Source organism: Brevibacillus soli, from assembly GCF_044759095.2.
In the GTDB taxonomy this organism is placed as follows: Bacteria; Bacillota; Bacilli; order Brevibacillales; family Brevibacillaceae; genus JBIYSM02.
The window spans coordinates 1-57,671 of the sequence record NZ_JBIYSM020000005.1; the positions used below are offsets into that span (position 1 = coordinate 1).

The 57,671-nt window shown below is 51.1% G+C and carries 57 protein-coding genes and 1 riboswitch (1 of these 58 running past the window's edge); of the genes, 52 read left to right on the forward strand and 5 right to left on the reverse strand.

Annotated elements, in window-relative coordinates:
• Nucleotides 1-57 precede the first annotated feature (57 nt).
• The 5 genes from ACE99V_RS03055 to ACE99V_RS03075 all read left to right on the forward strand — a co-directional run bounded on the left by ACE99V_RS03055 (nt 58) and on the right by ACE99V_RS03075 (nt 4,866).
• Complete coding sequence (locus tag ACE99V_RS03055; RefSeq protein ID WP_400489786.1) at nt 58-156, forward strand: hypothetical protein; 99 nt, start codon at nt 58-60, stop codon at nt 154-156.
• Between the two features lie 68 nt (nt 157-224).
• Nucleotides 225-878, forward strand: coding sequence for an Rpn family recombination-promoting nuclease/putative transposase (locus ACE99V_RS03060; RefSeq protein WP_400489678.1), 654 nt, complete (start codon nt 225-227; stop codon nt 876-878).
• 210 nt (nt 879-1,088) lie between these two features.
• Nucleotides 1,089-2,636 carry a YifB family Mg chelatase-like AAA ATPase gene (locus tag ACE99V_RS03065; protein WP_400489679.1) on the forward strand — a complete coding sequence of 516 codons (1,548 nt, stop codon included), beginning with the start codon at nt 1,089-1,091 and terminating at the stop codon, nt 2,634-2,636.
• Nucleotides 2,614-3,192: a transposase gene (locus ACE99V_RS03070; protein WP_400489680.1), complete on the forward strand. Its 579-nt coding sequence runs from the start codon at nt 2,614-2,616 to the stop codon at nt 3,190-3,192. The genes ACE99V_RS03065 and ACE99V_RS03070 overlap by 23 nt, the downstream gene beginning before the upstream one ends.
• A 198-nt stretch (nt 3,193-3,390) precedes the next feature.
• Nucleotides 3,391-4,866, forward strand: a complete 1,476-nt coding sequence (locus ACE99V_RS03075) for a protein adenylyltransferase SelO (RefSeq protein WP_400489681.1) — start codon at nt 3,391-3,393, stop codon at nt 4,864-4,866.
• A gap of 74 nt (nt 4,867-4,940) precedes the next feature.
• On the opposite strand, the gene ACE99V_RS03080 is transcribed toward ACE99V_RS03075, so the two are convergent.
• Nucleotides 4,941-5,813, reverse strand: a complete 873-nt coding sequence (locus ACE99V_RS03080) for a LysR family transcriptional regulator (RefSeq protein WP_400489682.1) — start codon at nt 5,811-5,813, stop codon at nt 4,941-4,943.
• Between the two features lie 161 nt (nt 5,814-5,974).
• Here ACE99V_RS03080 and ACE99V_RS03085 point away from each other — a divergent pair, with 161 nt between their 5' ends.
• The 14 genes from ACE99V_RS03085 (at nt 5,975) to ACE99V_RS03150 (ending at nt 22,670) form a co-directional block, all read left to right on the forward strand.
• Nucleotides 5,975-7,117: a 2-methylaconitate cis-trans isomerase PrpF family protein gene (locus ACE99V_RS03085; RefSeq protein ID WP_400489683.1), complete on the forward strand. Its 1,143-nt coding sequence runs from the start codon at nt 5,975-5,977 to the stop codon at nt 7,115-7,117.
• Nucleotides 7,118-7,140: 23 nt separating this feature from the next.
• Nucleotides 7,141-8,538: an FAD-dependent tricarballylate dehydrogenase TcuA gene (tcuA, locus tag ACE99V_RS03090; RefSeq protein WP_400489684.1), complete on the forward strand. Its 1,398-nt coding sequence runs from the start codon at nt 7,141-7,143 to the stop codon at nt 8,536-8,538.
• Entirely contained in the window at nt 8,513-9,676 is a 1,164-nt protein-coding gene (tcuB, locus tag ACE99V_RS03095) for a tricarballylate utilization 4Fe-4S protein TcuB (RefSeq protein WP_400489685.1), read from the forward strand. The genes tcuA and tcuB overlap by 26 nt, the downstream gene beginning before the upstream one ends.
• A gap of 287 nt (nt 9,677-9,963) precedes the next feature.
• The gene (locus ACE99V_RS03100; protein ID WP_400489686.1) at nt 9,964-11,028 is read left to right on the forward strand and encodes a DctP family TRAP transporter solute-binding subunit; all 1,065 of its coding nucleotides are present in this window, start codon (nt 9,964-9,966) and stop codon (nt 11,026-11,028) included.
• A gap of 76 nt (nt 11,029-11,104) precedes the next feature.
• Nucleotides 11,105-11,623: a TRAP transporter small permease gene (locus ACE99V_RS03105; RefSeq protein WP_400489687.1), complete on the forward strand. Its 519-nt coding sequence runs from the start codon at nt 11,105-11,107 to the stop codon at nt 11,621-11,623.
• Entirely contained in the window at nt 11,601-12,884 is a 1,284-nt protein-coding gene (locus ACE99V_RS03110; RefSeq protein ID WP_400489688.1) for a TRAP transporter large permease, read from the forward strand. The genes ACE99V_RS03105 and ACE99V_RS03110 overlap by 23 nt, the downstream gene beginning before the upstream one ends.
• Before the next feature lie 214 nt (nt 12,885-13,098).
• The gene (locus ACE99V_RS03115) at nt 13,099-14,598 is read left to right on the forward strand and encodes an amidase (protein WP_400489689.1); all 1,500 of its coding nucleotides are present in this window, start codon (nt 13,099-13,101) and stop codon (nt 14,596-14,598) included.
• 206 nt (nt 14,599-14,804) lie between these two features.
• On the forward strand, nt 14,805-15,566 hold the full coding sequence (locus tag ACE99V_RS03120; protein ID WP_400489690.1) for an IclR family transcriptional regulator: 762 nt from the start codon (nt 14,805-14,807) through the stop codon (nt 15,564-15,566).
• 133 nt (nt 15,567-15,699) lie between these two features.
• Nucleotides 15,700-17,319 carry an OPT/YSL family transporter gene (locus ACE99V_RS03125; RefSeq protein WP_400489691.1) on the forward strand — a complete coding sequence of 540 codons (1,620 nt, stop codon included), beginning with the start codon at nt 15,700-15,702 and terminating at the stop codon, nt 17,317-17,319.
• 14 nt (nt 17,320-17,333) lie between these two features.
• The gene (locus ACE99V_RS03130; RefSeq protein ID WP_400489692.1) at nt 17,334-18,452 is read left to right on the forward strand and encodes an S-methyl thiohydantoin desulfurase family protein; all 1,119 of its coding nucleotides are present in this window, start codon (nt 17,334-17,336) and stop codon (nt 18,450-18,452) included.
• Entirely contained in the window at nt 18,421-19,371 is a 951-nt protein-coding gene (locus tag ACE99V_RS03135) for a DUF1177 domain-containing protein (RefSeq protein ID WP_400489693.1), read from the forward strand. The genes ACE99V_RS03130 and ACE99V_RS03135 overlap by 32 nt, the downstream gene beginning before the upstream one ends.
• A 36-nt stretch (nt 19,372-19,407) precedes the next feature.
• Nucleotides 19,408-20,496 (forward strand): M24 family metallopeptidase, encoded by a 1,089-nt coding sequence (locus tag ACE99V_RS03140; RefSeq protein WP_400489694.1) that lies wholly within the window; start codon nt 19,408-19,410, stop codon nt 20,494-20,496.
• Nucleotides 20,497-20,511: 15 nt separating this feature from the next.
• Nucleotides 20,512-21,711, forward strand: coding sequence for an aminotransferase class V-fold PLP-dependent enzyme (locus ACE99V_RS03145; RefSeq protein ID WP_400489695.1), 1,200 nt, complete (start codon nt 20,512-20,514; stop codon nt 21,709-21,711).
• A complete protein-coding gene (locus ACE99V_RS03150; RefSeq protein WP_400489696.1) occupies nt 21,708-22,670 on the forward strand; it encodes an aminopeptidase in 963 nt (320 codons plus the stop codon). The genes ACE99V_RS03145 and ACE99V_RS03150 overlap by 4 nt, the downstream gene beginning before the upstream one ends.
• 234 nt (nt 22,671-22,904) lie before the next feature.
• On the opposite strand, the gene ACE99V_RS03155 is transcribed toward ACE99V_RS03150, so the two are convergent.
• Both ACE99V_RS03155 and ACE99V_RS03160 read right to left on the reverse strand, forming a co-directional pair.
• Nucleotides 22,905-23,288 (reverse strand): type II toxin-antitoxin system PemK/MazF family toxin, encoded by a 384-nt coding sequence (locus ACE99V_RS03155; RefSeq protein WP_400489697.1) that lies wholly within the window; start codon nt 23,286-23,288, stop codon nt 22,905-22,907.
• Nucleotides 23,288-23,608 carry an AbrB/MazE/SpoVT family DNA-binding domain-containing protein gene (locus tag ACE99V_RS03160; protein WP_400489698.1) on the reverse strand — a complete coding sequence of 107 codons (321 nt, stop codon included), beginning with the start codon at nt 23,606-23,608 and terminating at the stop codon, nt 23,288-23,290. Before ACE99V_RS03160 ends, ACE99V_RS03155 begins: the two co-directional genes overlap by 1 nt.
• Before the next feature lie 148 nt (nt 23,609-23,756).
• Between ACE99V_RS03160 and ACE99V_RS03165 the strand changes: the two genes are divergently transcribed.
• Nucleotides 23,757-24,659 (forward strand): glycosyltransferase family 2 protein, encoded by a 903-nt coding sequence (locus ACE99V_RS03165; protein ID WP_400489699.1) that lies wholly within the window; start codon nt 23,757-23,759, stop codon nt 24,657-24,659.
• 962 nt (nt 24,660-25,621) lie between these two features.
• On the opposite strand, the gene ACE99V_RS03170 is transcribed toward ACE99V_RS03165, so the two are convergent.
• A complete protein-coding gene (locus tag ACE99V_RS03170; protein WP_400489700.1) occupies nt 25,622-26,755 on the reverse strand; it encodes a M6 family metalloprotease domain-containing protein in 1,134 nt (377 codons plus the stop codon).
• Between the two features lie 194 nt (nt 26,756-26,949).
• Between ACE99V_RS03170 and ACE99V_RS03175 the strand changes: the two genes are divergently transcribed.
• Nucleotides 26,950-28,149 carry a copper amine oxidase N-terminal domain-containing protein gene (locus tag ACE99V_RS03175; protein ID WP_400489701.1) on the forward strand — a complete coding sequence of 400 codons (1,200 nt, stop codon included), beginning with the start codon at nt 26,950-26,952 and terminating at the stop codon, nt 28,147-28,149.
• 110 nt (nt 28,150-28,259) lie between these two features.
• Here the strand turns inward: ACE99V_RS03175 and ACE99V_RS03180 are convergent, their stop codons facing one another.
• The gene (locus ACE99V_RS03180) at nt 28,260-28,715 is read right to left on the reverse strand and encodes a hypothetical protein (protein WP_400489702.1); all 456 of its coding nucleotides are present in this window, start codon (nt 28,713-28,715) and stop codon (nt 28,260-28,262) included.
• Between the two features lie 195 nt (nt 28,716-28,910).
• Here ACE99V_RS03180 and ACE99V_RS03185 point away from each other — a divergent pair, with 195 nt between their 5' ends.
• From ACE99V_RS03185 to flaG, 31 genes are all read left to right on the forward strand, one after another.
• Nucleotides 28,911-29,858, forward strand: coding sequence for an accessory Sec system S-layer assembly protein (locus ACE99V_RS03185; protein ID WP_400489703.1), 948 nt, complete (start codon nt 28,911-28,913; stop codon nt 29,856-29,858).
• A gap of 88 nt (nt 29,859-29,946) precedes the next feature.
• Nucleotides 29,947-30,900 (forward strand): SLAP domain-containing protein, encoded by a 954-nt coding sequence (locus tag ACE99V_RS03190; RefSeq protein WP_400489704.1) that lies wholly within the window; start codon nt 29,947-29,949, stop codon nt 30,898-30,900.
• On the forward strand, nt 30,897-31,883 hold the full coding sequence (locus ACE99V_RS03195) for an SLAP domain-containing protein (protein WP_400489705.1): 987 nt from the start codon (nt 30,897-30,899) through the stop codon (nt 31,881-31,883). The genes ACE99V_RS03190 and ACE99V_RS03195 overlap by 4 nt, the downstream gene beginning before the upstream one ends.
• A gap of 161 nt (nt 31,884-32,044) precedes the next feature.
• On the forward strand, nt 32,045-34,603 hold the full coding sequence (locus ACE99V_RS03200) for a S8 family peptidase (protein ID WP_400489787.1): 2,559 nt from the start codon (nt 32,045-32,047) through the stop codon (nt 34,601-34,603).
• A 22-nt stretch (nt 34,604-34,625) separates the two neighbouring features.
• Nucleotides 34,626-35,084, forward strand: coding sequence for a hypothetical protein (locus ACE99V_RS03205; RefSeq protein WP_400489706.1), 459 nt, complete (start codon nt 34,626-34,628; stop codon nt 35,082-35,084).
• Nucleotides 35,085-35,137: 53 nt separating this feature from the next.
• Nucleotides 35,138-35,239, forward strand: a riboswitch (SAM riboswitch).
• Between the two features lie 128 nt (nt 35,240-35,367).
• Nucleotides 35,368-36,573: a methionine adenosyltransferase gene (gene metK / locus ACE99V_RS03210; RefSeq protein WP_400489788.1), complete on the forward strand. Its 1,206-nt coding sequence runs from the start codon at nt 35,368-35,370 to the stop codon at nt 36,571-36,573.
• A gap of 251 nt (nt 36,574-36,824) precedes the next feature.
• A complete protein-coding gene (locus tag ACE99V_RS03215) occupies nt 36,825-37,841 on the forward strand; it encodes a polysaccharide deacetylase family protein (protein WP_400489707.1) in 1,017 nt (338 codons plus the stop codon).
• Nucleotides 37,838-38,980: a sensor histidine kinase gene (locus ACE99V_RS03220; RefSeq protein ID WP_400489708.1), complete on the forward strand. Its 1,143-nt coding sequence runs from the start codon at nt 37,838-37,840 to the stop codon at nt 38,978-38,980. The genes ACE99V_RS03215 and ACE99V_RS03220 overlap by 4 nt, the downstream gene beginning before the upstream one ends.
• A 33-nt stretch (nt 38,981-39,013) precedes the next feature.
• Nucleotides 39,014-39,721: a response regulator gene (locus ACE99V_RS03225; protein ID WP_400489709.1), complete on the forward strand. Its 708-nt coding sequence runs from the start codon at nt 39,014-39,016 to the stop codon at nt 39,719-39,721.
• 66 nt (nt 39,722-39,787) lie between these two features.
• Nucleotides 39,788-40,162, forward strand: a complete 375-nt coding sequence (locus ACE99V_RS03230) for a glycosyltransferase family protein (protein WP_400489710.1) — start codon at nt 39,788-39,790, stop codon at nt 40,160-40,162.
• Nucleotides 40,163-40,262: 100 nt separating this feature from the next.
• A complete protein-coding gene (locus ACE99V_RS03235) occupies nt 40,263-42,074 on the forward strand; it encodes an ATP-dependent helicase ComFA (protein ID WP_400489711.1) in 1,812 nt (603 codons plus the stop codon).
• Nucleotides 42,064-42,819 (forward strand): ComFC family protein, encoded by a 756-nt coding sequence (locus tag ACE99V_RS03240; protein WP_400489712.1) that lies wholly within the window; start codon nt 42,064-42,066, stop codon nt 42,817-42,819. The genes ACE99V_RS03235 and ACE99V_RS03240 overlap by 11 nt, the downstream gene beginning before the upstream one ends.
• Nucleotides 42,820-42,901: 82 nt before the next feature.
• Nucleotides 42,902-43,330 (forward strand): TIGR03826 family flagellar region protein, encoded by a 429-nt coding sequence (locus tag ACE99V_RS03245; protein WP_400489713.1) that lies wholly within the window; start codon nt 42,902-42,904, stop codon nt 43,328-43,330.
• A gap of 157 nt (nt 43,331-43,487) precedes the next feature.
• Nucleotides 43,488-43,763, forward strand: coding sequence for a flagellar biosynthesis anti-sigma factor FlgM (gene flgM / locus ACE99V_RS03250; RefSeq protein WP_400489714.1), 276 nt, complete (start codon nt 43,488-43,490; stop codon nt 43,761-43,763).
• A gap of 19 nt (nt 43,764-43,782) precedes the next feature.
• On the forward strand, nt 43,783-44,283 hold the full coding sequence (locus tag ACE99V_RS03255; protein WP_400489715.1) for a flagellar protein FlgN: 501 nt from the start codon (nt 43,783-43,785) through the stop codon (nt 44,281-44,283).
• Between the two features lie 12 nt (nt 44,284-44,295).
• The gene (gene flgK, locus ACE99V_RS03260; protein WP_400489716.1) at nt 44,296-45,855 is read left to right on the forward strand and encodes a flagellar hook-associated protein FlgK; all 1,560 of its coding nucleotides are present in this window, start codon (nt 44,296-44,298) and stop codon (nt 45,853-45,855) included.
• Between the two features lie 31 nt (nt 45,856-45,886).
• On the forward strand, nt 45,887-46,786 hold the full coding sequence (gene flgL / locus ACE99V_RS03265; RefSeq protein ID WP_400489717.1) for a flagellar hook-associated protein FlgL: 900 nt from the start codon (nt 45,887-45,889) through the stop codon (nt 46,784-46,786).
• A 30-nt stretch (nt 46,787-46,816) separates the two neighbouring features.
• Nucleotides 46,817-47,395 carry a DUF6470 family protein gene (locus ACE99V_RS03270; RefSeq protein ID WP_400489718.1) on the forward strand — a complete coding sequence of 193 codons (579 nt, stop codon included), beginning with the start codon at nt 46,817-46,819 and terminating at the stop codon, nt 47,393-47,395.
• Nucleotides 47,396-47,415: 20 nt separating this feature from the next.
• Nucleotides 47,416-47,832: a flagellar assembly protein FliW gene (fliW, locus tag ACE99V_RS03275; RefSeq protein ID WP_400489719.1), complete on the forward strand. Its 417-nt coding sequence runs from the start codon at nt 47,416-47,418 to the stop codon at nt 47,830-47,832.
• Between the two features lie 8 nt (nt 47,833-47,840).
• Nucleotides 47,841-48,089, forward strand: a complete 249-nt coding sequence (gene csrA, locus ACE99V_RS03280; RefSeq protein ID WP_400489720.1) for a carbon storage regulator CsrA — start codon at nt 47,841-47,843, stop codon at nt 48,087-48,089.
• Nucleotides 48,090-48,404: 315 nt separating this feature from the next.
• Nucleotides 48,405-49,223, forward strand: a complete 819-nt coding sequence (locus tag ACE99V_RS03285; protein WP_400489721.1) for a flagellin N-terminal helical domain-containing protein — start codon at nt 48,405-48,407, stop codon at nt 49,221-49,223.
• A gap of 93 nt (nt 49,224-49,316) precedes the next feature.
• A complete protein-coding gene (locus ACE99V_RS03290; RefSeq protein ID WP_400489722.1) occupies nt 49,317-49,601 on the forward strand; it encodes a DUF8042 domain-containing protein in 285 nt (94 codons plus the stop codon).
• Nucleotides 49,602-49,612: 11 nt separating this feature from the next.
• A complete protein-coding gene (locus ACE99V_RS03295; protein ID WP_400489723.1) occupies nt 49,613-51,619 on the forward strand; it encodes a motility associated factor glycosyltransferase family protein in 2,007 nt (668 codons plus the stop codon).
• The gene (locus ACE99V_RS03300; RefSeq protein ID WP_400489724.1) at nt 51,619-51,975 is read left to right on the forward strand and encodes a DUF8042 domain-containing protein; all 357 of its coding nucleotides are present in this window, start codon (nt 51,619-51,621) and stop codon (nt 51,973-51,975) included. Before ACE99V_RS03295 ends, ACE99V_RS03300 begins: the two co-directional genes overlap by 1 nt.
• Entirely contained in the window at nt 51,972-53,351 is a 1,380-nt protein-coding gene (locus ACE99V_RS03305; protein ID WP_400489725.1) for a motility associated factor glycosyltransferase family protein, read from the forward strand. The genes ACE99V_RS03300 and ACE99V_RS03305 overlap by 4 nt, the downstream gene beginning before the upstream one ends.
• Nucleotides 53,352-53,370: 19 nt before the next feature.
• Nucleotides 53,371-54,384 (forward strand): SDR family NAD(P)-dependent oxidoreductase, encoded by a 1,014-nt coding sequence (locus tag ACE99V_RS03310; protein WP_400489726.1) that lies wholly within the window; start codon nt 53,371-53,373, stop codon nt 54,382-54,384.
• A 16-nt stretch (nt 54,385-54,400) separates the two neighbouring features.
• Nucleotides 54,401-55,126 carry a cytidylyltransferase domain-containing protein gene (locus ACE99V_RS03315; RefSeq protein ID WP_400489727.1) on the forward strand — a complete coding sequence of 242 codons (726 nt, stop codon included), beginning with the start codon at nt 54,401-54,403 and terminating at the stop codon, nt 55,124-55,126.
• Nucleotides 55,127-55,179: 53 nt separating this feature from the next.
• Nucleotides 55,180-56,712 (forward strand): flagellar filament capping protein FliD, encoded by a 1,533-nt coding sequence (gene fliD / locus ACE99V_RS03320; protein ID WP_400489728.1) that lies wholly within the window; start codon nt 55,180-55,182, stop codon nt 56,710-56,712.
• 18 nt (nt 56,713-56,730) lie between these two features.
• Nucleotides 56,731-57,114 (forward strand): flagellar export chaperone FliS, encoded by a 384-nt coding sequence (gene fliS, locus ACE99V_RS03325; protein WP_400489729.1) that lies wholly within the window; start codon nt 56,731-56,733, stop codon nt 57,112-57,114.
• 10 nt (nt 57,115-57,124) lie between these two features.
• Nucleotides 57,125-57,493, forward strand: a complete 369-nt coding sequence (locus tag ACE99V_RS03330; RefSeq protein WP_400489730.1) for a hypothetical protein — start codon at nt 57,125-57,127, stop codon at nt 57,491-57,493.
• A gap of 33 nt (nt 57,494-57,526) precedes the next feature.
• Nucleotides 57,527-57,671, forward strand: partial view of a flagellar protein FlaG gene (flaG, locus tag ACE99V_RS03335; protein ID WP_400489732.1) — the start only. Its footprint extends 206 nt past the window's final position; 145 of the gene's 351 nt are visible here — the first part of the coding sequence; it begins with the start codon at nt 57,527-57,529; the stop codon falls past the right edge of the window.

The window sequence follows — 57,671 nt, forward strand, 5'->3', positions numbered from 1 at the left end:
TCGGTGGAAATCCTCAATCCGGAAATCAATCGGGAACACATCGAGGATAAGGCATCCGTGCTGGACATCCACGCCAAAACGGAGCAGGGCGAGCACGTTAACATCGAGATTCAGCTGGAAAACAGGTTCGACATAGAAAACTTGGCGATAGCCTAGCGTAAGCGACGGCAGAGCCATAGTTGCACTTGTGTCTAACCAGAATGCCAGTGCATTCTGGTTAGACCATGGAAAAGCGTACCCTGTACTACTGGTCACGCATCTACTCAGCTCAGATGCAGAAGGGAATGCCGTACACGGAGTTGGCGAAGACGATCACGATCAACATCCTCAATTTTCGCTTTCTGCGGGAGACGGAGCGGTTCCACACCACCTTCCACCTGTACGAAGATCAGGAGCAGTTTCCGCTGACGGATGTGATGGAGATTCACTTCATGGAGATCCCGAAGCTGATGGACAAATGGGAGCAGCGGGCGGTCAATCCGCATGACAATGAGCTGGAGAGATGGCTGCTGCTTCTGGAGGCGGACGATCACGAGGAAATTCGCAAGGAATTGGAGGCGATAGCAATGCGAGATCCGGTGATGAAACGGGCGTTTGACGAATGGGAAGACCTGAGCCGCGACGAGAAGAAGTGGGTGGAGTACGAATCTCGTCGAAAAGCGATTCTGGACGAGATGGCGGCTGTGCGGGAGGCGGAGATTCGGCAGCAAAGGGCTAGGGAAGAAGGCTTGGCAGAAGGTGAAGCGAGAGGCGAGCGGCAAAAGGCACTGGAAGTAGCAAAAAAACTGTTCGCGATGGACATGTCTGTGGACGCGATTGCAAAAGCAACGGGATTGTCAGCAGAAGAAATCGAAAAACTGAAACAACAGCTACACTAGATCAACTCGAATCACAAACGGCCCTGTATCCAATCAATGGATGCAGGGTCTTTTTGTCGTTGGCAAGGCAAAGGTGCCTGTCACTTCCCAGAACGTGCCGAAAAAATCAATCACAAAGAAGTGATTGATTTTTTATTTGCACACCCCCTCTTACAATGATTACGCTTGGCTCAATAGGAACGTTCGTTCTGAAAAAAGAGGGTGAAAAGTATGGCAGCCAATATTTCATCAATTGGATTGAAGGGGATGCAAGGATATAAAGTCACAGTCGAGGTAGAAAAGCTGCATGGCATAGAGAGTGTTGTCATCGTGGGGTTGCCGGACACCGCCATAAAAGAATCGAGGGAACGTGTCATTTCTGCCTTGAAATCTACAGGCTGCAGCATTTCCGATAGAAAGATCATCATTAACTTGGCACCAGCTGAACACAAGAAGAATGGTCCCGTCTTTGATTTGCCCATAGCGATCGGCATTCTCAAATGCCTGGATGTAATCAAGGGAGAGATTCCTGCTGCGACTGCTTTTCTTGGAGCGTTATCACTTGATGGTCGGGTTCAAAGGGTAGATGGGATATTACCTTCATTGTTGGCTGCCAAACAGTTGGGGTTCAAAAAACTTTATCTGCCCCTTGATGCTCAATTACCGTTACATCTCGTAGATGGAGTTGAAATTGTGGCTGTTCATACCATAAGCGATGTGCTTTCCCATTTGGCTGGACAGCTTTCCCTTTCCTGTTCTTTTCCTGAGGACGTTGGAGAACTACCAATAACCAAATCTACCATGCTAAAAGATTTTTCATACATCCTCGGACATGAGAAAGCAAAGCGCGCCTTCGAAATAGCGGCAGCCGGGGAACACAATTTGCTGATGAGCGGCCCTCCGGGATGCGGTAAAAGTATGCTCGCTGAATCTTTTTCTACGATTTTGCCACCACTGTCTCGTGAAGCTCAAATAGAGGTGATGAGTCTTTATCAGATGGCAGGTGTAGAATTGCCTGATGCCGCTATGCCTCCTTATCGCCAACCCCACCATACCTCATCCTATGTTTCCATGATCGGAGGAGGCACCAATCCAAAGCCGGGTGAAATTTCCCTTGCCCATCATGGGGTGTTGTTTTTGGATGAGATTGCAGAATTCCCCAAAAAAACATTGGATATGCTGCGACAACCGCTTGAATCAAGAAAGGTCACGATCAGTCGCATCCACTCGACCGCCACTTTTCCCTCCCGCTTCATTCTTATTGCCGCCATGAATCCATGTCCATGCGGTTACTTGGACACGAAAGCAGGGTATTGCAGCTGTACACCCAAGCAAATTCAAGCCTACCAGGGAAAGTTATCCGGACCCATACGAGATCGTATCGATATCTTTTTAAGACTGGAGCCAATCAATTTTGAGCGGGAAGGAAAAAAATCATCGGAAACATCAAAGATAATTCAAGAAAGAGTGATACACGCCAGACAAAAACAACAGGAGCGTTACCGGGATTGGGGGGCTTACAGCAACGGTTCCATTCCCTTTGAGTTGTTTTCGCAAACAAACTCCTTGACGACAGAACAACAAAACATGCTGCAGTACCATTGCATGCAGCAGAACTGGAGCAATCGCGTTCAGGGAAAAATCTTTCGCATAGCCAGAACGATATCGGATCTCCGGGATGAAGCGCATATTTCGGATGAAAGCTTGTGGGAGGCTATTGCCTATCGTATATCCGTACAGCCAAGATCAAAACCAAATGCCAAAGTTTCGGGGAGGTAGATGGACACATGGGAAGAAAATCAAGAATCTGGCTGCCAGGCGGCTTTTATCATATTGTGTGCCGCGGAAATCGAAGGGATGCCCTGTTTTTGAAGATTTGGATTATGTAAGTTTTTATAAGATTCTTGAAAGCGTATATGAAAAAATCAAGTTTGAACTCCCTGCCTACTGCCTTATGACCAATCATTTTCATTTACTGATAAGAACATGGGAGGACCCCATTGCAAAAGTAATGGCCTTGCTGAATAAAAGATATGCTAACTATTTCAATACTCGTTATCGTCTCAGCGGACACGTATTTGAAAAAAGATACTATGCGCAACTGCTTGAAGAAGACAGAGGTGTGCTTGAAGTGAGCAAATATATTCATCGCAATCCATTGGAAGCAAAGATGGTGAAGCGAATGGATCTTTATCCATGGAGCAGCTATCGATATTATACGCAGATGAATGGAATCCCGCCTGCTTACGTCAAGCTCGATTCCATCCTGCGTTATTTTTCGGGAGAAACGGTTCATCAGCGAGAAGCCTATCAAACGTATGTAGAATCAGATTGACGGTGCCTGTCACCACCCGAAAGGGCGCCATCTATGTGTGGAAGGGGTATAAGAAATTGGCAGAAGTAAAAACTAAGAGGGGCTGCCTAGTGTTGATATAGAAAATAGATAACGAAAAAGAGTAGAATGCCTATGATGATTGTATTCTGTAAAAGAAAAACCTAAGATATAAAAAAGACAAAAAACAAAGGAGATACGATGACAGAGAAAAAGGCGATAACAGAACCAGGATGGAACTTCGACAACAGTTACGCTCGTCTGCCGAAATCATTTTTTGCCAGGCAGGACCCAACCCCTGTACGTTCCCCGAAGTTGATCATTCTCAATGAACGGTTGGCAGCATCCCTAGGGTTGAACGTGCAGGCGCTGCAAAGCGAAGAGGGCATAGCGGTGCTGGCGGGGAACCGGATTCCAGAAGGTGCTTTGCCGCTTGCCCAAGCTTATGCGGGGCATCAATTCGGGCATTTTACGATGTTGGGGGACGGCCGGGCTCTGCTGCTTGGCGAACAGATCACGCCTGCAGGCGAACGGTTTGATATTCAGCTCAAGGGTTCAGGCAGAACGCCATACTCTCGCGGAGGCGATGGTCGAGCGGCACTTGGACCGATGCTGCGCGAATACATCATCAGCGAAGCCATGCATGGGCTTGGTATTCCTACCACTCGCAGTCTGGCAGTGGTGACCACCGGTGAGACAGTTATCCGTGAGACAGACCTGCCTGGCGCAATTCTGACCCGCGTGGCTGCCAGTCATCTGCGCGTCGGCACCTTTCAATACGTTTCAACCTGGGGCTCTGATGAGGATCTCCGAATCCTGGTTGACTATACATTGCAGCGGCATTTTCCAGACGTTGACGATGCTCCGAACCGCTATCTGTTCCTGCTTCAGGAAGTGATCAAGCGTCAGGCTGAGCTGATCGCCAAATGGCAGCTCGTTGGCTTTGTTCACGGAGTGATGAACACCGACAACATGGCCATTAGCGGAGAAACGATTGATTATGGTCCATGTGCTTTCATGGATGCTTATGACCCCGCAACGGTATTCAGTTCCATTGACATTCATGGACGCTACGCCTATGGTAATCAGCCGTACATCGCTGCCTGGAATCTCGCGAGATTTGCTGAAACCCTCCTACCGCTGCTGCATGACAACGAGGAGCAGGCCATCAAATTGGCCGAGGATGCGATTTCCGATTTTACCGGGTTGTATCACCGTCATTGGCTCGCGGGAATGAGGGCAAAGTTGGGAATCTTTAACGAAGAGCCGGAGGATGTATCACTCATGAAAGACCTCCTCGATCTGATGCAGAAGCATCGTGCGGACTACACCAATACCTTCCGCGCATTAACTTTTGATAAGCCGGAGGATACGGCTCTGGCTGGCACCACTGAATTTGCCGAGTGGCAGGTGCGGTGGCAGGCGAGACTAGGCAGGCAGCAGGAATCAAAAGCCGCCTCGCATCAGTTGATGCGGGACAGCAACCCCGCGCTAATCCCTCGCAACCACCGGGTAGAAGAAGCGCTGGAAGCCGCAGTGAAGGAAAGAGACTACAGCGTGATGGAACGGCTGCTTGATGTTCTATCGAGCCCCTACGCGCACACACCCGAACAGGCTGAATACTCCACGCTGCCTGCGCCATCAACCCGTCCTTACCGAACCTTTTGCGGTACATAATCGGTGCCTGTCACCACCCGAAATACGTCGAAAGGGTCTGTCTTGAAAGAGGCAGGCTCTTTCCTTTTGTTCCTTCATGTTGACTGCGTGGCGGTTTCTTCCTTGAGGAAATCAATAAATGCTTTAACCAATGTCAATTCCATGGAGCTTTCCCGATAAATGATCCATGTCTGCCGTACCAACGGTTGCTGGTCTTTCGAAATCAGCGGAATGGTATAGAGCGGTTCATCCTCCGATAAGCAGATGTTGGGGCAAAACGCATAACCCAGACCGTGCAGCACCAATTGCTTGCAGGTATCGAGGCGGTCCACCTCCATGGCGATGGTAGGGGGCGTCCGAAATCTCTCTTTCCACCAATTGTCAATGAGCGTGCGTAAAGACGGGTCCGTTTGATAATTGATCTGGGGGAGCGACGGCAATTCCTCCAGTTCTATTTTTTTATGGGAGGCAACGCTGATCATCTCTTCCCGAAATAAATAGGCCTCCCCGTGCCAATTGTAGTTGCCGCGCACGATGCCAAGATGGACTTCCTCTTTCTGCAATAAATGGTTAACCTCCGAGCTCCACCCGGTTTTCAAATTGATTTCGACATCGGGGTATTTGGCGAGGAAATTTTTTAACAGCCTGGGGAGCTCGTAACGGGCAAACATGCCGGAGACCCCTAAGCGCAAGGTGCCTTTCACGCTTTGATCCATATTGACGATATATTCCTTCGCCTTGCGCAGCTGGAGCAGCATCTCTTTCGCATAGTTCACCAGATAGGTGCCCTGGACGGTAAATTCCACCCCTTTTTTCCCACGCGTGACAATACTGGTTCCAAATTCCTTCTCCAGCTGATGCAGCCGGTAGGTCAAGGCCGGCTGTGAAATGTAGAGGCGTTCTGCCGCCTTGGTGATATTTCGCTCCTCATACATGGTGATCAGCATGTTCCAATCCTTTTCATCCATAACCTTCACCTGTCTTCCATCAATAAAAATTATTTATCAAAAATCATAAAATATTAATATTATTTTAATACTTACAATTATACTACAATCAAATTCAGGAGATAAACATTTTTCGGCCTTTCGCTGATCGTTTCAAGACGTGTGTTAACTGGAGGTGCGACATGAAATCGGAATTTCCTTGTACCATTATGAGGGGCGGGACGAGCAAAGGCCTCTTTTTTCTGGAACAGGATCTGCCCGAAGAATGGGATGAGCGAAAAGAAGTGATCCTGCACGCCTTTGGAAGTCCGGATTCAACAGGGCGGCAACTTGACGGGTTAGGGGGAGGCACATCCACCACGAGCAAGCTGGCCATCATCTCGAAGATACCCGGGGAACCGAATGCCGTAAATTATACGTTTGGACAAGTGGATATCCTCACGTCCCTGATCGATATGAAAGGCAATTGCGGCAACATCTCTTCGGCTGTAGGCCCCTTTTCAATCGATGCGGGGTTAATCGAGAACATCAAAGAGCCATACACAACCGTCAAGATTTTCAATACGAATACACAAAAGTACATTTATGCCCATGTCCCGGTCAAAGAGGGAAAAACCGAGTATGAGGGGGATTACGCCATTCCAGGCGTTCCGACCACGGGAAGCAAGATTCAACTTGATTTTATGGAGCCTGGCGGATCGGTGACCGGCCACTTGCTGCCGACCCATCAGGTGAGGGAATGGCTGGAGACGGATTCCTATGGCCGTTATGAGGTATCGATCGTGGATGCGGCCAATCCATGTGTATTCGTCAAAGCGTCTGATATCGGGATATCCGGAACCGAATTGCCGAAAGATTTGGATAACGATCCGGATTTCCTGGGCCGCATCCTTGAGATCCGAGGGGCGGCAGCCGTCAGACTCGGCTTGGCTGAGACGATTCAGGATGCCATTCAACATTGCCCGGCTGTCCCCAAAGCTTGCATCCTGGCGCCATCAATCGATTATGTCTCCACGTCCGGCAGCGTCATTCGCAAAAATGACATCGATATTGTCGCCCGGATGATGTCGATGGGAAAATTGCATCCCTCTTATGCCATCACCGGAGGGATCTGTTTGGCGATTGCCTCCCAAATGGTAGGAACGCTCGTCCATCAACTCGTCTCGCAGAATCCGCATGATCCCCGCGTGATTCGCATCGGACACTGCAGCGGTGTGATGGATGTAGGAGCTCATGTCTCCTGTACGGATGGAAAATGGCATGCCCATTACGGCCGGGTTTATCGTACCGCTCGACGATTGATGACGGGCACTGTATACGTATGATTACGGGAAAGGGAGTCTGCATAATGGAAACGGATGTTTTGGTCATCGGTGGCGGGAATGCCGCTCTCAGCGCCGCATTGTCGGCTCACGAACATGGAGCGAGAAAGGTGCTGATCGTCGAGAGGGCCCCTGAATTTTATCGCGGGGGGAACAGCCGGCATACCCGGGATTTTCGGGTCATGAATACGCGTGAGGACAACAAGTACATGGTGGGCACGTATACGGAAGAAGAATTCATGGAGGATTTGAACCGTGTCGCCGGTGGAGAAATCAATCAAACGCTTGCCCGCATCATCGTGCGCGGGTCGGAAGAACTTCCGGAATGGCTAGGCAAGCAAGGAATCCTCTGGCAGCCAGCGTTGACGGGAACCCTTCATTTAGGGAGAACCAATATTTTTCAACTCGGCGGCGGAAAAGCCATGATGAATTCCTACTATCAGACTGCCCAAGCCAGAGGGATCGACATCTGGTACGAAGCCATGGTGGTGGATTTGACCATCGAGGATGGGGAATGCAAGGCGGTACACGTACAACGCAACGGCTCGATCATAACCGTGCAGGCGAAAGCGGTTATCGTTGCATCGGGCGGTTTTGAGGCGAATATCGAATGGCACAGGCGCTACTGGGGGGCGGCGGCTGACAATTTCGTGATTCGGGGCACGCCATACAACCAAGGCAACGTTCTGGAGCTTCTTCTCAACAAGGGGACCGCCCAGATCGGGGAACCAAACGCGTTTCATGCCGTTGCGGTAGATGGCAGGGCGCCCAAGTTTGACGGGGGGATCGTGACACGCCTTGATAGTGTGCCATTTGGGATTGTAGTGAATAAGCATGGACAGCGTTTCTACGATGAAGGCGAAGATTTCTGGCCCAAACGCTACGCGATTTGGGGCGGGCTGATCGCAAGGCAGCCGGATCAGGTCGCATACTCCATTCTGGATAGCAAAGCGCTTGGAAACTTTTTGCCTTCCGTGTGGGAGCCGATCTCTGCTGGCTCCATTGGCGAACTCGCAGAGAAGCTGGGCCTCGATCCCGACGTGTTGAATGAAACGGTTGCGGCCTATAACCGGTCTGTTCGTCCGGGAACCTTTAATCCACGTGAATTGGACGACTGCCATACGGAAGGCTTGACGCCTCCCAAGAGTCACTGGGCAGTAAATATTGAAACCCCCCCATTCTATGCGTATCCATTGAAGGCAGGCATTACTTTCACGTATCTGGGTGTCGAAATCAACGAGCAGGCAAGGATCAAGATGAATGACGGCAGCCTCTCCAAGAACCTGTTTGCCACCGGAGAAATCGTTGCCGGCAATGTGCTGCGCCGCGGATATTTGGCTGGTTTTGGGCTGACGATGGGTGCCGTACTCGGAAGAATCGCAGGGAGGGAAGCAGCAAATGAAGTTACAAGAGCTCATCGATGATGGAAAGCGACAAATGCGGCTGTGCAATGCATGCCGCTACTGTGAAGGATATTGTGCCGTATGGCGGGCGATCGAGTGGCGCCGGGATTTTACCCCGAATGATATGGCCTATTTGGCCAACCTTTGCCACGATTGCCGGGAATGTTATTTTGCGTGTCCCTTTACACCTCCCCACGAGTTTGGCATCAATCCGCCGAAGCTCTTTAGCGGGTTGCGTGATGAGTTGTATCATAAATACGCCTGGCCAGGCCCGTTGGCGAAGGCCCTTGGCGGGAAGCAGAGCAGCGTATGGACGGTGGTTGTCCTCACCATCGTGTTTACGGTGATTCTGGCGTTGTCAAGCAATACGGAGGCCCTGTGGCAAAAGCATGTAGGGCCAGGGGCATTCTATAATGTCATGTCTGAGTTTGCCATGATCGGATTGTTCGGCTTCCTGGGATTATGGATGCTTTTTGGCTGGGTCATTGGCGCCGTGAGATTTTGGCGTGAGATCAAGTCGCCCAACTCGGATCGAGTCGCGTTCCAAGACGTGAAGTCTGCGATCTCCTATGCGATGAGCCTGCGGTATCTGGGGGGAGAAGGGGCAGGATGCAAGGAGCCCAGCTACGAAATGTCCAGAAGCCGGCGGATGTTTCACCATTTGATTTTCTATGGGTTCTTGCTTGATTTTGCTTCGACGACGCTTGCGGCCTTTTACTCCCACGTGTTAAAAGTCCCGGCACCTTATCCGTTGTATCATCCGGTTGTGATCCTTGGCGCGTTGGGCGGGATCGGGCTCATTATCGGGATCACAGGATTCCTCTACGTGAAAAACAAGAGTGACCAATCCCTCTCCGATCCGAGTGCCACCAAGTCAGGCAATGCCTTTTCTGTATCCTTGCTTGTGATTGCGGTGACTGGTATGCTTCTGTTGGCGATGCGCGAAACGGTTGCCATGGGGATCATGCTCATGATCCATCTGGGCAGCGTGGCCACCTTGTTCTTCGTTGCACCCTATTCGAAGTTTGCGCATTTCGTCTATCGCTTTATTGCATTGGTGCGTTATGCCCAAGAGGAACGGGTACATGCTGAGCCGGTTCATAAAGACAAATCCCCAAAACAACCGGCACTTTCACACGGTGTGCCTGTAAGCAAATGATGGTAGATCATACCCCGGATATGCGATTCCGGGGTTTTTTCATTATGGTTTATGGTCTGTTAAAATAAAAAACTTTTATCATTGACAATAAAATATGAATATTTTTAGTTATAGTAGACAAATGGTAATATGTGAAGTAACAAGCAATTCCGAATTATTGAACAGGAAACAGGGGCTAAGGGGGGAGAGGCATTCTCTGTTGCGTTCAGGCTTTTGTTTCGGAAAATGGGTTCCAATTGAAAGCGATGAAATGTAAGGGCTTTCTTTCGAAAAGGGGGTAAAACTTTATGAAAAAACGATCCGGTTTGTCCTGTTTGGTTGTTCTCACACTCGCTTCCATGATGGCGTTGGCAGGTTGCGGAAACAGTGCCTCGAATGCTCCGGCCGATGGCAAGAGCAGCCAGGGAGCATCGTCGGCTGAAGCGGCATACCCGAAGATGGAGATCAAGCTGTCGCACGTGGCAGCGGACAATACGCCTAAAGGCCAGTCTGCCTTGAAGTTTAAGGAGATTGTAGAGTCCAAAAGCGGCGGCAATATCAAGGTGAAGGTATTCCCGTCCGGTCAGCTCTATGGGGATAACGACGAAATTGAAGCGCTGCAGGCGAATAATGTGCAAATCATCGCTCCATCAGCGGCCAAAATGAGCGGTTTTGACAAATCATTTGAAATCTTCGACTTGCCGTTCATGTTTAAAGATGAAGAGAGTCTGCGCAGGTTTGAGGATGGTGAGGGCGGCAAAAAATTGCTGTCCAAATTGGAGTCAAAAGGCATCGAAGGCCTCACGTTCTGGCCGAACGGATTTAAGCACATCACCAATAATAAAGTGGCAATCAAAAATCCGGATGACCTGAAGGGGTTAAAGATTCGCACACATGGCGGGCAGATTATCAATGAAGTGTATGGGAAGCTGGGTGCTGCCTCTACCAAAATTGCCTTCAATGAAGTATACCAAGCTCTCCAGTTGGGTACGGTAGACGGCCAGGAAAACAGTCTGGTCAACATTGAAACGCAAAAATATGAAGAGGTTCAAAATAACCTCACCCTTACCAACCATGCGCGTTCCGAATATGTCGTGGTAGCGAACAAGAAATGGTGGGATGGCCTGGACGCCAAGACGCAAAGCCTTCTGGACGAAGCGATGAAAGAGGCGACAAAGGTTGGGCGTGATTTAGTGCAAAAGCTGGAGCTTGAATCGTTGGAAAAATTCAAGAAGAGCGGCAAATTGAAGATCACCGAGTTGACGGATCAGGAAAGAGAAGCATTTAAGCAAGCGGTACAGCCTGTTTTCGATAAATGGGCAGCCGAGATGGATCCAGAAGTGATTAACTTGGCCAAAGAAGCATCGAAGTAGAGAGGGAATGAATACTGGAAAAAAGAGGGGGACGCACCTCCTTTTTTTCTATCCCAGAAAGATGGAGGGGAACCGAATGTGCAAAACCAACAAAATGCTTTCATGGATCGAAGACGTGTCTTCGACGTTGTTTCTTGTTGTCGGATTAGGATTCATGTTTTTCGAAGTCGTGATGAGATATGTCTTTGATTCTCCTACGACGTGGATCAATGAAACGGCAAGCATTCTCGTCGTCTGGGCAATCCTGCTGGGCTTGTCTGTCGGTCTTCGCGACAATCACCACATTAGTGTTGACATTTTCTACGTGCTGTGTCCGCCGCAGATCCGCAAGGCCATTGACATGTTCGCCAATGGGGTATGCATCCTGTTTTGTATCTTTTTTGCGTATAACGGCTGTGTGTTGGTGCTTCACACGTTGGAAAGCGGCCAAGTGACCATGGATACAAGAATCCCCATGTGGATTTATTACACCGTTGTGCCCATATCCGGATTGATGTTTATGGTTCGGTTTATCGAACGGCTCATCCGTGTATGGAAAACGGACTACCATCGAACGACAGGGGGGGATATGAATGAACACCATTCTGCTTTTTAGCGCCTTTTCATTGTTCCTTCTTCTGCGGATACCGATTGCGATCGCATTGGTTGCTTCCACGACGCTGATGTTTTGGCTGTCCGATACGTTCAGCATGTGGACCATCCCGCAAAAGATGTTCACCAGCTTGAATCATACGACGTTGATGGCGATCCCGGGGTTTGTGTTGGCCGGCACGATTATCGCGAAGGGCGGCATCGCCAAATATCTGATCGAAGCGTTACGAGCCTGGATCGGGCATGTGTCCGGTGGGCTGTCGGTCGTTACGATCTTGGCCTGTTCCTTTTTCGCTGCCATTAGCGGGTCCAGTCCTGCTACAGCTGCTGCCATCGGTTCGATCATGATTCCTGCCATGGTGGAAGCGGGATACAGCAAACGATATGCCATGGGATTGGTTGCTGCATCCGGAACGCTGGGAATCTTGATTCCTCCAAGCATTCCCTTGATTGTATACGGTGTGGTGACGGAGCAATCGATTGGACAGTTGTTTATGGCCGGCGTCATCCCGGGCATTGGCCTAACCTTGCTCCTTGTCGTTTACTCCATCATCTATGCGCGCATGAAAGGATATGGGAAACTGGAGAAAGCAGGGTGGAAGGAACGGTGGGGCTCTCTTAAGATGGCTTCCTGGGGGGGATTTTTGCCGATCCTGGTCCTGGGCTGCATCTACAGCGGAGCAACAACACCGACGGAAGCATCCATTGTCTCGGCAGTCTATGGGGTCATTGTTTCTCTCGTTGTGTATAAGGAAAGATCCATCAAGAAATGGTTGGAGATTCTCAGGGAAAGCATCGGCATCACTGCGATGATTATGCTTATTATCGCGTCGGCGATGGTATTTTCGTTGTATATGACGCAGGAGCAAATACCGCAGGCGTTGGCAGAAGCCATGATGTCGATGGATGCGCTGAATAAAGTCATGTTTTTTGCATTGACAGCGATTCTCTTCTTTATATTGGGGATGTTTTTGGAATCATCTTCCATCATGCTGATCACGCTTCCCTTGTTGCTGCCGATCATGCTGTCGGTGGACATTAACCCGATTCATTTTGCGATCGTCATGATTATCAATATGGAAATCGCCCAGATTACGCCTCCGGTTGGATTGAATTTGTTTGTCATCAGCGGGATTTCAAAATCGAGCCTGGGCGAAGTGTTCAAAGGCAGTATTCCATTTATTGGCGTGATGATCGTGTATATGGTTTTCGTGATGATTTGGCCAGAGTTTACCTTATGGTTGCCTAAGCAGGTCATCCAGTAGGGCTTGGTGCCTGTCACCACCCGAAATACGTCGAAAGGGTCTGTCTTGAAAGAGGCAGGCTCTTTCCTTTTGTTTAGGGAACTCACTGAAATCATTGGAGGAAACTTCGTGAAGCAAGTCAAATTATTGCATGGATAAGTGCCTGTTCTCATCAGGAGGTGGTTACAAAAGAGTTTCCACCGCTGGAAGAGGATTATATGGGAGGTGAGGGGAAATGGCGGGGATTTCATACAAAGAATATGATGCATTAGGGTTAGCGGAGCTGGTAAAAAAGAAAGAGGTTACACCAAGAGAGCTGGTTGAAGAAGCCATACATCGAATAGAGACCCTGAATCCGGAGTTGAACGCTGTCATCCACAAGATGTACGAGCGTGCGAGAAATGATTCGGTGCATGAGGGGAGAGGCCGGTTTGCGGGTGTTCCGATGCTGCTAAAGGACATTTCACAAGAGATCGCGGGAGAGCCGATCACATCTGGCTCGAAAGCACTGCGCCCTTATCGGGCAAAGAGTGATTCGGAATATGTAAGACGGCTGAAGAACACAGGGGTTGTTTTCCTTGGTCAAACCAATGTGCCGGAGTTCGGTTTAATGGGAATTACGGAACCTGCTCATTATGGACCGTGCAGGAACCCATGGAATTCGGCACATACGCCGGGTGGTTCAAGCGGTGGATCGGCTGCTGCCGTAGCTTCGGGGATGGTCCCTATCGCCGGAGCCAACGATGGAGGAGGATCCATTCGGATTCCCGCTGCCTACTGCGGACTGTTCGGCCTGAAACCGACGAGAGGACGCACGCCGGTAGGACCTCGTTACGGTCGGCTTTGGCAGGGAGCATCCGTTGAACATGTTCTCACTCGCTCGGTCCGGGACAGTGCTGCCGCTCTTGATGAACTCGCAGGAGAGGAAAAAGGGGCCGCCTTCTCGGCACCTCCTTTCGAGGGAAGCTATTTGGATACGGTCAACAAGCCGCTCGACCGGCCTGTACGGATCGCCTTTTCTGTTCAATCGCCGATTGGAACGGAAGTTCATCCTGCATGCAGAGAAGCGGTTATGAAAACAGCCAAATACCTGGAATCCATTGGACACCATGTCGAGGAGGTCGATGCGCCTGTACATGGAAAAAACATCGCCATCAGTTATCTCACGATGTATTTTGGTGAAGTTGCTGCCGCATTGTCAACGCTGGAAGAAGCGTTGGGTCGCAAGGCAGCGTATGACGATGTGGAGCCGGCGACCTGGCTGCTTGGATTGCTGGGCAGGGCTACTACGGCTGAGGAGTTTGTCTTAAGCCTGCGGGAGTGGGACCGAGCGTCTTATGCGATGGAACTCTTTCATGAAACCTATGCGTATTATATAACCCCAACGACTGCTTTTCCGCCTGCGAAGATAGGAGAGCTTGAGCCGAAGCCTTTGGAAAAGCTGGCTATCCAAGTCATGGGCAAGTTGGGGTGGGGTGGACTTTTAAAGAAAGCAGGGATCATTGAGCAGATCGCCGAAGATAATCTCAAGAGGACGCCCTTTACTCAGCTGGCGAATCTCACGGGTCAGCCGGCCATGTCTGTACCCGTTCATAGGACGGCAGATGGACTGCCAATCGGGGTTCAATTCATGACCGCCAGAGGCCGTGAGGATCTGCTCTTTCAGATGGCTGCACACCTGGAACAAACGGAGCTGTGGCTAGACGTCAGCCAAAATCCTAGGTTTTTACGGTAATGCCCGGAGTATTTTCCCCTTAGCGAAGAAGCTGCTAAGGGTTTTTTCGTGTTTGCGGCAAGAACAAAGGTGGAGATGTTCGGAAAATCATACTTGCACGAAATGATTGAATTCTCTTTGTTATGCGATTATAATTAAGATAAGAAATAGAACCACTGGTTCTATAGTAGAACCAGTTGAATCAATACACGCGAAAGGTGAAGGCGATGTCCCTGAAAACGTTGGATAATTCCTTGGAACTGCTCAAGTACTTTACCAAACAGACCCCGGCGTGGGGGGTTCGTGAGCTGGCGAAAGAAATGAAGATGAACCATACCGTCGTGTACCGGATTTTATCAACCTTTGAGAGCCACGGATTCCTGGTGCAAAACCAGGAGACGAAAAAGTACGAGTTGGGGATCAAGTTCTGGGAGTACGGTCAACTCGTGCAGGACAGGCTGCGTCCGTCCGACATCATTTATCCCATAATGAAAGGGCTTTCAGAGGAGACGGGCGAGTCCATCTTCCTCACCTGGCTGGACGGTATGGAGGGCATCTACGTAGAGATCGCGGAAAGTTCGCAGCAGATCAAGTACGCGGTTACGATTGGCAGCAAAATACCGCTTTACGCCGGGGCCTCCAGCAAGGTAATCATGGCCTACCTGCCGCGGGAACGGCAGGAAGCCATCATTCAAAAGGGACTGAAGCCGTTTACCGACAAGACGATCGTCAGCCCGGAACAGCTGTTGGCCGACCTGGAGGAGATCCGGCAAAAGGGCTGGTGTTTTTCCGTGGGCGAATATTCCGACTCGGTATTTGGACTGGCCGTTCCGCTGTTCAATCACCGACAGGAAATCATCGCTTCGCTGACGATTGCCGGTCCGGAATATCGCATGCCCCAGGCCAAGGTGGCGGCAGTCCTGCCGCTCCTGCTCAAGGGCAGGGACGGGATTCAAGCCTGTTTCGACAAATTTCATTTGCAGTACTAGCCGTAAATGCCTTGTCTTCGGACCAGGTTGGATTCGTTCTCGTAAGGAGGTGGTGGTAACGGCAGACAACGTATTGCGGCGCAGCTTGACAGAGAGAGATCCTTGCTTGACGAAAACTTTTGGGGGGAATTATATGAAGAACCAAAACGAAAAACATCCGATTGTGCTCGAACCGTTCTCGCTGTTTCTGATTATCGGGTCCTCTATTGTCGGGGCGATTATCGGTATGCAGCTCATCGTGTCGCTCGGCATTTCCGCCAACACGGCGATTATCGGGGCCCTGCTGGCCATGGTGATCGCCAGGATCCCTGTCGGACTTTTCCGCAAATACCGGTCGATCCACCGGCAAAACCTCATCCAGACCGCGATTTCATCGGCCACGTTTGGCGCGGCAAACAGTTTGCTGATTCCCATTGGCATTCCATTTGTCATGGGCAAGCCTGAGCTGATCCTGCCGATGCTGATCGGTGCCGGACTGGCGATGTTTGTGGACGCGATCATCTTGTACCGCCTGTTTGACTCGAAGATTTTCCCCGCCTCCGGCACCTGGCCGCCAGGGGTAGCGACCGCTGAATCGATTATCGCCGGCGATCAGGGCGGAAAGCGAGCCGGTCTATTGGGGATTGGAGCGGCGGGCGGTATCCTGGGTTCGTACCTGGGCGTTCCCATGTCGGCGTTTGGGGTTGCGTTTATCGGCAACATCTGGGCGCTCGCCATGTTTGGAATTGGCCTCTTGCTTCGCGGCTATTCCGTTCAGCTGTTCGGGGTTGACATCAACAAGCTGTACATTCCTCACGGTTTAATGATTGGTGCCGGTTTGGTCGCTCTGGTGCAGGTTTCCTATCTGATTCTAAAAAAACAGAATAATACGAAATCGGCGCCAAATCACGAGGTTGCGGCCGCTTCCGCAGACGCAAACGGGGAGAACTATACCCGTTCGGAACGCGATACGTACCGTGCCCTCGGATACGGATTTTTGGCTTATGTCGCCGTTGCGCTGATTCTCGCTGTGGTCGGTGGCATTGTAACCGACATGTCGCTGGGAATGTTCGTCCTGTACTTGTTGTTTGCTGCGTTTGCAGCCTTTGTCCATGAATTGATCGTCGGAATCGCCGCGATGCACTCCGGTTGGTTCCCCGCATTTGCCGTTGCACTCATTACGCTTATCATCGGCATCCTGATCGGATTTCCGCCGGTCGCTCTGGCCCTCTTGGTCGGGTACAGCGCGGCGACAGGCCCGGCGTTCGCCGATATGGGGTATGACCTGAAGACCGGGTACATCCTCCGCGGCTTCGGTCGAGACAGGGTGTTTGAGCTGGACGGAAGAAAGCAGCAATTCATCGCCGCGATGATTGCCTTCGCGGTAGCGCTTGTCGCCGTTCTGGTCGCACACAAAGGCTATTTTGCCCAAAACCTGGTGCCGCCGGTGGACAAGGTGTACGTGGCGACGATTGAAGCAGGCGTGTCGCCCGACATCGCATGGCAGCTGTTCATTTGGGCCATTCCCGGGGCGCTGCTGCAGCTTTTCGGTGGAGCGAAGCGCCAGCTGGGGGTCCTGTTCGCAACAGGTTTGCTGATTCTGTACCCGGCAGCCGGTTGGGCAGTGCTCGCCGGGATCGTTATTCGCGCAGTGGTGCTGAAAGTGAAAGGGAAAGAGGCGGAAACCCCGATGAGCATTATGGCCGCGGGCTTCATCGCCGGTGACGCGCTGTACAGCTTCTTCAATTCCGTGTTTAAATTCAGCAAGCAGTAATCGGTGAGGTTCCTATGGCTACGATTCAGTTGGATAAACGCAAAATGGAGGCTGCCGTCCTCGGGGGAGCGGTCCTGGGCGGCGGTGGGGGAGGATGGATCGAAGACGGCATGCAGTTGGGGAGACTGGCCCTCGAGGTCGGTCACCCCAGACTGGTTACGATCGACGAATTGGACGATGACGCGACCATCGTCACCGTATCCCTCGTCGGAGCGCCCGCCGCTCCCGACAAGTACGTAAAACCCGTCCACTACCTGCGCGCGCTCGAGCTGTTGTCCGAGCGAATGGGGGGGAAGATTGACGGCATCATCACCAACGAAAACGGTGCCAGCACCACGGTCAACGGGTGGTTTCAATCAGCCGTTACGGGGATTCCCGTCGTCGACGCTCCCTGCAATGGACGGGCCCACCCAACGGGGAGCATGGGCTCGATGAACCTGTCCGAACAGAGTGACTATGTGTCCGTGCAGGCAGCAGCCGGCGGCAGGGGCAGGAATTACGTCGAGCTGGCCGTGTCCGGCGCGCTTGATACCGTCTCGTCCATGATCCGGACGGTTTCCATCAGTGCCGGCGGCATGGTCGCCGTTGCGCGCAATCCGGTGAAGGCCGCGTACGTGAGACAAAACGGGGCTCCGGGGGCGATTCAACAAGCGATTCAAGTCGGCGAGGCGCTGTTGGCCCACGAAGGGGAGAAAGCGGTTGACGCGGTTGTGGCGCTGCTGGGTGGAAACGTGATCGCGATGGGCGAAGTGACGGGATTCCACCTGGAAACGACGGGAGGTTTTGACGTCGGCAGGGTGATCGTCGGCGTCTGCGAGCTGACGTTCTGGAACGAATACATGACGGCGGAGATCAACGGAGAGAGGCTGGCGACGTTTCCCGATCTGATCATGACGTTTGATGCGGAAAGCGGCAGGCCGCTCGTCTCTGCTGCTGTGACCAGGGGGCAAAAAGTGGCGGTGATTGCCGTCCCGAAAGAAAACTTGCGCCTGGGTTCGACTATGCGAAACAAAAACCTGATCCAGCCGATCGAAAAGATCATCGGCAAGTCGGTGCTGCCGTATGTATTTGGAAACAAGGCAAACGAGGAGGCACTACGCGATGTCGCTGAAACAAACGCTGATTGTCTATGAAACGCTTGACAGTGCTTACGTATCCGGGCAAGACGTGAAAGAGCTGTTTTCCGCTTTTCCGGAGGTGCAAGTGAGCGTCCGGACCGTTGAAGGGGAGAAGGGAAGAACCGACTTTGTCAAAATCGTGATCCCCGGGACTGACGGGAAGTCAAACGGCGGAAACGCCCCTACCTTTGGCATCGTCGGACGCCTGGGCGGCATAGGCGCGCGCCCGAGCCGGATCGGTCTGGTGTCAGATGCCGACGGTGCGGTCGCCGCGATTGCCGCTGCTCTGAAACTGGCCGAGATGAAAAAACGGGGAGATCACCTGCCGGGAGACGTGATCGTCACCACGCACATCTGCCCGGACGCGCCGACGAAACCGCACGAACCGGTCGACTTTATGGATTCGCCGGTTGATATTCTCACGATGAATCAGTATGAAGTCACTCCCGAGATGGAAGCGATCCTGTCCATTGACACCACGAAAGGCAATCGGGTGATCAACCACAAGGGCATCGCCATATCTCCAACGGTGAAAGAAGGGTACATCCTGCGGGTGAGTGAGGATTTGCTGCGGATTATGGAAATGGTCACCGGACAGCTGCCCGTTACCTTTCCGATCACGACGCAGGACATCACGCCGTACGGCAACGGTCTGTTCCACATCAACAGCATCCTGCAGCCTGCGGTAGCGACGTCGGCACCGGTGGTGGGAGTGGCGATTACCGCGCAGTCTGTCGTTCCGGGATGCGGCACAGGGGCAAGTCACGAAATCGACATCGCCACCGCCGCCAAATTTGCGGTCGAAGTGGCGAAGGAGTTCACCCGCCGCACCTGCTCCTTCTACAGCAAGGAGGAGTTCGAACGCTTGAACACGCTGTACGGCCCGATGAAGATCCTGCAGACGATGGGCAGGGAGTCGGCTGCGCAGTCATAAGGTTGGAGAACATTCAGGAGAGAGAAGGGAATCGGTATGTTTGAAGCAAGAAGAAACAAACTCGTGCAAGAGCTTCGCGAAAGAAACATGGACGCGGCGGTGATCGTCCCGGGGCCCAATCTGTATTATTTCACCGGGCTTCATCTCAAACAAAGCGAGCGGTTGACGCTGGCGATCCTGACCAAGGAAGGGGAATTGAGCTTTGTCGTCCCGCAGGTGGAACTGACGAAAGTGGAGTCCGCCACCAACGGCCGGATCTTCTGGTATACCGATGAGCAGGGAGCGGGCAAGGCGCTGGCCGAAGCCAGGGCTGCACTGGGCAGTCTGGGAAAAGTCGGAGTGGAGTTCGGCCAGATGCGTGTGATGGAGCTCAAGGCGGCGGAAGCGTTGGGAGCGGCGTCAACCGAAGACGTCAGCGCTGCGATTGACTCCCTGCGCATGTTCAAAGATCAGCAGGAAGTCGAACAGTTGAAAAAAGCGGTGCAGATCATCGAAGAAAGCCTTGAGGCAACCCTTCCTTTTATCAAGCCGGGTGTCAGCGAACTGGAAGTCGCTGCGCATTTGGAGTACGAAATGCGCAAGCGGGGATCGGAAGGCACTCCGTTTGGCACGATCGTCGCATCTGGATACCGCGGTGCGCTGCCGCACGGACGGGCTTCCAGCAAAGTGATCGAGAACGGCGAACTGGTGGTGCTGGATTTCGGGGCAATCTGCGGCGGTTATGTGGGTGACATCACCAGAACGATTGCCGTGGGCGACGTCTCCGACGAATTGAAAGAGATTTACGAGGTCGTCAGAGAAGCCCAACAAGCGGCCGTGGATGTGATCAAACCGGGAATCACCGCGCATGAAGTGGACGAAACGGCGCGGAAGATCATCCGGGAGAGAGGCTTTGGAGACTATTTCACCCACCGAACGGGGCACGGTATCGGTTTGAGCGGACACGAAGCGCCGTACATGATGCAAAACAACAAGCTCGTCCTCAAGCCGGGCATGGCGTTCACCGTAGAGCCGGGCATCTATCTGCCGAACAAGGGCGGAGTTCGCATCGAGGACAATCTTGTCGTGACGGAGGACGGGTTCATCAATTTGATGACCTACCGAAAAGACCTGATCACGCTGTAAGGATGTGAGGCAAGCATGGACATCGCACAAATCAGAAAAGATACGCCGCTTCATGAGCAGTACTCGTACATCAACACGGCTGCGGCTTCCGCACCTCCCCGGCAGGTGGTCGAGGCCATCACCGACTACCTCAGCAAAACAGCGAGCCTCGGGCCGTATTTGCCCTCGTTTCGCAAGGAGACGTACGCCAAAGTAGACGAAATCAGGGGAAAAGCCGGGGCGTTTATCGGTGCGTCGGCCAGTGAAATTGCCTTTACGAAAAACGGAACGGAAGCGATCAACTTCATCGCGAACGGCCTCTCCTGGAACGAAGGGGACGAGGTGATTCTCGCCGACCTCGAGTTTCACAGCAACTTCGTTCCGTGGCTGAAGCTTCAGAGCGAAGGGAAAATCAAACTGAAGGTGCTGAAGACGGACAAAAGCGGAGTGATTTCCGTAGCGGAGCTGGAGAAATTGTTCACTCCCCGCACCCGCCTGATCACCGTTTCCCACCTGCCAAACGCTTCCGGCGCGCTGCAGCCGGTGAAGGAAATCTGTGCGCTGGCGAAACGGCACAACGTCCTGACGCTGATCAACGCGTCGCAGACGCTCGGCCTGGTGCCGATCGACGTCAAGGAACTGAACTGCGATTTTCTCGCGGCTTGCGGCCGCAAGTGGCTGAGGGGTCCCGAGGGATCGGGCATTTTGTACATCCGCGAAGAGCTGATTGACTCGATACAGCCGACATTGATCGGTTGGGGAGGCACCACCTGGGATTTTGACACCAACGAGTATTCGTTCCTGCCGATCGCCAAACGGGTGGAAGCGGGTTGTCCGATCGTTCCGTCCATTTTGGGGCTGGGAGCGGCGATCGACTACGCCGCCAACATCGGCATCGAGGCCGTCTACGAGCGGGTCAAGGAGCTGACCCAATACGCGGTTGAGCGGATGCAGACGATTCCTGGGATCGCCATTTACGGCCCCGAAAGCATCGAAAATCGCCTGGGGATCATTCCGTTCAACGTGGACGGCTTGACGCCCGACCGAATCACCGAATTTTTGGAAGAACACCGCATCATCATTGAAGCGGGGACGTTTATGGCCAACACCATGCTGCAGCAGTACGGCATCGCGAAAATGGCGAGATTGTCCCCGCACTACTTCAACACAACGGAGGAAATTGACAGGGCTGTGGAACTGATCAAGGTCCTGGTGGAGAAGGAGAGTAAGCGATGAACAAGTTTTTGCTCGAATCAGCCTATAACGTGTTGAAAAATGGACTGCAGATCAAGCGGGAGGAAGAGGTTCTGATCGTCGCCGACGACAAGCAGGAGCCTTCGCTGGCAGACGCTTTTTTCATCGCCGGTTCGCTTCTGGGGGCGAAAGTGGGGAAAATCATCTATCCGGCGGTCCCGACGCAAAATGCCGAGCCGATGCCGTTTGTCGCGGCAAGTTTGCAATCCGTTCAAGCGGCAGTCATTCTGCCCAAAGTATCCATCACCCACGTGGAAGCGATTCGCCAGGCCCGCAAACAAGGCACGCGCGTGCTTGTCTGCAGCGGCTTGGATGAGCGGATGATGACCGGCGCGGTGAACGCCGATTACGAAAAGCTGAGCGAGCTGACCAACAAGTTTGTCAAGCTGTTTGAATCGGCTGACCGGGTCCGCGTGACGTGCGCCAACGGAACGGATGTCGAGTTTTCCGTCCAGGGAAGACAGACGATGGCCGTGGACGGCATTTGCAATCAGCCCGGCCAGTGGAACTTCGCCCCCGCGGGGACAACCGCGACAGCGCCGCTCGAAGGCACCACGAACGGAACGATCGTGTTTGACGGAAGCCTGGCGCCTTTCGGCATCGTCGATCAACCCGTCGTTTTGCGAGTGGAAAAAGGACTGATCCGGGAAATAACCGGCGGGCGGACGGCGCAGGAATTTGCCGCTCTCCTCGCCTCGTTTGAGAACGAGAATGTCTACAACATCGCGGAGATGGGCATCGGCACCAACGAAAAGGCGGAGCTCAGCGGCAAGCTGATTGAGGACGAGCGGATATTGGGCGCGTTCCACTTCGGTATCGGCAAAAGCTTGAATATCGGCGGCAATGTAGACGCGCCGTTCCACACCGACGGCATGATCATGAAGCCGACTGTCTACGTCGACGGGCAAGTCGTGGTGGAAGACGGGAAGATTCTGCTCTGAACCGATCGCCGGTTAAGGCAGCAGCGTGCCTGTCACAGTCTGAAACATATTGAAAGGGTCTGTCTCGAAAGAGGTAGGCTCTTTCATTTTCAAAAATTTAGCCCCGCATCCATTTCCGGACACAGGGCATTTTTATCCTCGTAAGCGTGAAATAGTCCCCACCTTGTGAAGGATAGGGACTGCTTTTATGGGTGCAATCCACTGTCATCCCCCGGATTTCAGGAGGGCTTGGTTTTAGGCTAGCATTGAGCGAACGTACGTAACCACTTGCTGATAAAAGAGGGAGCTCGGGTCGATTTGCCCGATAACGGTTGCGTTTCTTGCATTAAGATCAAGGGATTTAACGTGATCAGTTAAAGCCACACCGTTAAGTTGGGTATAGCCGTTCCCTACTAAAGCGCCATTAATGGGGATACCGGGAGGAACGGGAACCTCGAAATTATAACCTTTTGCTTGAGCGGTAACCGGAACAATGATGGCTAGCTCCGAAATCGAGGGATCAATAAGACCGTCAGATATTACGATTGCGGGGCGATACCCGGCCTGCTCATGACCGGATTGCGGATAGAGATTCATCCAAACAATACTCCCGCGCGTCACAGTTCCTGTAATCGACATCAGATTATTTCATCCCCTACAGGCTCATATGATTCATCATGGCTACGAACACCGGGCTTCGAGGTACCACGAAGTGAGAGAAACAGTGCCCTTAGGTCATCCTGGTTGTCGGCTGCAGGAAATACTGGACGGATAACGACCTCACCCTTATCAGAAACATGGAACCCAACCTCGACTCCATCCCCTAACTTAGTAAGTTTTACAACCTCGGATGGAATACGGAGGGCCAAACTATTTCCCCATTTGCGAATCGTGCCTTTTGCTACCGGTTGAGCTAGTGCTGTCACGGTAATCAACCCCTTGCTTGTTTGATGGCTCAAATATACTACACCCCCTTGCGAATGTATATACTATGTATATACAAAAAAACGTCGATTGATACATGAACGGGGATAGGTCTGGTGCCTGTCACCACCCGAATTTATGATATAGTAGAGAGGATACAACAGAAAAACGCGGAGGTTCCAGATGTCCAGTAACGATCCGTTGGTATCCGTTATCTTTCCTGTGAAAAATGAAGGGATCCATGTAAAAAATACGATGGACTCCTTGCAGAAAGCCAAAACGAATGTGAGCTATGAAGTGATCGTCGTCGACGATGCCTCTGAAGATGGATGTTGTGATTTCCTCTCTGCCCATGAGTACCCGTTTCCCGTTACCCTTGTCCGGACAAAGGGGTTGGGTGCATCCAATGCCAGGAACGCCGGTGCAGAAAAAGCGAATGGCACCTATTATATCTTTTGTGATGCGCACCTGTTTTTTGAAGACTATTGGATCGACAAATGTATCGAGCCGATTGAGAAAGGAATGGCGGACGGTGTCGTTCCGGGTATTGCTCCCCATGACAAACCCAATACGGTTGGATACGGTTATACCATCAATCTGGAGAAGTTTAAAGCAAGCTTCAATGGAAAAAGCATCCTCACAAAAGGTCTTCACCCCGTTGAAACACCCTTTCTTCCCGGAGGGTGTTTGGCCATCACCAAAAAAGTCTTTGATGACATTGGAGGCTTTGACAAGGGTTTTATCGTCTGGGGGCATGAGGACGTTGAGATTTCTCTCAAAATGTGGCTGTTTGGCTATAAGTGTTATGTACAGCCGCAGGTAAAGGTCTTGCACGTATTCAGGAAATCATTCCCCTATAAAGTGAGTGTTACGCATGCAGACTATAATATGATGCGAATGGCGTACAGTCATTTTAGTGAAGAACGAATTGAGAAATGTAAGAAATATATTCGCGTTCCGGAAAAAACCGAGCAAATCGTAAAAGCCGTCATTGCGAATGGAGCCATGGAACAAAGAGACAGGTATTTTGCTCGCAGAAGATTCGATGACGATTGGTTTTTCAAGCATTTTAAAATCAACTTCTAACCGGATGGGATCAGTGCCTGTCATCCCCTGCTTTCCCGTACCCATATTCACCGCAACGGCAGCGTTTCCAAAAACGTATTCATTGTTGATCGCCTGGGTAAAGTGGAGGCTGTAGCCAGGACCACAAGCTGGGCTCTGCCATTGCAACAGTCAACAAAGCTGCCACCCTTTCTCTACTCGATGTGTTTGATCACTCACGCGCTACAGTAGACCTTGCACAACCTGGTGCAGCGACAATTCCGGTGACCATCACCGAACCAGGATTGTACACATTTCAGGTATTGATTACAGGTTTCTGGGTACGAAGAATGTTTCCAATGTACAGGTCGTTGAGGGACTGCCCGATAAACAAACTGACTGTAATTCGACATTTTTCTACAAAAAACGGCATGTTTTGCCGATACCTACTATAGACGTTCGTTTCACCTCGCTTCCCCTTGGTCTCCCTTGGCTAAGGGGCCTTTTTTGGGGCGTAACCCTTTTCGGCAAGGTGGTCAGACCAATTACCATAATTTATGCATGAATGGACGATCATCTGCTGCCGATGAACAGAGTAAGGAGGTAATTCCTCTACCCGTTGTTCTTGGGGTATTGATATGAGGCAGTCAATCTGTGCAGAAGACTGCCTCCTTTTTTCATTCCGTTCCAATTGAGGATAAGCTTCCCTCACTTACCAACAGAACGCTAAGGAAACCTCTCATCAAAGTACATATAATAAACTCATTCACGTACTACTTCTCCGATCACATTTTGGGTGGTCGGAGCTTTTTATTATCCATGAATCAAAACCCGTCTCTGTCCTGGAAGAGACGGGTTTTATATTGCTGTACCATTATATACATGTTGATGATATAACGGGTTATATATTACTGTATAGATAACAACCTGTAACCTTAGGTTTTCCCCCTCGCCTGGCGTTGGGGGATTATTTTTTCAAAACCGAATGACACCGTTGATTACTTTTACGGTAAACGCACCCACTTTGACCAGGGATCCAGATGAGGTGGAGTAGCGCCAGCGTACTCGTTTGGCAACAGGCTCCAGTTGTCTGCCATCAAACTGTGGGGCCCGACCCCCATGGAACTGTGGTCAGTATCATAAAGATCGGGAAGTCCAAGTTCATGACCAAATTCGTGCGCGATAATTCCGATCGTCGCCATGTGATCATCATTGTATTGGGAAGAGCCATGCAGTTCGCCAAATTGTGTATAACTGATATAACCTTGATTCCCTAAGCTTACGTCATCCAAAACCATCTCTTTAATCCAGTATTGATGGCCCCACACACTGGGTGATTTGGCTCCATAGCTGGCCTCATATCCCGCAACGATTGTCATCAGGTGAAGTTCATCGGAAGTTACCTTTCGATCCTTGTTTTGATCAAATTTGCTGAGGTCGATGTATTTATTTGCGGCATAGAGGGCATCTGACACGATAACGCCATTCATATCGCTCGAATTTCCAGCGGTATTTGGGTGAGTGTACGGCAAAGTCACTTTTATGATCCCGTCATTCGCTGTACCGTAGTTTTCTTGAGCCGGTCGCAAGGTATAGGTTTCATTGGATACTTCTTCGTAATACTTTCGTACGCTTTTTCCGGTTGATCCAAAGGTCTGTTGATTCCATTGGGCGTCCGTATATTTGATTTTCGTGTCGGCAAATTGTACCAGCAACACCAAAAGATTGGATCCAAGGTTGATGTATTGCGAATGTTTCATGTTGAACCTTGGGTCAATCGCTTTCGCTTTGATCCGGCTTTTGCTGGTTGGTTGTCTGGCTATTTTGGTTACATCGCGATTTGTAATCGTTTTCTGAGGCTTTTTATGAATCAGATATCTGGAGTTGCTCGCCTTTAGTTCGTCACCTCGGGTTATCGCGTAATACCAGAAGTGATCGTCTCCCTTTACAATTACTTCCCCTGTTTCGGCCGTTACCCAGTTGAACCATTCATCACCGTGCAGTGTCGCCGTGAAGGTCTCACCGCTGGGTTGTTGGTACTCCATTGGGTGAGGAGCGGCAGGTGCCGCAGAAACGATGCTGCTTGAAAAAAAGATGGATAATGCGGTAAAAAGTACATACATTAGGCCTTTCTTCATGTGACTTTACAACTCCCCATCATGTGAATAACGATGGGATTCAAGAAAATAGGGGGAATTTCCTTCCAAGTGAATCTATTTTCATCATTTTGTTGTCTATGGAATTGAAAGAATTCTATCTTTTGGCATATATTTCCCCAAAATCCTATTGCCGATATTCCTACTAGATCACTCATCTCTAGGAGGGAACGTGGATGAAGAAATTCTTATCGAGCAGTCTTGTGATCGCATTGCTGGCGGTAACACCGATCGCAGCGGTGCATGCTGAAAAGCCGGTGCAGGAAGAAGGAAAAGGGGGCGGGGGGAAGCCGGACAAACCGGGTAAGCCTGACAAGCCTGACAAGCCCGATAAACCGGAGAAACCGGAGAAACCAGACAAGCCAGACAAGCCAGATACGCCGGACGAGCCGGATGCGGAGGAGGAACCAACCCAGCCGGATGGCGAAACGGTTACAGATGAAACGGTAACCGAAGAAACTGCCGCCACGGAGACAACGACCTCTGCTGAAACCAAACAGCCTGGTAAGAAAGAGGCCGTAAAAAAAGCGGTAAAGACCAAAAAAGAACTGATCGAACTTCGCCAGCAGCTGAAACACGCGACGGAAGTCTCGGAAGAGCTGAAGGCAAAATATGAGGAGTTAGCTGCCTTGCTGCAGGAACAGTCTGAACTGCAGCAGGCTCTGGAAGTCCAATTGGAACTGCTCCAGCGCTTCTACAAACCGGGCGATACGGAACTGTTTGCCAAACTGGGTGAACTGTACGAACAGACGGGAGAAGAGGGTTTAAAAACCTTCGTCGACGGAGAAGAAGTGGAAATGGATGTAACTCCGTTTATTGAAAAAGGTCGAGCGCTGGTTCCCGTGCGTGCGATCAGCGCGGCATTGAAGGCGGAAGTGAAATGGGATGCAGAGGCACGTACAGTGGATGTGGTGCGGGGCGAGACGACGATCACACTGTATCTCGACAAAAATGAGGCTGTGGTCAACGGTACTACCGTCAAGCTGGAAACCGCCCCTGTGATCAAAAAGGGACGTATATTCCTGCCGCTTCGCTTTATTGGTGAGCAGTTGAAGGCCACAGTGAACTATCAGCCGGAAGGCGATATCATCATCATTGATGACAATACCTCCCAAACGGATGGGACTGCTCCGGAAACAACGGAGGAAACGACTGGGGATTCAACCACAACAGATACCGGTAACACTGTTGAGACCAACACCGGTGAGAACACGGATGAAACGACCGGAACAGGGGAAACGACCGGAACCGACACCAATGCAACAGGGGAGACAACCACTGGGGTAACAACGGATGAAACAACGACCGGTACTGCAGAAACCGAAACAACGACCGGCACTGCAGAAACCGAAACAACGATTGTAAACGGGCAATAGAAGTAAAGAGAAAGGGGCCTGTCTTGAGACAGGTCCTATGTTTGTTGAGTAACTGAAGCAGCAAGAAGAAGAGTGTTTCCAGGCGGAGCGAAGCATGGAAACATCCTTCTTCATACTCCATCTTCTTCATGCAGCCTATCCTGCGCCTCTTTGTCCATCCCGCCATACCCCTCCACCGCATTCACGGCATTCACCGCGTCCTCAATCCCCCGATCCGGATTGGATAAAAACGCATCAATCTCCTGCTCACTCCACCGATCCACATGAATTTGCTTGAGGTCAAAGCCCCGATCTCCCTCTGAACTGTACTTTCTCAACACGCTTTTCGCCAGCTCACGCTTGATATCGGCCATCTCCTGTACCATCTTGCCGTTCGCAGAGATCTTGAACAACCCGTTGCCGTTTGCCTTCAGGAGCTTGCTCGCCTCGATGAAATTGCTCATGTCGTATGTAATGACAGCTTCCTCGCCAATGTTGCGGTACTGGCTGTCGCCAAACACAATCGAGAGAAACTCCCCGACGTTGTCGCCCTGTATCCTGATATCCACTTCTGCCGGATTTGCCATCGAATTCACCTCGGCGTTGGCCGCCACCCGGTCGTTTCTTTTTATATGGTGTCCAGTCAGATGGAATTTTATTGTTCAGGTGTAGCGACAATACCAAGTTTTCGATGTTGCAAAAGAGTCCCACTATGCTATAGTGGAGGACGAAACCGAATCATCCGTTTTCTACATATATAAGAGGTAGTTGGGAGCGACGCTATGTTATCCTTTTTGAAAAACTGGCTGGGAAAAACACCGACGTCAGAAGATGTGAAGGAACAGCTGAAAGAAGAATCGATCCTGGTGGCGGGAGAAGCATCAATGTCTGCCGCGAAGGAGCCCAAGCAGGAGCAGGCACCAACAGCGGAAGGTGTGGCGACAGCCCTTTCCCTACACCCATCCTGGGAAGCTAAACTGAGCTCGCAGGAACGCTACGCGCTGTCTTTTATGGCACAGGAGCTGCCGCCGCTTGCAGAAGGGAACCTTTCCATCGCGGGGATTTCGCTTACGCCGCACGAAGAGGGCGTGGAAGTTACCGCCTTGTTGCGAAACGGAACGAATCGTCCCATTCGTTTGAATACAATGACGCTTCTTATCCTTTTTGGCGATCAGCAGTTGTTCACCCGTCAATCGTTTGATCTGTCACAGATCGGGGAGATTCCGCCGTATTCCGCCCGCCCGTGGACATTTGTTTTCAATCGGGAGCACTTCTTGCAGGTGAACGTGCTTTTGACCAACTGGAAAGTCGCCTTTGAGCTCGCCCAGAAAAAGCTGGTCCTGCCGCAGCAGCTGGAGCTGGAAGAGTCGTGGATCAAGGCGCTCACCGACGAACAAAAAAATCATTTGATCGAACTGGCCAAACGGCTTCCGCCGCTGCAGCAGGGCGAGGTCAACATTCAGAGCGTCAGCATCTCCAGAACGGAGGACGGACTGCGCGCGCTGCTGCTGATTCGCAACGGCTCCAACCAGTCTCTCAGCCTGGAACGCCTGCCGTTGGCGCTGTACGATGCGACCGGCGACAAGGTGGCCGAGGGTGTTTTTGAATTGGGCGGACTCACGGTAAACGCGAATACCAGCAAGCCGTGGCTGTTCATTTACCCGCAGGAAAGCATCATCAAGCAGGAGCCTGATTTTACCCGATGGAAGGTTTCGGTGCCGCAGGCCTAAGGGGCAGGATGATTTGCCCCGAAAATGAAAAAGCCTTATGATAGATAGCAGGTTTTTCGTTCGCGCCCGGTACAGAGAGGAGGATATTATGTTTTCGTTCATTAAAAATTGGATGAATAAAGAAAATTCCATGGAAGAAATAAAGAAGGACCTCCAGGAAGGATCCACCGTCGATGCCGATGAATGGAACGACAGCGGTGCGGAGGTGACTCCTGTTCATCAGAGAGCCGTACGGCCACTGGTGCAAACAGAGTTGTCCCTGCACCCTGTATGGGAGCAGCAGCTGGATGCAGAGAAGAAGTACACGCTTCGCTTCCTGCAGGCAGAATTGCCGGAGATGGTGGAAGGTACGCTGGGTGTTACCGGCTTCAGCTTGATGCCGCAGGAGGGCGGGGTCAACGTGGCGATGTTTTTCCGGAATGCCTCGTCTCATACGGCCCGGTTTAAAAACGTCACCCTGACGATTCTTCTGGATGACAAGCCGTTTGCCCGCCAGCGTTTTGACTTGAGCGATCTGGGGGCGATCCCGCCGCACAGCAGCCGTCCCTGGGAGGTGTTTTTCCCGGCGGAGAGTTTCCTGCATGACAACTTTGCCTTTACCCGCTGGAAGGTAACTTTGAACTTCGGGAAGCGTGAGCATGTGTGGCCCAAACACCTGGATTTGGATCCGGAGATGGAAGCCCGCATGACGGACCGCCAAAAGGAGCGCCTGGAGGTCATCGTTAGAACGCTGCCGTCGATGAAGCCGGATTCGGTGGAGATCACCGGCTTTGACATCGGAGTGACGGAAGACGGCAAGCTGGTAGCCGGCTTGTTGTTCCGAAACGCATTGCGGGAACGGTATTCCCCTCAAAAACTGCGCATCAAGATTACCGATGCCGTCGGCGATCTCGTGGCTTCGGGATCGATTGACGCAAGCAAGGTACAGGTGCGTCCGGGAACAGCCCGCCCGTGGTTGGTTGTGTTCCCCGCAAGTTCCGTGAAAAAACCAAACGCCGATCTCAGCAGATGGTACCTGGAAGTGAAGGAGGCTAATGAATGAGCTGGTTGCTGGAAAACTGGTTTGGCTCCAAGGAAAGCCTGGAGCAAGTGAGAGAAGATATTCAGGAACATCTTCATAAAGAAACATATCTGGGGGTGTCCGGGATCGAAAATCCGGAGCAGTCCTCCAACCGATTGGAAGCCAAGGAACTGTTCCTGACCCTGCACGGTCCCTGGGGCACCAATCTGGACGAGATGGAGTCCGAGCTGCTCCAGTACGTTCACGATGAACTGCCGCCTGTGGTGCGCGACGAAGTGGGAATCATTCCGTTCTTTGCCAATCCAACGATGCAGGGCTATCTGGTCCTGGCCTTCATCCGCAATGCGACCAACCGCTCCGTTCTAATCAACCGCCTGCCGCTTGCCCTGGTTACTCCAGAGGGCGAGGTAGTGGCGCGAAAAACATTTGACCTGATGACGTTTGGCCCGATCGGCGACATGGCAAGCCGTCCTTGCGACTTCCTGTTCCGTTGGGAAGAGTTTCTCCAAGTGCCGGAGCAGGAAGTGCCGCTCACCCTCATCTACGAGGCGCCCAAGCAATCGCCCGTCATCCCCGAGGAATACAAACAGACAGATGGTTTAACCGCGGATGAACTGGCCAAATACAAGCAGCTTGTCGGAGAGAATCCTGAAGTGGTGCAGGGAGAGGTAGACCTGAAGGTAGTGGACATCGTCAACGCCGAGCATGGCGGCTTGAAAGTCGTTGTTCTTTTCCGCAACGGGCTGTCAAAACGCCTGGAGTTTACGGAAGTGCCGATCTTTGTCCGCACGAAACAGGGGGAAGAAGTGGCGCGTGTCCAATACGGGCTGAAGAATATGAAGGTGGAGGCGGAAAGCAGCAGATTGTGGGGCTTTTACATTCCGGCAGATTCGTTGAAAAAGCCTGGCATTGAAGCGGCAGAGTGCATCGCCCACATCCCTTCGGCTAAACGGGAACACAAACAGGTTCCGGTGTCCATCGAAACAAAAGGCCTGATTCAGTAACGAATGGGGTGCCCTTATCGTCAAACAGACGGTAGGGGTTTTTTTCTATTCGGAACATTGTATTTGGTGGCGTCATTCAGATATGCTAAACTAGTAGGACATCTTACCGGGATTCCTTTTTCTGCATGCTGTGGGAGAAAGGAGGAAGGGCAGTGGAAGTTATGAAGGCAGCAAAATATCTATCAGGCATGCTATCCGTTACGGTGGCGTTTCTGTTGCTGGCGGGCCAAGGCGCGCTTGCGGCCTCCACCACGAATGACAGATACATCGGGAACCAGACCCATCTGCGGCAGATCAAAGCGGACAAGGCTTGGAGTATGGTGAACAGCAACTCTTCCACGGTTATTGCCGTCTTGGATACAGGGGTGGATTTGGACCATCCCGATTTGAAAGGCAACCTGCTGCCGGGTGTGAACCTCGTGCATCCGGGAAGGCCGCCGGAGGACGACAACGGTCACGGAACGGAAGTGGCGGGCATTTTGGCGGCAAAAGGGAACAATGGGATTGGCGTTTCCGGGGTGCTGTGGAATGCGAGAATCCTGCCAATCAAGGTATTGGACGAAGACGCGATCGCGGACGTAGATACCGTAGCGAGAGGGATTCATGTCGCTCTGGACAGGGGGGCCAAAGTCATCCTCATGTCTGTCAGCAGCCTGTCCTATACCAGGTCGCTGGAGGAAGCCGTGCGGCGGGCAGAGGCGAGCGGGGCGGTCTTGATTGCCGCCTCGGGGAACGAAGGGAACCGTGTTGCCTATCCGGCTGCTTACCCGACGGTCATTGCCGTGGGAGCTGTTGGGCCGAACAACGAGCCGCTGTATCAGTCCAATTTCGGGCCGGAACTGAACCTGGTGGCACCGGGCCGCAGCATTTACACGACCAAGATGGGCGGAAGATACGGTGCCATGTCCGGGACTTCGGCAGCCGCGCCTCAGGTAGCGGGTGCAGCCGCGCTCATGCTGGCGCGCAATCCGCGCATGACTCCTCTGGAGGTTCGGCAGCTGCTGTATCAGACGGCCAACGATCTGGGACAACCGGGATGGGATCGAAAAACCGGATATGGAATACTGGACGTGAGCCGCGCTGTACGCACCCATCCCTCGATTGATTTCCATGAACCCAACAACAGCGTGGCCTCGGCAAAGCCGTTTCCGATCGAGTCCCAGCTTCGGGCGCAGTTGACACCGTCCGATACGATCGACTGGTACTACATGGACATCCCGTACGACGGAAAAGTCACGTTTACCGCTTCGATTACGTCCCGCTTGGGCTCTCCCATGGCCGCTACGTTTTATCCCGAAAACCGCTCGCCGGTTACCTATTACATCGGGAACGGAGACAATTTGACCATCCCGGTCAAGACAGGACGCATGGAGATCAAGCTGGAGCGGAGCGGGGGAGTCGCCTCGTTCACGTATCTGTTGACCAGCAAATTCACCATCAACCCGGACCGCTATGAGCGAAACAATGACATGCAGACGGCGAGACCGCTGGTCGGCAATCAGATCAACGTGACGGGCAACTTTCATGAAGCGGGGGACGAGGACTGGTTCTCCTACTACGTACGGGAGCAGGGAAGGCTCAACGTATCCGTGACGGCCGATACCAAGCGCATTGATCTGAAACTGCAAATGGGCAAGCAAACAGGAAACCAGTTAAGCTGGGATCAGCCGTACGATGACGGCACCCGCAACGACCCGACGGAGCGGGCGGTCAAAGAGGTAACCCCCGGCAAGTACTATATACGTCTGACCGAATATTATCGGAACGCCGTGAACGCAGAGTACCAGCTGAACGTCAGTTATACGCCGGTGCGCAAGGACACAAATGAACCGAACGACAACTATCGTCAGGCTTCCCGCCTTGCGAGCGGTTACCTGATGACCGGAACGCTCCCGTCGAGAAGCGATTACGACTGGTTCCAATTTGATGTCGATTCGGAATCGTATGTCAGCGTTCGCGCTCCCTTTGTTCCGGTGGCTTCCGGGGTCAACATCGCCTTGTACGGGGGAGGCACCTTCAACTATGCGCTTGCCTCCGAAAACGAAGTGGCAGAGCTGTCCGATCAGGGAAAAGGGATTTTCGGTCTGCGGTTGCGTCCGGGCAGGTATTATATCCGCTTGAACAGCATCGTGCCGTTCAAATACGATGCGTATCGACTTACGCTTTCCAAGGAGCGGCTCATTGACGGCTACCGTGACATTGCCTACCATTGGGCTCGCTCTGACATTGCCCGCCTGAGCCAGAAGAGCGTGGTGAAAGGTTTTCCGGACGCAACCTTCAAGCCGAACCAGCCCGTTACCCGGGCGCAATTTGCCACCATGCTGATCCAGGCCATGCGCGCCAAAGGTATTTCCATTCAGGCGTACACGGGGAAAAATCCGTTTTACGATCTCTCCCGATCGCATTGGGCGTACAACGAAGTCGCGCAGGCGTACCGCTTGGGCATCCTGCAGGGTTACCCCAACAAGACGATCAAGCCGAACCAGGCGATCACTCGGGCGGAAATGGCCCTGATGGTGGCTCGCGCACAAAACGCGCTGCTGTATAAACGAAGCACTTCCTCGTATCGCGACGTACCTGTCACCCACTGGGCATCCCCGGCGATCGAAGCCCTCACCTCGCGCCGCTGGTTGAACGGGTATGGCAGCACGTTCCGCCCGCAAGGCTACGCGACCCGCGCCGAAGTGGTCGTCTTGCTGGCAAAGGCCTATAAATTGTAGGAGTGAAGGAGGACAACCAGTGATGAAAAAAACGACAAAAGGAATGCTTGCTGCTGCTGTGGCTGGAGTGGCCATTTTCGCTACACAGGCTTGGGCCGACGGGGGGGTCTCCGGCGTTCCCGGCTCTGTTGACGATCCGGTTGTAACCAAAAGCTACGTGGATCAACAAATCCAGCAAGCGCTGGCAAATGCGGGAGGCACAAGCACGCTGACCGTGGTGGAATTGAACAAGGGACAGACCTTGTACGGCTTTGAAGGCACCGAGTTTATCGTCCGTACCGGCCAGGTAGTCTCTGTTGCCGGAAACAAAGGGGACGGGCTGACCGACATCACTGCGGGAGCCGATCTTCGCGCCGGAGCTCCTGTCGCGCACAATCATCTGCTGCTGATCGCCCGTTCCGACAACCGCGGGCTGCGGCTTGATTCAAAGTACAAGGGCATCGCGCACGTAATGGTGCGAGGAAAGTACGAATTGCGTTAAATCGTTGTTGACACGACATAGAAAAAGAATTATTCTATTATGCGTAATGGATACTCTTATCCAGAGCAGGCGGAGGGACTGGCCCGATGAAGCCCGGCAACCGACTTGAAGCGGTGCTAACCAGCAGAACGGAGAACTGTTCTGGCCGATAAGAGGTTAGGGAACGCATACAAAAGGCACCTTTTCCTCAAACGGGAAAAGGTTTTTTTTTGCTTGTTAAAAACCCGCTTCGGCACCCACACTATCTGTATGGAGGATAAAGGAGGTAGTTTTCACCATGGCTTTGCAAAAAGGTCGTCGACTCTTCACTTCTGAATCTGTTACCGAAGGTCATCCGGACAAGATTTGTGACCAAATCTCCGACGCTGTTCTGGATGCGATTCTGGCAAAAGACCCAAATGCCCGCGTAGCGTGCGAAACATCCGTTACCACCGGTCTCGTGCTCGTTGCGGGTGAAATCACCACCAACACATACGTAGACATTCAAAAGCTGGTGCGCGATACCATTCGTGAAATCGGTTACGATCGCGCCAAGTTCGGTTTTGACGCCGATACTTGCGGGGTAATCACGGCGATCGGCGAGCAATCTGCCGACATCGCTCTGGGTGTGGACCAGGCACTCGAAGCGCGCGAAGGCCAAATGACGGACGAAGAAATCGAAGCAATCGGTGCCGGTGACCAAGGTCTCATGTTCGGCTTCGCTTGCAACGAGACTCCTGAACTGATGCCGCTGCCGATCAGCATGGCGCATCAACTGGCTCGCCGCCTGACCGAAGTTCGCAAAAACGGCACGCTGGAGTATCTCCGCCCGGACGGAAAAACGCAAGTAACCGTTGAATACGACGGAGACAAGCCGGTTCGCATCGATACCATCGTGATTTCCACCCAACACGCTCCGGAAGCAAGTCTGGAACAAATCAAGAAAGACTTGATGGAGCAGGTGATCAAACCGGTCGTTCCAGCTCAATTCCTGGACGATCAAACCAAATACTTCATCAACCCGACCGGCCGTTTCGTAATCGGCGGTCCTCAAGGCGACGCCGGCTTGACTGGCCGCAAAATCATCGTTGACACCTACGGCGGCTATGCCCGTCACGGCGGCGGTGCTTTCTCCGGGAAAGACCCGACGAAAGTGGACCGTTCCGGCGCATATGCAGCCCGCTATGTTGCGAAAAACATCGTGGCTGCCGGTCTTGCCGACAAGTGCGAAGTGCAAGTCGCTTACGCAATCGGTGTGGCACAGCCGGTATCCATCAGTGTCGATACGTTCGGCACCGGCAAAATCTCCGAAGAGGACCTGGTGAAACTGGTACGCAAGCACTTCGATCTGCGTCCGGCAGGCATCATCAAGCAACTTGACCTGCGCCGTCCGATTTACAAGCAAACCGCTGCATACGGTCACTTCGGCCGCAACGACCTGAACGTTCCATGGGAGCGCACAGACAAGGCGGAAGACCTGAAAAAAGACGCTGCAGAATTGGCGAAGTAAACAGAAGAGCGAGAAAGCCTAGTGACCAACCACTAGGCTTTTTTTGTGCAGCCACTAGGATCGTGTTCGGGACCCCAGCCGACACCGGAAAGGGACCCCACTCGGCACAGCGGTAGTTTTCGCCGAGTGGGTAAAGCCTAGCTTAAGTCGGCTGGGATTCTTGCTGTAAGATTTTGTAATGGAATTACATACATAAAGGATTTTGTGCCATGCTGTCGAAATGGTAAAGAAGAGGTTTAGGAGGGATTTCCTTGCAGAAGAGACGACTGTTCCTCCTGGTGTTTTTGTTTTCGTTTGCGCTGGTTGTGAGCGGCGGACTGCTGGCAGGGAAGATATTTCCGCAAAAAAATGCGTCGGAAGTGCAACATTTTCCCCGGGTCCCTACGTCTATAAGCACAAGCGAGTTGGGGCCTGCTAATCCAAACGTCACACCGCCGCCAAAATCAGACAAAAGGAAACAAGTCTGGTATAAAAATCAGGTTGTCGTCTTGACGTATCATCACGTAACAGATCAAACAGATCAGCGTTATGTCATCGCTCCCGATCAATTTGCGGAACATATGGCTTTCCTTTATGAAAACGATCTGCATCCCATTTCGCTCTCAGAGTTTTTGCGTTTCGTGTCTGCCGGCGTTTTACCGACAGAAAACGCCGTGCTCATCACCTTTGATGACGGTTACGAGAGCTATTACACGAAAGCGTTTCCCGTGTTGCAGCAGTTTCACTTTCCTTCCGTGAATTTTTTGATCACCGGCCGTTTGCGTGATACAGTAGAGCGGAAGCGGGAAAACATGACCACTCCGCTGAGCGTTCAGCAGGTGAAGGAAATGCTGGCTTCGGGATTGGTTGAGTTTGGCTCCCATACGTACAGTCTGCATGAACAGGCGACGAAAAACGAATGGGGGGAGCTTGGCCCGCAAACTGCCCCTGTTTATCTGGAAGATTTGGAGCGACTGGAAGACGATCAGGGATACCGCGACCGGCTATACGTGGACTTTACGATGTCGCGTGTAGGCATCTCGGATCTGATCGGGCGCCCGATCGACACCATCTCCCTGCCGTTCGGGTATGGCAACGAGATCGTGCTGCAAATGGCGCAGCAGGCAGGATATCACTACGTTTTCAATTCCAAGCCCGGGGTCGTTCGAGCTGATGTGAATCCGCTGGCGATTCCCCGTTTTGATGTAGGGTTGCGCGAAATCGATGTATCGAAACTCCATCAATTGTTCACGAAAGCGAAAAACGAGTTTGAAGGAGAGCAATCATGAACAAAGAGATTAACATCGGCATGCTGGATGGAGTGATCAAGCGGACGATACAAACCGTAGAAGCAAGTAAAACTCAAATCTTTAATATAGCGGAAAGTGCCCGTCAGGAAGGCAATGCGATGAAGCTGGAGCTTCACGAACTGCGCCAGGAAATCGAGAAAGTGATCAAGCAGGTGGACATCCTCGAGATCAGCTATCGCAAGGCGCGGAATCGATTGGCCGTGGTCAGCCGCAACTTCGATACCTACACGGAAGAAGACATCCGGCTTGCCTACGATGAAGCCAGCAAACTCCAGGTGGAGCTTTCCATCAACCGGGAGAGGGAAAACAACCTGAAACGACGGCGGAACGACCTGGAGCGCCGCTTGCGAAACCTGGAGGAGACGATTAGCCGCGCTGAGGGACTCATGACGCAGATGGGTGTCGTGTTGGGATACCTGACCGGCGATTTAAGCAAGGTTGGAGAAGCGCTGGAGACAGCGAAACAGCACCAGCTGATGGGGTTGAAAATTATCCAGGCGCAGGAGGAAGAACGGAAGCGGGTCGCCAGAGAAATTCACGACGGCCCGGCACAATCGATGGCAAACGTCGTTCTGCGCACAGAAATTGTGGAGAAGATGCTGAAAAACGAACGCATCCTGGAAGCGCAAATGGAACTCCACGAATTGAAAGAAATGGTTCGCATGAGCCTGGCGGAGGTTCGCCGAATTATCTTTGATCTTCGGCCCATGGCCCTGGACGACCTCGGTTTGGTGCCTACGCTCCAAAAATATATCCAAACCTTTGAGGAGCGCACCAAACAGACGGTTGACCTGGTTGTATTCGGCAAGGAACAGTCGCTGAAAAGCTCGGTAAAAGCGGCGATCTTCCGGCTGGTTCAAGAATGTTTGAACAATGTGGAAAAGCATGCAAACGCCAAAATCGTTCAAGTGAAGCTGGAGTTCCTGGATGAAAATCTGCATCTGGTTGTCAAAGACGATGGTGTTGGATTTGACATGAAAGACCGGGCTGCAAACGGGTCCTCTTTCGGACTGATGGGGATGAAGGAACGGACGCAGCTTTTGGAAGGGAGCATGGAAATTCAATCAACACTGGGACAAGGCACCAAGGTCATGTTCCAGATTCCGACCCGTATGTAAAGAGAGGAAGATCTGCAAGGAGGATGATGAAGCATGGAGAAAAGGCAGGAAGAGATCAGCATTGTGCTCATTGACGATCACCAGCTTTTCCGCGAAGGGGTAAAGCGGATTTTGGAGATGGAAAAAGACTTTCGGGTTGTCGGTGAAGGGGCCGATGGGGAAGATGCCTACCGTTTGGCGGAGCATCACAAGCCGGACGTGCTGTTGTTGGACATCAACATGCCAAACGTAAACGGCGTATCGGCGTCCGAACATGTGATTTCGGTCAGTCCGAAAACCCGCGTGATCATTTTGTCCATCCACGACGATGAAGGGTACGTATACCGGACGCTTCGCTCCGGTGCATCCGGCTACCTGCTGAAGGAAATGGGGACAAGCGATCTGGTTGAGGCAGTGCGAGTGGTTGCTACCGGCGGTGCCTACATTCATCCGAAGGTGACAGGCAAGCTCATCGAAGAGTTTCGCCGGTTAAGCGAGCAAGAGGGAGCCTCCGAGCGCAGCCTGAGCGCTGATGATGCGCAATCGGTTGATCCGCGCCTCATTGAATCCCTGACCCGCCGTGAACGCGAGGTCCTGCAGTTGATGGCGGAAGGAAAAAGCAACCGGGCCATCGGAGAGTTTTTGTTCATTAGCGAAAAGACAGTGAAAAACCACGTCAGCAGCATTTTGCAGAAATTGAATGTGCAAGACCGTACCCAGGCTGTTGTCATCTCCATTAAAAACGGATGGGTGAAACTGTAACATCCGCTCAGGCCGCACCCTGAACGAGCCATCCGGCATACCCTGTTAACAGGAGGGGATATGACCGTGATAGAAGAATTGGTGGTGTGGATGCTGGCGGCATATGGCTGCTCCTCTCTCTTGGTGACCTTGTTAAACAGATTGGCTGATCAAGCAATTGTGCGTGCCGGTGAGCCCCATTTACATTATGAGGTTTTGCTGTACAACTCGGAACACTGTTTGGAGGGCACGGTTCGGCGTTTGATGAGTCGGTCTGTCCTGCAGGGCAGGCCTATCCAAATTTCGTTCGTTGATTTTGGATCCACCGATGACACCTTAAAAATAACAACTGTGTTCGAGCGGAAGCAGCATGAGTTTGCAGGAGACGGCAAACCGGATACAATAGCCCCGCCCATCACGATTGACCTTCGTAGGTCCAAAGAGCAGGAGAGCCGAATGTAGCTCTCCTTTTCTGTTTGATGGGGAAAAAATTTTGCGCGATCCCCAGTCTTTTTGCAGACTGAAAGCAAACAAGCCTCTTGGGGCAGGAGGTCAGGTTCGCGTGAGAGAGTACATGCTGTATGTAAAAGTGGAAAATCAGGCACCACAGACGTACATAACGCCTTGTTTTGAAGTGGATCAGGTCTTTTGGAAGGAACGCGAGGGCTGCCGGTTGTATGTGATCGGAAAAAGCCCGTCGCTCGCCATGGCCTTTTATCTGCGCGGCCAGTTGAACGAACGTTTGAAGGGACAGCCTGTCGACGAAGCATCAGTAGAGGGGCTTCGCCGGCTGGCGCATGATTGTGTGCGGGAAGCGAATGGACTGTACGGACGGGAAACAAAGGAGCTGCCTCCATTCCGTTTACAACCGGCGGCTTCTGCTGCGGCGGCGTGGGAGCCGGGGGAAGACTGGCAGAGGCGAGTGGAGCTTCTTGCGAGGTTGCTAAGCGGTCGAGCGCTGCTTTGGGAAGAGGCGGAATCGCTGCTGCAGAAGCATGGTGCTTGTCACGGAGACATTGTCTCTCCACTGCAATGGCTGGCGCTGCGCGGAGACCTTGTCTGGCTGCCGGGCATACAGCTGGACGTGCACAGGGGGTGGTGGAAGCATCGGTTGCACATGACCTGCCGACGCTGCGGAAGCGAAGATGCGATTCTGTTGACCGTGTGTCACTCTTGCGGACAAGGCTGTGCCTACTGTCACGCCTGCCTAGGGATGGGCAGGAGCAAATGCTGTACGCCGTATCTGTGCATGCCCGCCAAGCCTGCGCTGCGTGAGCAGGTCGCCTCTCCCTTGCGCTGGAGCGGCACGTATTCGCCGCTGCAGGCTGAGGCGGCTGAGCGGGCCCGTCAGTTTGTCAGCCGAAACGAGGCGGCTTTGTCCGCCTTTCTCATCTGGGCCGTCTGCGGCGCGGGCAAGACGGAACTCATCTTTCCTGCCATGGAGGAGATGCTGGGCGCAGGAGGACAGGTATTGATCGCCACTCCTCGCAAGGACGTGGTGCTGGAGCTTGCGCCTCGCCTGCAAAAAGCGTTTCCGGTGAACCGCGTCATCGCCGTGCACGGTTCCAGTCCGGACAAGTGGGAGGAGGGAGACATTTTTATTGCCACCACCCATCAGGTGATGCGGTACTACCGGAAGTTTCCGCTGGTGGTGGTCGACGAAGTGGATGCGTTTCCGTTTCACAACAATAAAGCCCTTTATCACGCTGTTGCCCGGGCGGTTATGGCGGAGGGGAAGCTGCTTTACCTGAGCGCGACGCCCCCGCGCTACCTGCAAAAAACGCTGGTATCGCGGAGCTTAATAAATCCGTCGCTTCATTCTAATACCCATGTCCTGCTGCCAAAGCGGTATCACGGACATCCGCTGCCGGTCCCCAAGGCAGTCGTCACCCGGAAGCCCGTGCCTCGCCTGCTGGATTTGATCCGCACTTCGTTTCAGCGGGAGCGGCAGGTGTTTGTTTTCGTGCCTCGGGTGGAGGACGTGGCTCGCGTTCTTGCCGATATAAAAAGGTGGCTGCCCGAACACGCAAAAGCCATGGAAGGGGTTCATGCCGCCGATCCGGGTCGGGAGCAGAAAGTTCTTCGATTTCGGGAAAAGCGATCCCGTTTGCTGGTGACCACCACCATTCTGGAGCGGGGGGTAACCATTCCGCGCAGTGACGTCGCCGTTTTGGGTGCCGACGCCCCCGTTTTTGACGAGGCGTCACTGGTGCAGATCGCGGGACGGGTGGGTCGATCCGCTGATGCTCCGGGAGGGACCGTCCTGTTTTTGATGCAACATCGTGCCCATGCCCCGTATGCAGCGATTCGCCAGATCAAAACCATGAATGCCTTGGCTGGACGCATCAAGGAGGGGGCTGAAGATGCCGGTTGACGTCTGTATGGCCTGTGGTCAACACCTTGGCTCCGTGAACCGGGAGCGTGTCATCCGTCTTATCGCCAAGCGATTGTCGCAGCCGTCCACTTATCCGGTCGTTTTTCGATGCGCGGAACAGCTCCGCCTTTGCGGGAGATGCCTGGAACAACTTCCGTTGATCGGAGAGGTCATCTGTTCCAGCTGCGGCCGGGCTCTTTTGACTCCTTCCCGATGCGGAGACTGTCAAGCAGTCGCCGGGGATCCCCTCTCAGCGAACCGCAGCCTGCTTCTCTACAATGAATGGGGAAAACAGCTGCTGGGCCGCTTTAAATACAGAGGAGACGAACGGCTGGCTGAGTTTTTCGCACGCTTGTTGGCGGTGGCCTATTATCGGTATTACTACGGTCAACGGATTCAACTGATTACGTACGTTCCCCTTCACCCGGTGAGACTGACGGAGCGGGGATTTAACCAGGTGGAGCTGGTTGCCGTGAGACTCGGCAGGATTCTCCGGCTACCTGTTCGACCCTTGCTGACCCGCGTCAAACAGACGGACAAGCTAAGTCAGCAGACTGGGAGAGCTTCCCGCCGGGAGAGCATGAGAGGAGCATTCGCTTTCTCCCCGCCGCCCGATCCCATTCGCCCAACCCACATCGTCATCATCGACGATATTTACACCACCGGATCCACCCTGCGCTCCTGCGCAGCCGCCATCCAGGCAGCGCAACCTTGTCAAATTTATGGATTAACCATCTACCGATAGCCAATTTGTCCCATTTACGATATCATTAGGGAAAAGGTGATAAGTATCTTCGGCATAACGGGTAGATAAAGGAGTTGTTTCGATGGCTCTGGGAAAACTGGCAAACTGCACGAGGTGCGACACGTTGTTTTTAATGGCCACACGGGATATTTGTCAAAAATGCTACGTAGAAGTGGAACAGGAATATGAAAAGTGTGCAAGATTTTTGCGCAAACGCGAAAACCGCGGTTCCACCATCCATCAGGTAAGCGAAGCGACGGGCGTCACTGTCAAGCAGATTACCCGTTTCATCAAGGAAGGCCGGATTTCCATCGTGGACAATCCCCACATGGGCTATCCGTGCGAGAGCTGCGGGATCCTCATCCGCAGCGGCAATCTGTGCGACGCCTGCGCCGGAGGATTGAAGCGGGAGATCGTCCAGCAGCTCGATGTGGACAAGCGTCTGGCTGAAGAGCAGCGCCAGAAAAACGCAGCTGCATCGTATCGAAGCAAGACGAACCATGACGAATAGTTTTCAGCGGAAATAGCTAATCGTTTTTCTCATAATTGCCGATGATACTACTAAGACGTAGTATATCGGCTTATTTTTTATGCTGCACAAGCTTCGCCTCGCCACGGCTCGGCGGTCCACGCTTTTTTAGTGCGGTTTTGAGAGGATGGATATAAAAATGCGAATCAATGAACCCAATCGTACGGGAATGATCAATGCCTACAATAAGACGAACAAATTGCCTCTGAACAAGGGCACCAAAGCCTCGATGGGAAGAGACGAGGTGAAAATCTCCAACGAAGCGCTTGAAATGCTCAAGCAGGTGGAGGAAGCGGAAGCCCCGGCTCGCAAGGAGAAAGTAAATCAGCTCAAGCAGCAGATCGAGCAGGGAAAATACCACGTGCCCAGCGAGAAAATCGCGGAGAAGTTCCTTTCCTTTTGGAAAAAGCCCTAGGAAGGCCGGGTGAATCACCATGACGAAGCTTAAGGATTTGTACGGGATTCTCGACAACCTGCTCAACCTGCACCGGGCGCTCTATACCTTGGCCGTTCAGAAAAAGGACGTGCTGATCAAGAACGAAGTGGATGAACTGATCGCCATCACGCAGCAGGAGCAAAAGCTGATCAAAGCTGTCGGAGCCGCTGAAGCAGCCCGGATCGAAGCGGTCAAAGGAATCTGTACGGAGAAGGGCGTGCCCCTCAGCGAAGCTTCCCTGGCCGAGCTGATCAAGCTGACAACCGGTGCGGAAGAGAAGGCACGTCTCACAAACTATCGCAACGAATTGATCCGGATTGTATCCGAACTGCGCGAGGCCAACGATTTAAACCAGCAGTTGTTGGAACAATCCCTTTCTTTTGTCAACAAGTCGCTGGATTTGATCACGGACAACCCCGCGGACGACTTTATCTACTCCAACCCCGCCGCGGACGCCTACCGCAACCCCAAGCGGACTTTTTTCAACAAAAAAGCGTAAAGAGGTGCTACCATGCGCTCTACCTTTCACGGATTAGAAGTAAGCAAGCGCGGGCTGTTTGCCCAGCAAACTGCGCTCAACACCACTGGCCACAACATTTCCAACGCAAATACAGAGGGCTACACACGTCAGCGCGCCAATATGAAGGCGACCACGGGTCTTCCCTACCCAGGTCTGCACGCCAGCATTGAGCCGGGCCTGTTGGGAACGGGTGTAATGGTAACGGATCTCCAGCGTATCCGGGAAGACTTTCTCGATGTTCAGTTCCGAACCGAAAACAAGCACTTTGGATATTGGGAAGCACGTCGAGACGGCCTCGAAAAGATCGAAGTGATCATGAACGAGCCCTCCGATACCGGCCTGCAAAAAGTAATGGATGAACTGTGGAAGTCTTGGCAAGACTTGTCGAAAGAGCCGGAAAGCCTTTCGGCCCGTGCAGTCGTTCGGCAAAGAGCAATTGCCGTCGCTGAGACTTTTTCCGCGCTCACAACATCTTTGACTGAATTGCAAACCGATCTGGATAACGTTGTCAATGTAAAGGTCGTCGACATTAACTCCATTGCTCAGCAGATCGCGAACCTGAACCGTCAAATCGGCGACGTTGTCCCGCATGGGTACCAGCCGAACGATTTGTACGACCAGCGCGACGTGCTGCTGGACAAGCTGGCGAAGATGGCGGATATCAAGGTGACCAACGCTGCAAATGGCATGGTCAACGTCACCATTGACGGAAAAGAACTGGTCAACGGCCAAACCTCAGTGGCTATGGCTGCTGTGAAGAACCCTACAACCGGTTTTGTCGATATCACCTTGGGCGGAGAGGCGTTCATTCCGCAGTCCGGCAGCCTGCTCGGAACATTTGAAGCGCGTGGGGTGGCGACTGTCGATGCCAACGGCGTAGTCACCAGAACGGGGCTGGTACCAGACATGTTAAAACGTCTGGACACACTGGCAACGAATCTCGTAAAAGAGATCAATGATCTGCACCGTCAAGGCATGAACATGTTTGATATCGACAACCGGAAAAACAATCCGGGAGCACCGCTGCAGGACCTGCCGTTCTTTGTGGACGCCGACGCTGCTTCAGCAGATCCCAATACGAAAACGTACCCGACCAGCGCAGCGAAACTTACGATCAACCCTGCCATTATCGCCAGCCTGAACGCTATCGCTGCTGCGAAACCGGAAACGACTGGCGCATCAGCCGGAACCTCCTTCCAGGGCGATGGCCGCAACGCTTTGGATATTGCAGCAATCAAGTTTAAGACCTTGCAGATCGGTACGGGCGCAAACGGCCAACCGGAAACCTCCACCCTGGACGACTTCTATCGTTATTCTATCGCCCAGCTCGGTGTCGACAGCCAGGAGGCTCAACGGATGGAGAAGAACTCCGAGATCCTCGTCGGTCAAGTGGAGACTAACAGACAGTCTGTCTCCGGAGTCTCCCTCGACGAAGAGATGGCGGAAATGGTGAAATACCAACATGCGTATAACGCCTCGGCCCGTGTGATGACGAGCATGGACGAAGTACTCGACAAAATCATCAACGGAATGGGCCGCGTCGGTCTGTAATGCTACGTGGTAACTTGAAAGGAGCAGTCATATGCCAGTTCGCGTAACGCAAACAATGCTCAATAATAACATGATGCGAAACCTTTCCAACTCCATGGGCCGCATGGACAAGCTCCAGGAGCAGCTGTCTTCCGGCAAAAAAATTTCTCGTCCGTCCGATGATCCGGTTATCGCTACACGCGGCATGTATTATCGTACCTCTCTGATTGAAAATGAACAGTTTCAGCGAAATGTAGGGGAAGCGCAGTCGTGGTTGGAACTGTCGGATAAATCGCTTGATGAAGCCGGTTCTCTTCTGTCCCGAATTCGTGAATTATTGGTATATTCGGGAGACGGTGCATTGGAAAAAAGCTCCTTTCAGGCCATTGCGAAAGAGATTCGTCAATTAAAGGAGCACATGGGCAATATCGCCAACCAGACCGTTGGGTCGCGCTATATTTTCGCCGGAACGGATACGCAGAATCCCCCGTATGATTATGCTACGGGACAGTTCGTTAATACGAACAATCAGGAAATCCTGCTTGAACTGAATAAACGGATCTTGCTGCCAATCAACGTGAACCCTCAAACGGTGTTTAACTACAAGGGGCTGACAGGTACCGGCGACAATATCTTTCAGCTGCTGGACAAGATTGTGACTGATTTGGACAACGGACAATCAGCAACTGTCCACTTGGGAGCGTTGGACGATCAGATAGACAACTTTCTTGCCCAACGCGCTACGTTGGGAGCCAGAATTAACCGCTTGGAGCTTATTCAAGGACGTCTGGCAAATGAAGAACTTAACATAACGAAACTGATGTCAGACAATGAAGATGCCGATATGGCTCAAGTCATTACCAACCTGAAAACACAGGAAAACGTACATCGAGCGGCATTGGGAGCGGGTGCGCGTATTATTCAGCCAAGTTTGATCGACTTCCTGCGCTAATGAATCCTTACTTCAACAGGAGGTGCGGACATGCGTATCCCGCAGATTCGTCTGGAGCAAACCTTTGCGCGATTAGGTCTGGATATTCAAAAAAGTGTACAAGAGATACAGCAGCCTCCTGCTGTTCTTAATCTGCGGCAGGAGGCGGCCATTTTGGAAATCCGCCAGCCGCAGGGTACATTAACAATAGATACAAGCGAAGCGCAGGCAAACATCGACCTGCGTGGACCGTTGCGTCGCACCAGAGATAATGCCCAATACGGTTATCAGAAGTGGTTGGAAGCGGTGGCGTTTATCAGTCAGTCAGGAGACCGTCTTGCCGCTATCGAACGAAAAGGGAATCCGATTGCGGACATTGCCTTTGAGGAGAGCGTTATCTACAACAACACGGAAATCATTGCGGCCGGCTCTCTAACGGGGGATGGAATCGAGATTCGTTATGAAGCGAAAAAGCCGATGATTGACGTTCAAGTTCGGGGGGTTCGCATGGATCCGGAAATCAAGAAACCGATCCACAATTACACGCCCGGCAAAGTGAGTGGGCATATGCTACAATGGAACAGTCTCAAAATCGATTTTGTGGGCTTATACGTGGACGAGAAGCGATAGGAAGGAGTGACACGAGATCCATGGCACATGTCCAGGAGATGACGAAACTGTTTTTTGAAGATGGAATACCTGGATTTCCGCATTTGCAATTCTTTCAGCTGCAGCAACAGGAGGCTAACAGCCCCTTTTTTTTGTTGACATCGATTGAGGATCCCAACGTTGAATTTGGCGTGATTGATCCGTTTTCCTTTTTTCCTGATTACGAGTTTACATTAAATGAGCAAGTCAAGGAGAGTTTGAAGATTACAGAGGAGGCGGCGATTGCCGTTCTCAACATTGTCACGTTACGTTCCGATGGGGAAGTGACTGTCAACCTCAAGGCTCCGTTGGTCATGAATATGGAAAATCGCATGGCCAAGCAAGTGATTCTCACCGAAGAAAATTACCAGGTCCGCCAACCGCTTTTTCATCTGCGGTCAAAAGCGGCCAGTGAGTAGGTGAGACGATGCTGGTGCTTTCACGCAAGAAAAACGAGTCGATCATGATCGGTGACCACATTGAGATCAAAATTATTGCGGTTGAGGGAGATACCGTGCGGATTGGGATAGAGGCGCCGCGTTCCGTCCTGGTACACAGAAAAGAGGTGTATGAGCTGATCAAAGAGGAGAATCAGTTGGCTACGCAGCGCAAAATGGACTGGGCCGCGGTCAAACAGTGGATAGCTGTTGAGAAGCCACAACCTGATGAGGAATAAGCATCCGTTTCGCTTTTTCTGCCAAGTTAGAAGTAACAAATTCTCAGGTTCTCGGATACATTGAAAAAAATATGCTGAATACAGCTTTTAAAACGTTCGTCTTCAGACCGAAGTCATAAAAACAGGAAAGCTAGTAAAGAAGTTTGGCTTTTAAGGCAGCCAACATAAAAAATCAATAAATAACCCTAAACTTGTCAAAAAAAAAGACCGATATATGTAATGTATGGGACAACCCAAGCGCGCGATTGGGCTTCTCCCTAATCAAATCGCTTCGCCACACGGACGTGGCGGAGATACATTCAAGGAGGAAATGAAATGATTATCAACCACAACCTAACCGCATTGAACACCTACAACAAGCTGACTGTGAACAACAGTAACGCATCCAAATCCATGGAGAAACTCTCCTCCGGTCTGCGCATCAACCGTGCTGGTGACGATGCGGCAGGTCTGGCAATCTCTGAAAAAATGCGTGCACAAATCCGCGGTCTGGATCAAGCATCCCGAAATGCGCAAGACGGTATCTCCCTGATTCAAACGGCTGAGGGTGCTCTGAACGAGACTCATGCAATTCTGCAGCGCATGCGCGAACTGGCTGTTCAAGCGAGCAACGGTACCTACACTACCACAGACCGTCAAAAACTGGGTGCTGAGGTAAAACAACTGGAAAATGAAATCAACCGTATTGCATCTCAAACCGAATTCAACACTATGAAGTTGTTTAATAGCCCTATCTCTGTAACTTTCCAAGTGGGTGCAAACTCCGGCCAAGTGATTAGTTTGGCTATTAATAAAATGAATGTAACTGCTTTAATCGGAATTAGTGGTTATGGAACTACTTTTAGTGCTGCAACTGCGTTTGCTTCTATCATTGCAGATATCAATAGTGCCATCAACACAGTATCTAAAGAACGCGCGAATTTCGGTGCGTATCAAAACCGTTTGGAGCACACTATTAACAACCTGAACACTGCTTCCGAGAACCTGACTGCAGCTGAGTCCCGCATTCGTGACGTAGACATGGCTCGCGAGATGATGAAGTTTACGAAAGATAATATCCTTGCCCAAGCTGCTCAAGCAATGCTGGCGCAAGCAAACCAACAACCACAAGGCGTTCTCCAACTGCTCCGCTAAAGCTAAGAAGAATCCAAAGAAAAAAAGCCAACCGATTCTCAGGTTGGCTTTTTTTAAAAAACATAACGAAAAAGAAATACGATGGAGGCAACCATGGACAAACAACTCGAAATGTTTCAGGAAAAGGTACTCCACATCTGTTACGCTTTCTATCGTTACGAAATTAATAACGGGCTAAGTCATTTGGAATCAATGATCCCGCAGCTTACCGAATTATTGAGTCAACATACGGTTCAAGGAGAGCATCTGAACGAAATCAATAATCTGTTGGAAATGGTCCTGGTAGCAGTAGAAAAAAAGGATTTTTTGATTGCCGCTGATCTATTGAAATATGAATTGCTCAAACGAATACTGAGTGTAAATAGCTATTCAGCGTAAAGGAGACACATATGACGTTTTTTAACAGAAATATACAATATTTATCCGATTACAATCAATGGCTGATTGAACAGATGGAAAGCATAAGCACAGATCACATTGATTTTATTCGCGTCGGAGAAGACGTCGTCTTTAAACAGGCCGACGACCATGGTAATGAATTTTATACAGCAAGTATTTACGACCCAGTGTTTGAAGCAGCACAATTTCTAGACGGCGTGAATTTTGACAACACCGGATATATTCTTATGGGAATGGGTTCCTCTGCTATTATTAAACAAATATTGGAAAACAAAACCGAAACAGCCTGGTTTTTAATTATAGAGAAAGATACCGCTCTTGTGAAAAAATTTTTGGAGGAGATTGATCTCTCCCCTTATCTCGAAGGGAAACTTCAAAGGATCATAATCCTCACCGAATTAATGGAAGACCTTTCTGCAGTTCTAAACCGCTATATAACCTCATTAGTGGGTTATTATTTTTTACGCACTGACCTATTGCGGACGTTTTCGAGTTATCGAAGGGGTGCACAATTTTATGAAAACACGATTGAAGTGATTGTCAATCATTTGCGCACTCACATGACGGCAATGGGTAATTCCTTGGAAGACACACTGATGGGGATGAGCAATGAATTGAAAAATGTTCCTATTGCTCTCAAATCTCATCGTATAAAGGATCTAAAAGATAAATATAGAGGCAAGCCAATTATATGTGTTGCGTCTGGTCCTTCTTTGGACAAGCAATTGCCCCTGCTTAAACGAGTCAAAGGGAAAGCGTTAATCATATGTGCGGAATCAGCATTCCGTGTCTTGTTGAAAAACGGTATTGCCCCTGATGTTGTGTGCATATTAGAGCGAGGCCCGAATTCCTACGATCTTAGTATAAAAGGAGTACAAATTCCAGAAGACACTGCGCTGATTGCATTGACGCTGATGGATGGGCGAATTCCGCGAAGCTGGAATCAATATGTGGTTCCAGTATTTAAAGAAAACATCGTCCACAGTCGGTTAATGAACCAAGCGCTTGGAGATATTGGCACACTTTATAATGGAAATTCGGTGGCACACCTAAATTATGCTCTAGCTCATCACTTGGGTGGCTCCCCGATCGTATTTATTGGTCAGGATTTAGCCTATTCAGAAGAGGGGGAGACGCACAGTAAAGACAGTTTTTATGTTAACCAGAGTGATATCGAGATGACCAGCGAGCAACGAAAACAAATTCAAAGCAGCTTGCAGAATGATCAGAGCTTTTTTAACAAAACAGTTTACGTTGACGGTTACTACGGTGGACAAGTCAAATCACGAGAGTTGTGGAGACAATTCCTGTATTGGATGGAACATATGATCAATGTTCTACCTGCTCAATTGGTGATTAATGCGACAGAAGGCGGTGCTGATATCAAAGGAACGGTGAAAATGCCGTTTAGAGAAGTGGTGGAGAGCTATTGCCAGGAAAGGATACAATCTATTCCGGACCTATTTAATGAGTTGCCACCCGTTTCATCCGAAGATGTAAGAGACAGACTCGAAAGCATGGTTAATTTTTTTAACGACCAATTGGGAGAGATGGAGCGTATCAGTCAGTTTGCAGAGGAGATTTTGGAAGCAGCACAGCAATTGCAAACAGAGTTGTCTGGTGAGTCAGTAAATACGATTGATTTTCTAGAGATGAAAGCGAGCCGGGTTTTACGCAATGTGGAACACTTGTTGAGGCAAATATTAAGTAATACGTTCCTTTGTTTCTTCTATCGTCCACTCCTATCCAACTATCACGTCAAAATGAATCCAATCTCCAGAGTATCATCTATCGAGCGGTTGCAGCAAATTTTGACACATCAAAGCTACTTTTTGAAACGAGTTATTGAGGGGAAACAACAAGTGATCGATGTTTATCGTGAAGGGATTCGCAACGCAGTTCTGGAACTTGGATACGACCCGGAGGAGATCTGTCTAAAGGTCCAGCCAAAGTGGGAACTGCCCGAGGATGAGGAAACAGAAGAGGAGGGCGTATAATGCATCAAGAATTGATCAATGAAACCCTGGAAAGCATGAAAGACTACGTACCAAAGCTGGTGGCTGCTTCGGAGAAGATTGCCCAAGACATTCAATCCCATCAGGGTGGCTGGGTAGATATCTTTATAGCGTATTCGGAGGGAATGGTTTGGTTGACGCAAGCCATAAGTGGCATTCAGCAACTGGATCAGCAGATACTCAAAGATTGGGACGTGGCGGCTTTGGCGCCGCTGATCAGTCAATTAAATATAGCATTGGAACAAGAGGATTTTGTCTCCCTATGCGACCTGCTGGAATACGAGATGAAGCCCTTGTTACTATCCTATGACGACAAGTTAAAGAGGTTGGTTCATTGAATACGTGGAGTCAGTACATACAACGGTCTAACATCCGATTGCAAGCACCAAAAGTGCAGTTGGAAAAAGCGAAAAATGGTGAGTGGACGGCGGCAGTTCAAGAGAACCAGGCTCCGCCATTTTTCCTGCACAGCCGTTATGAACCTACGAGTGAAGCTGAGAGGTTCGCTGAAGCGCAGCTTCGAAACATGGGAAAGGAAGAGTCAGATCGTATTATTTTATACGGTGCTGGTTGCGGGCATCACGTCAAGGCTCTCTTGAAGCAAACCAAGTCTGTAAATGTTTCCATTGAGGTATGGGAAACCAACGTATCTGCTTTTTTGCAAATGGAGCGGGCTGGAGTGTATGCGGAAATCCTGGAGAACACACGACTTAGGTTTGTTGTCTCGGAGGATCTGCATGTATTTTCTGAACGGGTAAAATCTTGGCAGGTGCATCAAATACACGTGATTGTTCATGAGCCATCCCTTCGTGCTATGCCGAAAGAGTTGGCATCTCTGAAACATGTATTGCAGGAATATCAAGTTCATCAAAATAGCTCAATAGCACACAGTGACTTATTACAAGATAACTTTAAGAGAAATAGCAGGAAAGCGTGGCCATCCGTTTCCGCATTCCGAGATTTTCCTCCTGTTCCGGTGATCCTTATTAGTGCTGGACCTTCTCTCACTAATTCCTTACCATTACTTCCGATAGTAGCAAAACATTGCCTTTTAGGAGCCGTTGGCACAGCGTTACCTATTTTGTTTCGCCATGGCATACAACCAGATTTTGTTGTCATGACAGACCCTCAGCCAGGAATGCTTCGCCAGTTGGAAGGGTGGGAGAACAGTAACGTTCCACTATTTTTCCTAAGTACACTATACTCGGAAGTGGTAGAACGATATTGTGGTCCCAAGTTTATACTTTTTCAAGAAGGATTTACACCTTCTGAGAAAGAAGCGTTGCTACGTGGAGAACCGCTCGTACATACAGGTGGATCTGTATCCACTACACTTTTTTCGCTAGCTCGATTGCTGGGGCTACATCCACTTTGTCTAATCGGCCAAGACCTTGCGTATACAAATGATCAAACTCATGCGGAAGGGACCCCACTCTTTCAGCGATGGAAGCATCAGGCAAAAGGAGAACGAGTAATTGCTTTTGACATGCAAGGGACGGTTGTAGCTCCCCGGAATTTGTTGATTTATAAAAAGTGGTTTGAGGAACAAGCGCGAAACAGCAGTGAGACCTTTTACAACGCCACGGAAGGCGGCGCCTACATCGATGGATTTACACACCTCTCTCTTTCTGATTTTTTGACCAAAGTACAAAATATTGATGTATCCGAAGTGCGTGAAGCGTTTCACCGTAGGGCTCGATTAACTTCTATGTAAGCAACTGGGAGATGGGAGTATGAATTACGAAGGGAAGAAAATATTAGTTATCGGCGGTACGGGAACACTAGGTCAGAAATTAACTCGATATTTGTTGGCGCAGAATCCGCGAGTAATCCGGATTATGAGTCGTGATGAATACAAACAGTACGAGATGCAGCAGGTATTTTCGGAACAGCAGCAGAAGCTGCGTTTTTTGATCGGTGACGTTAGAGACGGGCAAAGGCTTCAGCGTGCGATGGAGGATATCGATTATGTCTTCCATCTGGCAGCCATGAAGCATGTTCCGTTTTGTGAATATAATCCGTTTGAAGCCGTGCAGACCAATATCATCGGTACCCAGAACATGATTCAGGCCGCGATTCAGAACGGGGTAAAAAAGGTATTGTTCACTTCGACGGATAAGGCGATTGCACCGACAAATACATATGGAGCCTCGAAGTTGATGGCGGAGCGTCTCATCTCTGCCGCACAATACCAGAAGGGTCCGAAGCAGACGGTGTTCTCGTCCGTGCGGTTTGGCAATGTGATGGGATCGCGGGGCTCGGTTATCCCTCTTTTCTGTAAACAAATCCAGGAGAAGCGCATGGTAACGGTAACCGATCTGAACATGACCCGCTACATGATGACAATGACCCAGGCTGTGAAATTAATGCTCAAGGCCAATGAGCTTTCATTGGGGGGGGAAGTGTTCGTCTTGAAGATGCCGACGATCTTGCTGCGCGATCTTGTCGATGTTGTCATTGAGGAAGTGTGCGAGAAGTACGGCATTCGGGATGAGATTCAAATCAAGGAATTCGGCTTGCGTCCCGGTGAGAAACGGTACGAAGAATTAATGACAGAGGAAGAAAAACTGAACGCTTGGGAGCTTCCGGAGATGTTTATCATACCCAGCGCTTTCCAAGACAAAACGGAATCGTCACTATATCCCCATGCGATCAAAATGATGCACAGGGAAGTAAACTCTCATTCAGAAGAACCGATCGATCGGGAAACATTGAGAAGATGGATTCTGGAGGAACGTTTAATTTAAAAAGGGGAAGAAACCGATGCGCAATGTTGTGATCATTCAGGCTCGTATGGGCTCGACACGCCTTCCGGGAAAAGTGATGAGGATGCTTGCAGGCAAAACGGTACTGGAACATGTTGTCCAACGGGCATCGGCAATCCCGGGGATTGACGAAGTGGTGGTAGCGACGACGGTTCAGCCGGATGACGATGTGATCGTAGAAGAGTCTCGCCGTCTTCAAGTCCCCTTTCATCGGGGAAGCGAAGCGGACGTGCTCTCCCGTTACTATAAAGCGGCCATGCAGGCAAGAGCGGATGTCATCATGCGAATTACCTCCGACTGTCCCCTGCTGGATCCGGAAGTGTCAGGAATGGTATTACAGACGATGCATGAACATGCAGGGACGGATTACGCAAGCAATACTTTGGTACGCAGTTATCCGAGGGGGCTGGATACGGAGGTATTCACCTTTCAGGCGCTTGAAACGGCGTATCGGGAAGCGAATGAGCCCCACCAACGCGAGCATGTCACCCCCTATCTGTATGAAAATCCGGTGCGGTTTACCTGCAAGCCGGTGAGTGGGGAAGCTGACTATTCGCAGTATCGGTGGACACTGGATACGGTGGAAGATTGGGAATTGATCCAGCAGATCTATCAGGCGCTGTATCAGGATAAATGGTTTAGCTGGACAAAAGGGATTGAACTCATGCAGGCAAGACCGGATCTGTATTTGATTAACGGGCACGTGGAACAAAAAAGTAAATGATTAGCAGAAAAATGCCGATAACGAAATAGGAAGACTGGAGAGAGGTGACGTTTATGCCAGTAAGGATCACCGGTTTGGGTTCGGGATTGGACATTGAATCCCTCGTCAAGCAGCAGATGCAAGTCAAGCGTATTCCCATTGATACAAAACAACAAAAAGTAACGTGGCTTACCTGGCAGAGGGATGCTTACCGCGATATGAACACGCAGGTTTCATCTTTTCTGACAGAAACCCGCAAACTGACGATGGAATCTACATTCCTGGCGAAGAAGGCAAGCCTTTCCACGGATGATTCCCAGAAAGTAACGGTGAAGCCGAACCCGGGTGCGGTGAACGGCAACTTTACCCTGAAGGTGACGCAAATCGCCAAGAACGCCATGATGGCGAGCAGTGGCTCTCTTGGGGTGGCATCCGATACCACACAAGCAGTTGCAACGTCCAATCTTACTCTTACGGTCACGGGGGAGCTTGGCGTAAAGGCGATTTCCATTACGAACGGGGACAACATTAATCAGATTGTTTCAAAGATTAATGCGGAATCCGCCAATACCGGGGTGAAAGCTTCGTACGATCAACTCTCGGACAAACTGACGTTAATCAGCACGCAAACTGGTGATGATGCCATAATTCAACTTGATTCGAGTGACGCTAACTTTTTGAACAAGCTGGGATTGGCTGCCCTAGGAGCGACAACGACCGGTCAAGTTACCGGACAGGATGCCAAGGTAGATTTCAATGGCATGGGAATAACTTCTGTACGCTCCAATACCTTTACCATGAACAACATTAGCTTCACCCTATTAAAGGACCCTGCCACTCTGGGTGTGGCCGATTATACCATTAATGCCTCCATCACCTCGGATGTAGACAGTGTGGTCAATACGATCAAGGGTGTATTTGATAAATACAATGAATTGATCGCATCCATGAACAATAAATTGAACGAGCCTCGTTACCGGAATTATCTGCCGCTAACCGACACGCAGAAGCAAGAGATGAAAGACAGTGAGATCGAATTATGGGAGCAAAAAGCAAAGTCAGGCTTGCTGCGTGGAGACACTGTGATGAAGAGCGGGTTGGATAAGATGCGGCGCAATCTTGCCGATATTGTGTCAGGGATTGGTGCAGGCCAATTTGATTCCCTGGCTGATATCGGAATTACAACTACGCCATCTGGCGGAAGCAATTTGTATGCCTATCAGGAGAATGGAAAAATCTACATTGACGAAACAAAGCTGCGGAGTGCTTTGGAAACGTCGCCGGAACAAGTCGCTACTTTGTTTACCAAAGATGGTGCACGTGATGCGTCCGGCCGGTTGATTACAGGGCTGGATGCGGGGATTGGAACAAGATTGTACGAAACAGTGAATTCAGATATTATCAAGCGTTTAACGGAGAAAACGCAGATCGTACCAACGAAAAGTTATCTTCAGCGGCAAATTGACGATTATACGAGTCAAATTGCGAGAGAGGAATACGATTTACCCGCATATGAGCAGAAATTGTACAGCCAATATGCAAAATTGGAACAAGCGCTTAATCAACTTAACTCCCAGGGAGCTTATCTCAGCTCTTTTTTTCAGTAAGGGTAATGGAGGTACATTATGATTCAAACATCGGCGCACAACACCTATAAGAAAAATCAAGTGGGCACGGCTACTCCGGAAGATCTCACGCTAATGCTGTACGATGGCGCCATCAAGTTTATCAAAAGAGCGAAACAAGCCATTCAGGAGAAGCAATATAACAAGGCGCACGATCTAAACATGCGTGTCCAAGATATTTTAAGTGAGTTGATTATTACGCTTGACCGAAAGTATCCAATTGCTGAACAAATGCTCCTCCTCTATGATTACATGAAACGCCGTATGATTGAGGCAAACGTAAAGAAAGACATTGCAATCTTGGATGAAGTCGAAGGATTTTTTGTGGAGTTCCGTGATACGTGGAAACAAGCCATGATGGTCGCACGCAGTCAACAAAACTAGGGAGGTTGGCATGAAGATCGGAGTGGAAAACCTTTTTCAACAACTGATGGAGTGTACGGATGCTCTGATCGAGGCGTGCAATCGTCCTGTATTGGAAGAAACGGATGAGGATGGGATCGGTGTCATACTTAAAAAACGTGAACGACTGCTGCAGGCCTTAGGCGAACGGTTGACGCAAGAAAAGGCCCCTGACAAATATGTCGTTTTGTTCGAGAAATGCAAACAAAAGGAAAATGTGGCAGGGCAGCTTCTTGCAAGAGCGATGAATCATCTGTCACAAAAAATACGCGATACAAAGCATAGCCAGTCAGTTAGTACGAATTACAATGCCTACACTCGAATCATGCCTTATGGTGCCTTTATAGACAAGAAAAAATGATCAGGGAAAGCCAAAAAGGAAAGGAAGATCGAAGTGGAAATAAAGGGAGTGAATGCTGGCAAAGTAGACAATGGAAAGACGGACTTCGTATCAGAGCAACGAACGGACAATCGCCAGCAGGAAGAGGGTAACGAAGCTGTTCAGCCGGAGAAGAGTTACAGTAAAGAGGAAATTACCA

Excerpts from the sequence above, each read along its gene's own strand:
- ACE99V_RS03060 (WP_400489678.1), top strand. The coding sequence starts at position 225 with ATGGAAAAGCGTACCCTGTACTACTGGTCACGCATCTACTCAGCTCAG.
- ACE99V_RS03065 (WP_400489679.1), top strand. The coding sequence starts at position 1,089 with ATGGCAGCCAATATTTCATCAATTGGATTGAAGGGGATGCAAGGATAT.
- ACE99V_RS03070 (WP_400489680.1), top strand. The coding sequence starts at position 2,614 with ATGCCAAAGTTTCGGGGAGGTAGATGGACACATGGGAAGAAAATCAAG.
- ACE99V_RS03075 (WP_400489681.1), top strand. The coding sequence starts at position 3,391 with ATGACAGAGAAAAAGGCGATAACAGAACCAGGATGGAACTTCGACAAC.
- ACE99V_RS03080 (WP_400489682.1), bottom strand. The coding sequence starts at position 5,813 with ATGGATGAAAAGGATTGGAACATGCTGATCACCATGTATGAGGAGCGA.
- ACE99V_RS03085 (WP_400489683.1), top strand. The coding sequence starts at position 5,975 with ATGAAATCGGAATTTCCTTGTACCATTATGAGGGGCGGGACGAGCAAA.
- tcuA (WP_400489684.1), top strand. The coding sequence starts at position 7,141 with ATGGAAACGGATGTTTTGGTCATCGGTGGCGGGAATGCCGCTCTCAGC.
- tcuB (WP_400489685.1), top strand. The coding sequence starts at position 8,513 with ATGAAGTTACAAGAGCTCATCGATGATGGAAAGCGACAAATGCGGCTG.
- ACE99V_RS03100 (WP_400489686.1), top strand. The coding sequence starts at position 9,964 with ATGAAAAAACGATCCGGTTTGTCCTGTTTGGTTGTTCTCACACTCGCT.
- ACE99V_RS03105 (WP_400489687.1), top strand. The coding sequence starts at position 11,105 with ATGTGCAAAACCAACAAAATGCTTTCATGGATCGAAGACGTGTCTTCG.
- ACE99V_RS03110 (WP_400489688.1), top strand. The coding sequence starts at position 11,601 with ATGAACACCATTCTGCTTTTTAGCGCCTTTTCATTGTTCCTTCTTCTG.
- ACE99V_RS03115 (WP_400489689.1), top strand. The coding sequence starts at position 13,099 with ATGGCGGGGATTTCATACAAAGAATATGATGCATTAGGGTTAGCGGAG.
- ACE99V_RS03120 (WP_400489690.1), top strand. The coding sequence starts at position 14,805 with ATGTCCCTGAAAACGTTGGATAATTCCTTGGAACTGCTCAAGTACTTT.
- ACE99V_RS03125 (WP_400489691.1), top strand. The coding sequence starts at position 15,700 with ATGAAGAACCAAAACGAAAAACATCCGATTGTGCTCGAACCGTTCTCG.
- ACE99V_RS03130 (WP_400489692.1), top strand. The coding sequence starts at position 17,334 with ATGGCTACGATTCAGTTGGATAAACGCAAAATGGAGGCTGCCGTCCTC.
- ACE99V_RS03135 (WP_400489693.1), top strand. The coding sequence starts at position 18,421 with ATGTCGCTGAAACAAACGCTGATTGTCTATGAAACGCTTGACAGTGCT.
- ACE99V_RS03140 (WP_400489694.1), top strand. The coding sequence starts at position 19,408 with ATGTTTGAAGCAAGAAGAAACAAACTCGTGCAAGAGCTTCGCGAAAGA.
- ACE99V_RS03145 (WP_400489695.1), top strand. The coding sequence starts at position 20,512 with ATGGACATCGCACAAATCAGAAAAGATACGCCGCTTCATGAGCAGTAC.
- ACE99V_RS03150 (WP_400489696.1), top strand. The coding sequence starts at position 21,708 with ATGAACAAGTTTTTGCTCGAATCAGCCTATAACGTGTTGAAAAATGGA.
- ACE99V_RS03155 (WP_400489697.1), bottom strand. The coding sequence starts at position 23,288 with ATGTCGATTACAGGAACTGTGACGCGCGGGAGTATTGTTTGGATGAAT.
- ACE99V_RS03165 (WP_400489699.1), top strand. The coding sequence starts at position 23,757 with ATGTCCAGTAACGATCCGTTGGTATCCGTTATCTTTCCTGTGAAAAAT.
- ACE99V_RS03170 (WP_400489700.1), bottom strand. The coding sequence starts at position 26,755 with ATGAAGAAAGGCCTAATGTATGTACTTTTTACCGCATTATCCATCTTT.
- ACE99V_RS03175 (WP_400489701.1), top strand. The coding sequence starts at position 26,950 with ATGAAGAAATTCTTATCGAGCAGTCTTGTGATCGCATTGCTGGCGGTA.
- ACE99V_RS03180 (WP_400489702.1), bottom strand. The coding sequence starts at position 28,715 with ATGGCAAATCCGGCAGAAGTGGATATCAGGATACAGGGCGACAACGTC.
- ACE99V_RS03185 (WP_400489703.1), top strand. The coding sequence starts at position 28,911 with ATGTTATCCTTTTTGAAAAACTGGCTGGGAAAAACACCGACGTCAGAA.
- ACE99V_RS03190 (WP_400489704.1), top strand. The coding sequence starts at position 29,947 with ATGTTTTCGTTCATTAAAAATTGGATGAATAAAGAAAATTCCATGGAA.
- ACE99V_RS03195 (WP_400489705.1), top strand. The coding sequence starts at position 30,897 with ATGAGCTGGTTGCTGGAAAACTGGTTTGGCTCCAAGGAAAGCCTGGAG.
- ACE99V_RS03200 (WP_400489787.1), top strand. The coding sequence starts at position 32,045 with ATGAAGGCAGCAAAATATCTATCAGGCATGCTATCCGTTACGGTGGCG.
- ACE99V_RS03205 (WP_400489706.1), top strand. The coding sequence starts at position 34,626 with ATGAAAAAAACGACAAAAGGAATGCTTGCTGCTGCTGTGGCTGGAGTG.
- ACE99V_RS03220 (WP_400489708.1), top strand. The coding sequence starts at position 37,838 with ATGAACAAAGAGATTAACATCGGCATGCTGGATGGAGTGATCAAGCGG.
- ACE99V_RS03225 (WP_400489709.1), top strand. The coding sequence starts at position 39,014 with ATGGAGAAAAGGCAGGAAGAGATCAGCATTGTGCTCATTGACGATCAC.
- ACE99V_RS03240 (WP_400489712.1), top strand. The coding sequence starts at position 42,064 with ATGCCGGTTGACGTCTGTATGGCCTGTGGTCAACACCTTGGCTCCGTG.
- ACE99V_RS03245 (WP_400489713.1), top strand. The coding sequence starts at position 42,902 with ATGGCTCTGGGAAAACTGGCAAACTGCACGAGGTGCGACACGTTGTTT.
- flgM (WP_400489714.1), top strand. The coding sequence starts at position 43,488 with ATGCGAATCAATGAACCCAATCGTACGGGAATGATCAATGCCTACAAT.
- ACE99V_RS03255 (WP_400489715.1), top strand. The coding sequence starts at position 43,783 with ATGACGAAGCTTAAGGATTTGTACGGGATTCTCGACAACCTGCTCAAC.
- flgK (WP_400489716.1), top strand. The coding sequence starts at position 44,296 with ATGCGCTCTACCTTTCACGGATTAGAAGTAAGCAAGCGCGGGCTGTTT.
- flgL (WP_400489717.1), top strand. The coding sequence starts at position 45,887 with ATGCCAGTTCGCGTAACGCAAACAATGCTCAATAATAACATGATGCGA.
- ACE99V_RS03270 (WP_400489718.1), top strand. The coding sequence starts at position 46,817 with ATGCGTATCCCGCAGATTCGTCTGGAGCAAACCTTTGCGCGATTAGGT.
- fliW (WP_400489719.1), top strand. The coding sequence starts at position 47,416 with ATGGCACATGTCCAGGAGATGACGAAACTGTTTTTTGAAGATGGAATA.
- csrA (WP_400489720.1), top strand. The coding sequence starts at position 47,841 with ATGCTGGTGCTTTCACGCAAGAAAAACGAGTCGATCATGATCGGTGAC.
- ACE99V_RS03285 (WP_400489721.1), top strand. The coding sequence starts at position 48,405 with ATGATTATCAACCACAACCTAACCGCATTGAACACCTACAACAAGCTG.
- ACE99V_RS03290 (WP_400489722.1), top strand. The coding sequence starts at position 49,317 with ATGGACAAACAACTCGAAATGTTTCAGGAAAAGGTACTCCACATCTGT.
- ACE99V_RS03295 (WP_400489723.1), top strand. The coding sequence starts at position 49,613 with ATGACGTTTTTTAACAGAAATATACAATATTTATCCGATTACAATCAA.
- ACE99V_RS03300 (WP_400489724.1), top strand. The coding sequence starts at position 51,619 with ATGCATCAAGAATTGATCAATGAAACCCTGGAAAGCATGAAAGACTAC.
- ACE99V_RS03310 (WP_400489726.1), top strand. The coding sequence starts at position 53,371 with ATGAATTACGAAGGGAAGAAAATATTAGTTATCGGCGGTACGGGAACA.
- ACE99V_RS03315 (WP_400489727.1), top strand. The coding sequence starts at position 54,401 with ATGCGCAATGTTGTGATCATTCAGGCTCGTATGGGCTCGACACGCCTT.
- fliD (WP_400489728.1), top strand. The coding sequence starts at position 55,180 with ATGCCAGTAAGGATCACCGGTTTGGGTTCGGGATTGGACATTGAATCC.
- fliS (WP_400489729.1), top strand. The coding sequence starts at position 56,731 with ATGATTCAAACATCGGCGCACAACACCTATAAGAAAAATCAAGTGGGC.
- ACE99V_RS03330 (WP_400489730.1), top strand. The coding sequence starts at position 57,125 with ATGAAGATCGGAGTGGAAAACCTTTTTCAACAACTGATGGAGTGTACG.